This window comes from Lachnoclostridium phytofermentans, assembly GCF_000733755.1.
Classification (GTDB): Bacteria; Bacillota; Clostridia; order Lachnospirales; family Lachnospiraceae; genus Lachnoclostridium; species Lachnoclostridium phytofermentans_A.
This window is the reverse complement of sequence record NZ_JPOF01000008.1, coordinates 173,015-230,685: the sequence shown is the minus strand read 5'-3', so window position 1 is coordinate 230,685 and position 57,671 is coordinate 173,015. Positions and strand designations below refer to the sequence as shown.

The window sequence follows — 57,671 nt, the reverse complement described above, 5'->3', positions numbered from 1 at the left end:
CATTCTTTCTATGCACCACGGTAGTACTACTACTTTTACGTGTGCTTTTGCACATCATTGCTATTATTCTAAACAAGTTAAGAATGGCAAACTACAAGGACTTTTATGAAAAGAAAGATATCCTTCCAACCATTCAATTCATACATAAATTAGAAAGCGGGTATTTTTTATCACATGATTTTTTTCATATGCCCGCGGAAGATCAAGATATAGTTTCACAAAACTTACTTGCAATTTCTACAGAACCTAAAGTTACAAAGGACGCAGAAGAAATTTTCCAAGAATTAAACTCTTATGGAACTGATCAATCACTTCTTCATGCGCTCTCTGAGAAATTAACCTCAAACAATCAAACGTTATTTTTAACACAAGAGGAGAGTCTTATTTATTATGCTTATATAAAAGACAAGCTAACCAGGTGGAAAGATGAACACAGTGCTATCGAGGGGCATCTTGAATCGGAATTACTTTCCGAAACGGTGGAACACTACGAAAGTATCCAATCACTTTATACGCAATGTAAAATAGAAAGTAAGACGTTCTTCGAATTATCACAACGCTATGAAACAGAATTCAATCTTCCGCTAAAAAAACTTTGCGATAACCGAAAACTTATCAAACATCGCATTGACCAACTTTATCATGACTGTGAAATACTACAACAGAAAATAGAAGACAATGATAGAATGAGTCAAATACTTTCCTTATTTGGCAATAAAATAAAGCATCTACCACAGATACGATTAAATCTAAATGGAAAAGTAGTGCTGTTTGATCATATCATTCTATCAAAGCAAGGGATTTTTTACATCGAACAATGTAGTTTTAAAATTCCTGATGGAACCAGTCTTCTAATAGAAAAAGATGGTAGCTTATGGATACATAATATATACGATATCTCCATGCCAGCCTTTTTACCTTTTGATGACTCTTTCCTCGGGCTACATAATGAGAGAATCTTACAGTTGGAGCAATATATGGAAGATAATATGAAAAGCAACTCAATTCCTATTATTGATTTATTTGTAACAAGCCAAACTGGGATACATTTAGAGAATTTCTCTCAAAGATTGTACCTAGGGATGAATGAAATCATTCCAACCATACGCTCCTACCATAGTAAACTTAGTGAGGATTTCCTATCTTCCTGCTACTCTTTCCTAGTGGATTCTAAAGTATCACAAAGCACTGATCCAATTCCGAATTATAGGGAACTTCTCTTCAAAGATCTAGACGATAACTTTAACCAAAAGATAGCACTTTATCACTCTACAAAACAGTTACAATCTCAGATTTGTAACTTTAAGAACTCCTTGAGTTGCTGTTTTAGGATTCCTAATTCACATTAATTACTTTAAAATTTCTAGTCTACATTAATTACTTTATGATTTCCAGTTGTCATAAATATGTAATAACTGTTAAGTTTTATATCGGATTTGTTTATAAAAACGTTTTGGACACTTCACTTAGTGCACAGAACGTTTTTTTTACGTTTATTAATAATACCAGTAAAACATAGGTATTAACTATCTATACCATCCTTAGAAATTAATACCTGTTGATTTTTGGAACAAGCATAGGTATTATAAGATGTAACAATTATGTAACATTTATTTAACAAATGCAATATTTTTGGAGGTACTTATGAAATTAACCGGAGCACTAAGGATTGCTATGACAACATCTATTTTCGTAGCAGGAATGAACTTAAGTATAGTAAAAGCAGATGCTGCATTAACAGATGAAACATCTGTCGGAGGAATGGGGCATGCTGTGGAAAGCTATTACAAGGAACGATTATCAGAATCCGGAATATCCATATCAAACATAACAACTCCGATTCTTGTTGATGGAGAACGTCTAGAAGCATTAGATCGTGTTTCTCCATATGATGGTCTCGCATTTTCTAATACGGAAGACTATGTAAACATACGAAGCAGCTGGAATACTGATTCTGATATTGTAGGGAAACTACACCGTGGAGCAATGGCTCAAGTGTTAGTAAAAGGACAAAACTGGACAAAAATCAAATCTGGTACCGTGGTAGGATACGTCTTAAATGATTATCTCGTTTATGATGACAAAGGGGCGGCTAAATTTGAGAAAGAAACAATTACAAAGAAGATAAAAGCTACTTGTGTGACATTAAATGTACGCGAACGCATGAGTACAGATGCAAAGATAAAAGTACAAATTGGACAGCATGAGCAAAAAGAAATTGTAAAGGAATATGATGATTGGTTTGAAATTCTCTTAAGTGAGAATAATGGAGTGAAAGAAACTGGTTTTGTGCACAAGGACTATGTTGATGTCACCTACCAGTATAAAAAGGCTATCAGCAAAGAAGAAGAGGAAGCGAAAATAGCTGCAGAAGAAGCTGCTAGAAAAGAGGCACTTGCACAAACACAACGCCCAAGCTATTCTTCTGGAAATTCATCTTCAGGTTCAAGCAGCTCTTCTAACTCAAACAGCTCCTCTAATTCAAACAGTTCCTCTAATTCCTCAAACTCAGGAAGTTCAGGTTCTACCAATTCAGGCTCTTCCCAAAATACAAGCCTAGGTAATAAAATTGCAAGCTTCGCTCTTCAGTTTGTTGGGAATCCATATCGTTGGGGTGGAACAAGCCTTACCAATGGAGCTGACTGTTCTGGTTTTGTATTAGCGGTCTATAAAAATTTTGGTTATAGTATTCCAAGAACGTCCCGTGAACAGGCTAGAGGTGCCGGTCGTTCTATTACACCAAGCTATAGTAATTTGCAAGCAGGAGATTTACTATTTTATGGCGATAGAAGTGGCCGTGTTAATCACGTTGCACTCTACACTGGAGATGGCCGTGTAGTGCATGCAAGTAACTATAAGGACGGAATTAAGACAAACCGTTGGAACTACAGAACTCCTCTCTATGCGAGAAGGATTATTAACTAAAGTAATGTGAGAACAGCACTAATAAATTCCCCATTTCTTACGAACTTACATTTAAAAAATCTCACGATTCCAATCCTTTCGGAATCGTGAGATTAAGCTACGTTTAGCGACATTCGTATTTCAAAGTACAATAAAAGGAGATATCCATGAAGAATAACAAAAAATTATACATTGCACTGGCTGCATTAGCATTAACGACGATAGTCACAGTAACAACTGCAATGCAGTTGCCAAAAACTCCTAAGAAGGATCTAGAAAATCAATTAAAAGAAGCAAGCACAGACATTGCTGAGAGCCGGTCACAAGAGAACTTAGCAATCGATAGTTATGTGGAGCAAGAACCAACACAGATTCCAGAAGGAAACACCTTCTTAACCATCAATACAGATAAAGAAATTAATGAGTTAATCAAAAAATACTATAAATCTCAGCTTAAAGTAGATAAAAAACTCTATGACTCTATCACTGTGGACGCTGATTCCATGGATATTAATGTAACTGCACGTAAAGTTGAGTACATCGAGTCTTATGATAATATTGTAGTTCATGTTGCAAAGGGAAATGAAGCAATTGATTTAGTAGCCTATGTAGAATATGATCTACATATTAACTCGATTGAAACCTGTGCTCCTTCGATTGATCGATTTTTCATCAAATATATCGATGGTGAACCAAAACTATACTTCGATAAGCTATACCCAAAAACTGCAGAATACTTTAATACCGTAAATGAACATGAAGAAGTCCAAGAATTGATTAAGTCAGTGGATGATAAATTCATCGCTGCTTTAAAAGCTGATGAGAAATTAAATGATTTTTATACTTCTGTAACGGAAGAAACAATAAACCTTCAAGAAAATAAGAAATAGGTTCTCTGTCTTACTTATTACTTAAAAAGAACAACTCGAATTTGCTAATAAAATATAGCTCGAGTTGTTCTTTTTAGGTTACGTTTTTATTCGTACCTAATTACATTATTGGCATCCAGCCTTGCATTCGAAAGAATCACAGTCTGTGCATTCTTTCTTTGTAGGATTTTCTTCATGAGTACCTACCATTATTTGGTCAAGAGTACAGTAGTTCTCAGTCTGAGCATGGAATTTACAGTTGTTAATAGTACAACCGATACTTTCATTCTTCATCATATTCCTCTTCCTCTCTTTCTTTTAAAAATCAAATTTGATTAGACTTTAATGTTTCGAGCAACACTCAAAAACTCATATAGGATATTTCATCCTAATTTGCGTGCTTTAATCACACTAAGTATAGTATAACGTAACCATCATAAAATATGCTGTCACTTTTTTACAAAATGACAGCATGATATATTTAATAAATTTTATATTTAATTAAATTATTTACATTGTCTAGGATAACAATTTCTCATTACTTTTTCTCTAAATTCTAACATACAATCTGTTAATTTCTTAGCTTCCATTAAGCATTGACATGCAGCATATGCATGAGAACAACTTTCCTTCTGCATATTATGAATCGTTTCCACCATCTCATGCAGTTCACATCTCATATTTCTACAACTATCGTTACAATTGCATTCACAACTATTTTGTTCTTCATAACAATCCAACCATTCATTTATCATGCAATATAGTTCAGCAATTTTAGTATTGCACCCAATTCCATATTGGAGATGTCCTAACACTTCCTGTAAGTCTTTTTTCGCTTTGCAAAACTCTGCATCTGCTCCTTCCTCATACTGTAAAAGTTGATGCAATAAGCAATAAAACTCTTCATGGGACATACGTGGAGAACAGCAACTACTTTCTTCACAACCATAGTTCATATTCATATTACATCCACGATTCATCTCACAATCGCACTGAACTTCCTTATCACAACTCAATTCTTTCATACAGCCACATTCCATTTCTTTCTTGCAGCCACATTCCATTTCTTTTTTACAACCATGATCCATTTCTTTCATACAACCATAATCCATTTCTCTTCTGCAGCCATGATCCATTTCTTTCATACAGCCACATTCCATCTCTTTCTTGCAGCCATGATCCATTTCTTTCATACAGCCACATTCCATCTCTTTCTTGCAGCCATGATCCATTTCTTTCATACAGCCACATTCCATCTCTTTCTTGCAGCCATGATCCATTTCCTTCATACAACCACGATCCATTTCTTTCATGCAACCATGATCCATTTCCTTCATACAACCACGATCCATTTCTTTCATGCAACCATGATCCATTTCTCTCTTACAACCACAATCCATCTCTTTCTTACAACCATAATCCATTTCCTTCTTACAGTCGTATTCCATCTCTTTTTTGTGACCGCATTCATGACGCATAGTGTTACATGCCCCAGAAGTTGGATTCATCATAGTATGATTGTACATAGAACGCCCAGTACTGCTACCCAACGCATTATTTTTAGTATTACAACTCGTTTGGCATCTGTTACTTCGATTATACATAACTTACTCCTTGAAAGGATAAATACAATATATCTTATTCTAAAAGTATAAAAGTGTTATTCATTCTACCTTAAATCATCATATTTTTCAAAGAACGTCCAAATACAAGCATTTATTTTAAACTTTTAACCTAGTATTACATACAAATTTCAACATCACGCATAGATTATATATTAAATAAGTATTAGAGGTTCTATATGGTAAATCAAGAATACTGCGAACTTACCATGAAAGAAATTCTATCCATACTAAAACATACAAAATGGTGCCATCTGGGGGTAGTAGAAAACAATCAACCCTATATCGTTCCTATGTATTTTTCTTATGAACCAAAAGGTAATTATCTATTCTTTACACTATTTAGTTCTCGTAACGGAAAAAAGATGCACTGTATGGAACATAATCAGAAGGTATGTTTGGAATTTGAGCTCTTAAGAGAAAACTATTTTTTTAGTATTCTAGTAAATGGTACAGTAACAATATGCCCTCCTATTCATGAAAATTCTCTCCTAGAAGTTTCGTCAAATCATATAACGGGACGCTGTTATATGCTATAATTAGCATTCTTAGTTTTATCACAAGAAATAGCAGAGATAAATAACCTTTATTGTAAGGAATAATCCTTCAAAATCAGATTTATTCATCTCTGCTTCTAGTATGTTTTTTAAATTATTCGTTAATCGCATATGCTGCAGGTGCGCAGTAGGTACATGCTGTTACCTTGTTATAAAAGTACCAACGAAATGTTCCATACACAGTATTATTTGGAATCTCAAAAAATGTATATACATTACTCCATTCCGGCTGTACCTCAACAGTCAAGTTCTTCCTTAGTTCACTGACACTTATTTTTTCACTAGTAAAAAATTCAACTAGAAACTCAAACTCCGTTATTTCAATTGCTCTCATTGTCAACCCTACCATAAGAAACTTCTTACCACTGACATCAAAGAATAGGTCATAACCATCCTCTGCTGTATTTCCATCTCCCATAGTGATACTACAAGTGCGAAAACCATTTAATTCGAAATTATCATAGGTAATTGGCCCATCTCCAGAAAAAAATTCTGGTCCACCACTCTTCCCTGGTGCCCATTCTGGATTTCGTAATAAATTCTTAGCTTCGTTTGCCATGTTTTCCCGCTAACCTATATTAGAAATTTGTCATTCCTATTATATGACCTCATCCTATCAATGGTTCTCACTTATTGTAGTGCAAAATATAGATTTGGTATCAATATTATCTATATTACAAGCATAACCATCCTTCCAATCTGGCCATTCTTCTAGATAAATCGGAGCTCCCTTGTGCAAAGCCTCTACTGTAATAGAAATGTTATTTGGATTATGAAATCTCGTAAGTTCCAATATAAACGGCTGTCCCGTATAGAACCAGTCTCCAATAAGCTCACCATTGATAGAATAAGTAAGACTTTCACCAACAAAATCAAGGATTAAGTAGCATTCTTTTAAAGGTTCTTTTGTGTACTGAATGCTTATCTCATACTTTTTTTGATTATTCTTTTCTTTTATGCTTGATATCTTAGCAGTACATTCCGAATGCTTCACGCTTTGAATATATTTTGCAAAGCGTCCCTCCATACCAGCAAATTCAAAGCCATCTGGACATACTTTCAACTCTGGATATGACTTTAAATCCGAGTTGTTTTGATAACGTACTTCATACCCAGGCATTTGCTCCATAATTGTTCCGTCTGTAATAATAAGATAGTCTCTATCTAGTCGCACTTTCCATGCATTCTTTGCCTCTTCTCTCGAAATCCACAGTAGCGTGTCCTCCTTAATCTCACCCTCAATCTGAAATTGTGGTTCCCTGTCTCCATAAAAAACATAGGTTGTATTATCACCTTCTAATTTGCATAGGGGCGTTGCTAGGGCTGCGACTAAGGTTGCCTTCCCTATCTTCATATGAAAAGGATAGAAAAAATAATCTCTGTTTTTAACGGTGATAAGAGGAAACTGAATTGTCTCCTTTGGTAATTCTACTGTTAATCTTACCTCGGTATGCTCAGCCATCGTTTGATTTTTCTGATAATTATTCACAAAAACATAACCGCTCGTACCATTGTGTCTTACCGAAGTACGAAGCTTTGTTACATCAGAAGGGATAATTGGATTATCGATTGGTATAAACGCCGGCATCTTACATAACTCACTTCCAAAATCCTGAATAAACATGGCAAGTAGCTTTATCTCCTTGTAGGTTTCCGATATTTGTCCATACTCACGAATTGGCGCTGCAAAATCATAGGAGTACAGTGGCAAATCACTTGGATAGCCAGTTTCTTTTGATTCCTGAAGCGTTGTGAATTTACCCTTTGGATTAGTGCCACCATGATACATATAATACCCTAATAAATTTACTCCACAGCCAAGCTTCACCATCGACATCGCTCCGATATCTTTCGAATGGGCGATTGGACGACGATGTTTCGTTACTTGTAAACCTCCACCAAGCTCTGCAGTTAAAAATGGAAATTTTGTTAAATCATATGTAATTCCAGTACCAAAACCATAATCACTTCCTATATTATGATCGTTTCTCTCATAAGTAAAAATATAATTCCCGCTTGGTTCTATCTCTGTAATGCGCTGATCCCATGGAGCTTCACAATAACCTCCCATAACAGGTAACATACCTCCTGTCATTGCACCACCCCATCCAGTTGCAGTGTAATAAGGTACCTTAAAACCAATATCCTCTGCCATCTTTTTTAACCGTCGCATATGAGTTTCCCCGTCTTCTCCAGTTAAACCGCCTGCATGTCCATACTCATTTTCTATTTGTATGCCTATGATAGGGCCTCCATCTTTATGTAAATATCCTTCTACCTGTTCCAATAATTTTGTATAATATTTAAATACTTCATGGAAATACTCCTCGTTATTGGTTCTAACCTCAAACCCTTTGTGAAGCAGCCAATCCGGAAATCCTCCGTTACGAACTTCACCGTGACACCACGGCCCAATACGTAAAAACATCGTAAGACCGCAATCCATTACTGTCTTGGTAAACTCTCTTAAGTCCCTTCTTCCTGTAAAATCGTATTCTCCTTCCATCTCCTCATGATGAATCCAAAATGCATAAGTTGATACAATTTCAATGCCTCCAGCTTTCATCTTATATAGTGCATCTCTCCATAGTTTCTTCGGATACCTACTATAGTGGAATTCTCCCATCATTGGAAACCATGGCTGATTATTCTTTGTTAAGTACTCTGGTTTAAATCCATAATCCGTATAATTCATTACATCCTCCATAATAACTCTTGAACAAATTAGCATTCCTTCTATTTACATTACTTTATAATCTTCTTAAATAATTTAATTTTTAATAGCTTTCGTATACTATTTCCATAGTATTCGGTAAAGTATGAAAAGTGGTAAGAAAATTAGTTTTTGTATCAGATATTGGAATTAAAAAATCCGCATATTTTCTCTTCAATAACCGCATACTACCACCATATTGCAATAAATTCTATACAGTAATATACTGCTTTGAATTTATGAAAATAAAAAAAAGGAGAAGTTACAATGTCTATCATAAAAGTAATTATGGCTTCTTTTGCCTCCATCGTTGCATTATTTTTTCTATGTAAGTTTATTGGTTATCGGCAGATGTCACAAATGAGTTTATTTGATTACATTAACGGGATAACTATCGGTTCCATAGCCGCAGAGATGGCTACTGATCTTGAAAACCCGATATATCCATTAATCGCAATGATTATCTATAGTATCGTTGCTGTAGTTCTTTCAATTGCAACCGATAAGTGGCTTGGATTTTCCCGTTTTGTTAACGGTTACCCGCTTGTACTGCTAGATAATGATAAACTTTATTATGAAAATTTTAAAAAAGCTAAAATTGATATAGAAGAATTTCAAATACAGTGCCGTAACAGCGGTTATTTTGACATTACTGCAATTCAGACTGCTCTCCTTGAGCCTAACGGTACCGTGAGTATCCTTCCAAAAACTCTTCATAAACCAGCCACCCCAAAAGATCTTAATATCAAAGTACCACAAGAATACATGGTATTTAATCTAGTCCTTGACGGTATCATGATCGTATCTAATTTAAAGTTACTTGGACTCGATGAGGCTTGGCTAATAAAGCAACTAAAATCTCAAGGTTATAATGATTACCATGACCTCCTTTTAGTCACTTGCAATCACAAGCATGAAATCACAGCATATAAACGCTATAAAAAGGAGAATGCATCATAAAATACCTGTTATGATTCCTTTTTATCTCTTTCCATGCGGTATTGAAATCTAACATAGAATAACATATAACACAAATGGAATATTCCATCGAGTAGCGAACTACTCTTCTTTGGAATATTCCATTTTCTATCCCTCGCATTGTATGAAGTTTAAAAAGCCCTATGTTTTAATATCTAGAATCAAACTATCTTATCCTGCATAATTTAATAGTGCATCGTATATAATATGTGCGATTAAATTCGCCCCTTCTTTGTTCGGATGAAGACCATCTTCTTGGTAAAACTTCTGTATATTTTCTCCGGTTATTTCACCAAACGCTTGATGCACATCTATGAGATATACCTTATCGTTGGTTTCCTCTAGGTATTCTAGATACGGTAATAGTAGTTCTAAGTATTCTTCCTTGTGTTTTCGCCAAATACATTTTAGAATGGGAACTGGTTTACAGATGAAAATCTTTGCTAGTGGACTTACTTCTTTTATTGCATCTATTATCTTTTGATAATAGATTGGAAACTCTTTATGATAGGCAATCAAATTATTTTTTTCATCCTGAATTGGATGTATATCGTCCATCCCATCCTGTGCATCATTCGTTCCAAGCATAATAATATATATGTTTCCCTTAACACTTAGTGCCTGTGTAAACCTTTCTTGCCTAACATAGGGAAGCCCCATAATACTTCCCTCTATCGTTTTATTTAATACACAACTACAGGTTACACCTTGGTTATATACCTTATAGTCATTTCCTAATAAGTGTCCAAGAATGGATGGATAGGTTATCAGCGTTCCTTCTCCTAAGCCAAAACCTTCTGTAATACTATCCCCAATGCAGACCACCCTTTTTGTTTCCATGGTATTCTCCTTATTTTATCTTACTCGATACAGTTTGCTCTCATGAGGCTGTAAAATTGCACTAACTCTACCATTTACCAATCCAAGATTTTCTCTCTTCCATAGGTCTCTAAGTTCAGCGCTATGTAGTTCTACTTCTTCTAAATTAACAGATACTGTTCTAATACAGTCACTTAAATTAAATAATGCTAAATACTTACTTCCGTCAACATCCTCGCTTGTCCAAATTGCTTCCTTATCATTTCTATCAATTTGTCTTTCTCCAAAAGAATGTTTATTTAGGCGAAGTACTTCCTTATTTGTTAATAAGGATAACGTCCATTCATCATTTTTTCTGAGCTCTGCACCGAGAATGAGTGGAGACCTAAAAATACTCCATAAGGTAAGCATCGTCTGCTGTTCTTCCTTTGTGAAATTAGTCCAATGGCCAACTCCATCCGTTGTAATGCAGATTTGACCTAGAGGTAACATGTCACAATCTGGAAAGCAGCCCGGTGAAACATGTTTTTGCCATATCTCACAATAAGTAAACATCTCTTTTAATAAATCCCATCGATCCCAAAAATCATCCGTAATTCTCCACATATTTGCATTCCTTGATAAATGCCAAGATTTCTCAATCACCGCAGCTCCAGGAGATAAGCTTAGTACCATTGGTCTACCACAACTATCGATTGCCCTTCGAATCAACTCAATCTCTTTTTCTGCAGAATAAGGATTGTGTGGATAAGCATTTGTATTACAAATATCGTCTACCTTTACGTAATCAACACCCCAAGAAGCATACAGAGAAAAAATAGAATTATAGTATTCCTGTGCTCCTTCTTTCGTTGCATCAATTCCATACATATCGCTATTCCATCTACAAACAGAAGAAGAATGAGCTATTTGATCACAAGTAATTCTTGTCATACCGTAAACAGGTAGTTTTTTATGTACTGCAAGGCGCGGTACCCCTCGCATAATATGTATCCCATATTTAAGTCCCATTGCATGGATTTTGTCTGCGATAGGCTTAAAACCTAGTCCACCTTTCGCTGATGGAAAACGATTAATTGCAGGCATTTGTCTTCCATACTCATCCATTGTAAGTTCTGCGAATGCATTATAATCCCACCCCTTTGTTCCCGCCGATGGTTCTGACCATTGAATATCATTAATGACATATTCCCAGCCATACTCTTTCAGATGTTTCTCCATGTACTCTGCATTTCCAATCAAATCTGCTTCCGTGATAGCAGGTCCATAACAATCCCAACTATTCCACCCCATTGGTGGAGTTAAAGCCACATAGTCTTTTTTAAGCACCCTGTTACCTCCTATTTTTATTCGATCAATTCTAACATCCATCTTCCCATATAAAGATGCATAGGAAAGAAACATCCCTACAATCCTTTCCAATGGCTCTAAAACTGCTACATGCTTAGAATTATACACCTATCGAACATCTATGCCAATAGTAAATGGTACTCTCTACTTCTGAAATATTTTATCATTCTATGGAGTATACACTCACATTCTGTCGAGCCATGAATATTATGATACTAGAGAGCCAGGAAAACTTAGAACTTGCTCCGTTTATAATAGAAAGGAGTTATGTTATGAATCAATTTAAATCTGGAAATAACTTTTCAAAATGCAACTCTAAAGGCCATGGATCTCATTGCTGTTGTTGTAGACCTTGTCGCTGTTGGTGGTGTTGCTGTGATCATGATGACAAAGATAACTATGGTAAAGACGACTGCAAGGATGATTATGGCAAAGATGACTATGGTAAAGATCACTGCAAAGATCATTATGGCAAAGATGACTACGGTAAAGATCATTGTAAAAATGATTATGGCAAAGATGACTACGGTAAAGATCATTGTAAAGATGATTATGGCAAAGATGATTACGGTAAAGATCATTGTAAAGATGATTATGGCAAAGATGATAATAAGTGTAAACGACCATGTCGACCACATTGCCCATGCTGTAAACCTTCAAGACCTCCAAAACCTCCATGCCCTCCAAAGCATCCATGCCCTCCATGTGAATGCAAATTTGATAAATCGAATATAGGTTGGAACGGAGATACAATGAATGTATCAGATGTCTTAAAAGAAATATTTAATAATAAATGTGTGATTCCAATAGATATCTGTGGAACAGTTTTCATTAAAATTTGTGATCGTCTCTTTAAGCTCTGCTTTGACTTAGAACCTGTTGAAAAATGCCCTCACAAAGACGATGAGAAGTAAATTAGATAATCGATAAGATGCATATCAGTTTAAAAAAAGGAGGGATTTCCCTCCTTTTTTACTATGAATCAATTAGTTATAAAAATAGTTAATACACTATTATTTCACACTTATTCTACTCTCCACCTAGCTTATTCATAATGATAAATCCTACTACAGCACATGGAATACACAAAAGCCATTCAAATCCGGTTGGAAATCCTGGAAATATCTCTGCTACGGAACCTAACATAAATCCAAGTATCATCAAGTAAGTTGGCCTTTTATACTTATTCATTGCTTTCTCAAGTAATCTTGTGGTTAATAAAATACCAAGAATTCCGCCAATTCCTAATGGAATCAAATACGGTAGATAAACTCTTGAGATAGAATCCATTGTATTTTGATACATCCCCATGACTAATAGCATATAGGAAACACTTATTCCAGGTAAAATCAGAGCAACCGCTACGAAGATACCAGCCGCCATTAATAATAAGATTTCACTTATTCCTACATTTAAAGACACAGTAAATAAATTCTCTGGTAATCGTGCAATCCCAACGACCAATCCAATTCCTAATAATAGGTAGAAAACTGTGCTTACGGATAGTTTACTGACATCAGCTTTTTTTAATATAAACGGAATACCACCAGCTACAGCTCCTAAGAAGAAATATAGCGTTGGCATAGGATATTTCTCAATAAGCGCAAGAATTGGTTTCGCAAAAATGATCATCCCAAGAAGTGCACCTACAACAAAAGGAATCAGTACCTTCAGTGCTTTCCTTGGATGTTGAAAAAAACTACTTACTGATGATATTAAGGAATCATATATTCCAAGTAGCATAGCCATGGTACCGCCGCTTACTCCTGGTACAAGCATTGAGCCACCAACTATTACTCCTTTTCCTCCATCTCTCATAACACTTTTTACAAAACTTGTCTCGTTCTCCTGTTTGGATTCTTGCTTTCGATTCTCCATCTCTACCTCCTAAATCATTTGCCTATCCTAAGAACACTTTCTCCGAGCATGTTCCTAAAGTAATATATTATCATTTCATATTTTTTACAGCAATGAATTGAGATTAATCTTAACATTATATTAACAAACATGTTTATTAAAGCAATCATCCTATTATAGCAAAGTTATCAAAACCCATAATAAGCAATTAATCGATTATATTCTTCTTTGCATAAAGAAAGCAAGGAACCATGACGCTTTTTTCCTTCTCCTAAGTCATATTCCGATTTTTTCAAGATTCGAAAACTATCTGGATTCAAATCTTTAGAGAGTATTGGTAGATAACCTTTATGTTCTGCGAATTGATCAACCATCAGACACCATTCTCCTCTATTTGCTAGGTAAATGGCCGCGGGTCCCTCAACACCATGTAGACTTTCAAGCACAGGGATAGAAACCTTATGAAACGGACCAGATAAGTTTTTTCCACGATCACAGGAAATATTTTTCATTGTTTCATCCTTAGAAAATCGATAATAATAATCGCCATTTTTAATAATTGTGGTATCTATTATGTGATTTTCCCTCTCTATGTAAACCTCAGCCTCACTAAATGTTAAAAAATCTTTGGTCCTAACACTATAAATACGATGCTTTGGTTCTTTATCTCCTGATAAATTTACCATAGAGGCAAAGAATATAAGATAGTTTTTTTCTTCTTCATCGTAAATAACTTCCGGAGCCCATACACATCCAGCTTCTGCCACACCAACAGAAATTAATCTCTCCTTACTCCAATGAATTAAATCCTTAGACTCCCAAAGAAGAATAGACCTACTACCAACAGTGACAGCTTCTTGCCAACTCCGATGTCCTGCAATTTTTAAATCCGTTGCTATGATATAATAAGATTCTCCATCCACTGTACGAAATATAAAAGGATCTCTTACTCCTTGATCACCAATCGTGGAACATAAGATTTCCTTCCCCTTATGTAAATCTTTCCAATGCAATCCATCCTCACTGACTGAAAAGTAAACCTGCTCCCCATCTACTTCTTCTCCAACAAAATGAACCATGAGGTAACCATAAACATCCTTTGTATTATCCATTCTTATTTTCCTCACTTTTTAAGTAATCTCGCTAATGTTTATCCATATCCGTTTCTCCGATACCAGTTTGGTATATTGGTAAAGCATATGCTTTCGCTCTCTTTGTATCTTGATAAAAATCAGCAGAAGAAGTCTTTTTTAGGCTCTTTCTAACTTCTTCTCTTTTCTCTTTTCCCACATTGCCCACAGTACTCCAGCCACACATATTGAAGAATAGCAGCCACTAATTAAACCGAACAGCATCGGTAAGGTAAAGACCATGATGGAATCAATACGAAAGATAATTGAAGCAATTAGCATGATTAAAACACATACCGTGGTGGTAACAGAACTATTTACAGATCGATGTAGTGTCTGCGTATTACTTTCATTCATTAATTCAATCACATCTTGCTTTGGATTCTTTTTACGATTCTCTCTCACACGATCAAATATAACGATGGTATCGTTAATCGAATAGCCGATAATTGTTAATACTACCCCAACAAATGCATCATTTAAAGGAATACCAAATACGATAAAGGCAAAAAATACGGTTATTACGTCATGTACCAGTGCAAGTGTAGCAGTAATACCAGTTGCAAGCCCCGAAAAACGTATCCATACATAGATAATGATAAAAACAATGGATAACACTACTGCGATTGCTGCATTTTTTAAGGCTTTTGCACCAATATATGGCTCCACAACATAAGTTTGTGCAAGTTCTGCATTATGTTCATCGGAAATCCCAATTACAGCATCTGTTATTTTTTCTTGTTCTGCTACATTTAACCCGCTAGTACCTGCTAAGGTTATAATAATACTGCTGGAATCAGTAACCGTATCTTTGGTAACCTGAACTGTAATCGGTCGATCAGAAACCTCTGCCACTGTAGAGCGAACTGTTTCAGTGTCAATATTACCAGTAATGGAATACTCCAAAACAGCACCACCAGTAAACTGGGTATCCAGATGGACTCCCCTTACAATAACCCCGACAATTCCAATGATAAATACTACTCCAGAGATCATTAAGAATAACCATTTGCTTTGATATATTCTTAATACTTTTCTATCTTTTGCTTCACGGAAATATTTTGGATTGTTAAACTTATCCATCTCAAGGAAGGACAATAAAATCGTCTTTGATAAAAATACACCCACTAAAACATTGACAATCATACCGATTAATAGTGTATAACCAAAGCTTAACATAGCCCCGGAACCAAATATCATTAAGATTACTGCAACTACAGCTGTTGTCACATTACCATCCAAAACAGAGGAAAAAGCGTTCTTATAGCCATTGTAAATCGCAGAACGATATGTAACACCCTTCTTCACCTCTTCTGAGATTCGTTCGGAAATAATAATATTGGCATCTACTGCCATACCAACAGAAAGAATAATACCTGCAATGCCCGGTAACGTTAAAGTATACTGCGGTACGGAGATTGCCAGTAACTGTAACACCATCTGTAGAATTAGTACCAAACAGGCTACAAAACCTGGCAATTTATATAAACTAATCATGATAATACAAACAAATACAAATGCACAAGCACCCGCTACTAGCATTACGTTTAATGCATTATTACCTAAGGTAGGACTGATGGTACGAAAACTTGATGTAGTCAAAGAAAAAGGCAATGCTCCCGCATTAATCTTTTCAGACAAGCTTTTTGCTTCTTCAAACGTTTTTATGTGATCAATGATTGCTTTACCACCTGAGATTTTACTCTGCACATAAGGGGACGAAATTAATTCTTCATCCATGTAAATACTCATCTTTTTGTTAATTAATTTTCCGGTCGCCTCTTCAAATAGCTTTGCTCCTTCCTTATCAAAAGTCAGCTCTACCACATTTCTCACTTCTACATTCGAACTGATACGATTTGGAGTACTATTAATGATATGTTTTCCATCAATCAAGATATTTCCCTGTGGATCGCGAAAGCTAAGTTGTGCCATCTCACCAATTTCTTGGATTGCTTGTTCTGGATTATAGTCCTTCTCATCTGATTTCCAAGGGAAACGGACAATAATGTAGCCACCATCTTTATCTAGTGTAACTTCTCGATCCGTAATATACTTATTATCTAGACGTATCTCAATAATATCTCTAGCACTTTCAAGTTCTGCCGCCGTCGCTTTTCTGTCTAGTCCTTGTGGTTCAAAGATTGCTTCCACACCACCACGAATATCAATACCAAAACGCATCTTTTGAACACTTTTAAAATTATCTCCTAAACCAAAAATAGCTAATAACACTGAGAGTGCGATAATAACAAGACACGCAAAAAGCGTACCTTTTCCATGACGAATTTTTTTCGTCGTCTTTTTCTTATTGGATGAAAATGTATCCTTATAATTAGACATAACATACCTCACTATAATATGATTTTTCACTGAATACTGCCGCTAATTTATCCTTTTTTCCATCCGTCTTATGGATATAGGCTATCAAATCTAATGATAGATTTGTAATTTCTATAAATTTTTTACTGTTTCTAAGTCTACTATATAAATTGATAATGAGAAACAACGTTTGACTTAATAAAAGGCTTGTCCCAATATCAACAATTTTCTTTTGATCTAAATCATTTTCAAAGCAAATATCATTCTTATGATATTTTGAAATCATATCACTTGAATGATTGAACTGCTTAGATTTATCAACTATGTTTGATTTATTGCTTACATTTTTTAACACTTCGAGCTTTATTTTATATAACCTTCTTTGCTTATTTCCTTCCTTCGTAAGATCAGTATTTAACCTAAAGAATTTTGCAGACGAAAAAAAAGGATATGAACTACCATAAGGAGCAAATATCCCACTAATCAAAAAGAAAGCCGTTAAGGCTAATGCTGTTATCTTATGTAATTGTAACATTCCAACGCCCCCCATTGTGGCTTTCCAAATATATACTGTATATATAACATTAATTTTACTTAGGTACAATCCTTCTTAACTATCCTTAGCATAATCTTAACAAATAAAAAATTTGTGAAAGACACACTAATTACAATGGGGAGCAATGGAAATACAATATGTTGTCACTATATTAATAACTTCTTATTCTGTCATTACTATCGTCTGTAGTCTTCTCAATTGCTTTGATTATAGCATAATAGCCATAATCTTCTCTTACCTTAACAAAAACTCTATCCTCAACTTTATGTCCTAGAATAGCTTTGCCAAGAGGTGATTCGATGCTAATTAATCCTTGCAATGAATTCTCCCGTACGGTCGTTATTAACTTATACTTCTCAGTTTCACCATCTTCTTCAAAATAGATGGAAACTATATTATTAATCCCAACCTCATCTTCTGACGAATGGTCTTCAATAACTTCTGCTGTCTTTATCATTCTTTCAAGGTAACGGATTCTACTTTCGTTCTTGTTCTTATCTTTTTTCGCAGCATAATATTCAAAATTCTCGCTTAGGTCACCATGTGCCCTAGCTTCTTTCACTGCTTCGATTGCCTCTTTTCGTACAACTAACTTACGATATTCAATTTCTTCTTGCATTTTATCTATATCACTTTTCGTTAATCTATTATACATTTCAACCTCAATTCTTGTACGATTGTACCATGTAGCCACGACATCAACTTGTACATCAGCATTCTTTCAAAGTGATTTCTTTCATTTTTAGGATAATGCAACATCAAGTATCATCATGATTAAAAATCCTAATGCAAATCCAATCGTCGCTGTATTGGAATGCTCCCCGGTAGAAGCTTCTGGTAATAACTCTTCTACTACTACGTAGATCATAGCACCTGCAGCAAATGCCAGCAGATATGGTAATATCGGAATAATAATACTTGATAATAAAATCGTAATAGCTGCTGCTATTGGTTCCACAATACCTGATATCATACCATGTGCAAATGCCTTACTCTTACTACTCCCTTCACTCTTTAAGGGAAGTGATATAATTGCTCCTTCTGGAAAGTTCTGAATTGCAATACCAATCGCTAATGCAATAGCACCTGCTAATGTGATATCACTTTGATTAGAATATAGCCCAGCGAATACAACACCAACCGCCATACCTTCTGGAATATTATGAAGTGTTACGGCAAGCACAAGCATTGTTGACTTCTGTAAAGAACTCTTTCTACCTTCTGGTTCTCTGCTATTTAAATGTAAATGAGGTATAATACGATCCATTAATAGCAAAAATAATATTCCTAACACAAATCCTACTGCTGCTGGTAAAAACGCAAAACGCCCCATCTCCTCTGACATATCAATCGCTGGGATTAATAATGACCATACAGATGCTGCCACCATGACACCAGATGCAAATCCTAATAGAGATTTCTGCACAAGTGGCTTTATTTCATTCTTTAAAAAGAATACACAAGCAGCTCCTAATGTTGTTCCTATAAACGGTATTAAAATACCAAGTGTAATATACATACCCTTACTCCTTTCAAGGTCTCATAATTTAATTCTTATATTAATTATTTTATTTTTACTGTTATTCTTTTCTAGTTTAATTCTATTTTAATTCTATTTCTATAGCTACTCACTCTAATCACTACTTCACAAGACTTAAGCGTTACTCTCTATTATTAATAGCAACTACATAGGACAAAAGCATTCCTCGTTATAATGCGGCTAGTCTTTGCTCGATGCTTCTTTCCTCATTTCTAAGCGATACTAATAAGGACTCAATCTTGCTACAATATCTCGATATTTCATCTACATTAGACGCAAGCTTATCTCGCACATTCCAATCCGTGAATATATTGTCAAAGGCAATATCAAAAAATCGAGTACTTCCATCGATTTGATTTATATTAGAATCAAAAGCAATCTTCACATCCTTAAGTTCCTTTTTCATGCGATATGTTGCAGATTGCAATTGTGAAATAATTGCAGATGCATTATCAATCTTATCATACTTCACAAGGTCAGAGATTAATCCCCCTTTAAAAAAGGTATCATAGGTAGCCCAAGACTTCGCACTTTTATATTCGTCTAAAGCATTCTTAGCCAACTCAAACACTCTATGTGTCGCAGTAATTGCTTCCGAAAGCTCTTTCTTTTGTGCATAGAGTTTTTTTCTTACCTCATCTTCTTTTTGGGCTAATTCTATACCTTCTGGGTAATTATTACGTATCTCCTGCTTCTTAACTTTAAGTTCTTGCTCTTTATGAAATATCTCATTTTTGTAACGATTAACTTGCGCTTTTTGATCCTCTATTATTATGGTGAACTCATCATATTTTGCTTTTGCAGCAAGATACTCCTTCGTCTCTTTTTCATACTCCTTTTGATAGTTTCCGGATATTTTCTTAATTAATGTACCAATCGAGTTTTTCTCTAACTGCTTCACATCGTAATGTTCCCGATATAAATCATCCGTATATTTCGTTAGCTCTTTCTTTTTTAATTCCAATCCTTGTTCTTCTCTATACTTTCTTTGTTGTAAAACCTGTATTTCTTGTTCTATTTGCATCACTTCGTGGCACGCTTCTTGATAAGTCACAAAAAAACCTCCTTTGTAAACATCCTATTGTTTAGTTTACCGTAAGTACTATCTAATGTAAATATAGGATTCCAATATTTTGTAGTCCCCGAACCAGATACTTTATCTTATTCTTAAAGTATGCAAGTAAAACTTACTCTTTACTCGCCTCTTCTTTAATTCTATGATACAATATTTATCATAAACTAGCATATAAGATTTAATAGATTCAACAAGAATTGATGTAAACTATTTATGTAATGGTTTTAAAAAATTTGTAAACATGTGTAATTGTTTCAACATATTAATAGTGAATAACATGTGTGATGATTTCAACATATTAATAGTGTATAACATGTGTGAATGTTTAAATAAATAATAGTCAGTTTTAAATAATAACTTTTGCAAATTCGTAATACCAGAAAAAATATCTAGTACGGAAAGCAGGGATTCCTATGAGTTTAAAAACCGATTTTTCAGACTTCTCATCTCAAATGCCACCCTTAACAGAATATCCAAGGCCACTCTTAAAACGTACTAGCTATTATAACCTAAATGGATATTGGCATTACGCCATTACAAAAACAAATAAAATACCTAATTCCTATGATGGTAACATACTTGTACCATTCTCACCAGAGAGTGAGCTCTCCGGTGTAAATCGCCAATTAATGCCAGACGAGTTTCTTTGGTATCATCGAATAATACAAGACCCAAGAACAAATAACAGTAATCGAGTCTTATTACAGTTTGGTGCAGTAGATCAGACGGCTGATATCTTTATTAATAATTATCATCTATTTTCTCATCAAGGCGGTTATCTTCCTTTTAGTATTGACATTACCGATCAACTTACGGAAGAAGAGAATTCTCTGCTTGTTATGGTCACTGATGTAAGTGATAGCTCTTATCATGCTAGAGGAAAACAAAAGTTAGAATGTAGTGGCATGTTCTATACCGCTCAAAGTGGAATATGGCAAACAGTATTTATGGAATGTGTCCCGTCCACTTATATTCAAAATCTAAAGATTACTCCAGATATTGATACGAATTCTATTACTTTTGAATTAACTATCGCAGGTAATGACATGCCTTCCAATATGATGCATAGAAATACACTTCGTATCAGCAAGGGTTCAGCAAATCCCATCAAAAGCAGCGTATGTCAAGTCGATGATAGAGTAACTGAGCAGGAAGTCTTATTTACAAAAGAGTTTTCCCATCCCTCCTGCGTTACAATTAACTTACCTAAAGTGCATTATTGGACTCCCGAGGATCCGTATCTTTATGATGTTACCATAACCTATGGAAATGATGTTGTGGAATCCTATTTCGCTATGCGCAAGATTTCCATTGGTATGGATCAAAACCAAATACTGCGGTTATTTCTTAATAACGAACCTTATTTTCAGAATGGATTGCTAGATCAAGGATACTGGCCTGAAAGCTTATATACACCTCCCTCTGATGAGGCAATGATTTATGATATTACTATGGCAAAAGATCTTGGATTTAATCTGCTAAGAAAGCATGCAAAATTAGAACCTTCACGGTGGTATTACCACTGTGACCGACTTGGAGTTCTTGTATGGCAGGATTTTGTTAATGGCGGGAGTTCCTATCGTTCCTGGTTTGTTACCATTTTTCCCACTGTTTTTCCTCGTCTTGCTACGCTTATTAAGGATAACACCTATCGATTGTTTTCGAGAAGCGATGAGTTAGGAAAGGAAGAATTTCTGTCTGATATGAAACGTACGGTGGAGTATCTTTATAATCACCCTAGTATTGTAGTATGGGTTCCATTTAATGAGGGCTGGGGACAATTTGACAGTATAAAAGTTACTGAATACCTAAAAGGCCTTGATAACACTAGATTAATCGATACCGCAAGCGGATGGTTTGATCAAGGCTGTGGAGATGTTAGAAGCTTGCATATCTACTTCACTCCAATGCGCTTTCGCCCTAGTAATAGGGCACTGGTATTATCAGAGTTTGGTGGTTATACACTACGTATACCTTCTCATACCTATAGTGATTCCACTTATGGATATCGCCATTATAAAACATCACAGGCTTTAACCGACGCCATAGTTTCCGTTTATGAAAAGAAAATTATTCCTGGGATAGAAAAGGGATTATGTGCCGTGGTCTATACGCAACTTTCCGATATTGAGGAAGAGATTAACGGACTTATTACTTATGATAGAAAAGTTTTAAAAGTTGAGAAAGAACGTATTATTAAAATGAATCAGCTCTGTAAGAAGATGGCTTCTAACATCAAGAAAGATGATTAAGCATTCCTATTCCTGGACTAAAATTAAGACTTAGTATAAAACCCTCCTATTCCCTCTATAATTGAGACTTAATAAAAACGGAATATTCTACGGGTAAAGATTAATGCCCCATAAGAATATTCCGTTTCATAATTTTTTTACTTCTCTATCTGAATACTTTTATTATTATTTGACTAACTTATTGCTTAACCACATGCCCTATTCTTTCTCGATCATATTCGACTTTATAGGATGGTCGCTTTTTAAGCATAATGCATTCGGATTCATCAAGTGCAACCTTCACATGTTTACTAAATATGTTTCCGCACTGTTCGAGATTATACCTGGAAGGAAGATATTCTGGTTCGAGTGCACATGCCGCTCTAAAATGCTTCATTGCTCCCATTAAATCTCTTTTCTCTTTTAATATAACCCCCATCCAGTTATGGGGTTTTGCAGAGTGTGGGTACCTAATCATTGCTTCTTTAATCAGTATTTCACACTCATGAAACATATTTAGATTTAGAAACTTTCTTATTTGTTGACAATATTCTTGTAAGTCATAATTTTTTTCTTCCTCATTATCCTTCATCCTCTTCCCCTCCGAAACATTAAAAACTTTCTTATGGCATCCAATATAAGTTAACTTAAAATCCATCTTTAAGACATATTAGCTTTATTCAACTATACTTTTAACATCCGGTATCCAATGCCAACATGAGTTTGGATGTATTGCGGCGCCTGCGTATCCTTTTCAATCTTTTTCCGTAAAGTTGCCATAAACACCCGAAGCGATGCTACGTCATTATCCCAAGAGCTTCCCCATATTTCCTTAGTGATATAAGTGTGAGTTAGTACTTTGCCAACGTTTTTTGCAAGTAGGCATAGCATTTTATATTCAATCGGTGTTAGATGAAGCTCCATCTCGCTCATATAAACACAGCCTGCTGCATAATCGATCTTTAATTCTCCATTAATAAAAACAGATGCTTCATCTTCTGAAGTCGATTGAATATAAGTTAATCTTCGAAAAGTTACTCGAAGTCTTGCCAATAACTCTTCCACCGAAAATGGTTTGGTTAAATAATCATCTGCCCCTGCATCCAATGCCTCGATTTTATCCACATCTTCACTTCGCGCGCTAATAACGATGATAGGAATCTTAGACCAAGAACGTATCTTTTTTATTACCTCCGTACCGTCCATATCCGGAAGTCCTAGATCAAGTAAAATCACATCTGGATTGTATGAAATAGTCTCCATTATTGCACTTTCTCCATTTGCTGCGATTCGATATTTATATTCGTGCATTTCAATTGTAGTTGTAATAAGATTTCGTACCGCTTGATCATCCTCTACAACCAATATAAGTGATTTATTCATGTAAGTTTACCTCCTCGGATGGTAATGTGAAACGAAACACCGTTCCTTTTGGAATATTATCATGTACTGATATATCTCCCCCATGCGCTGTAATGATAGATTTGCATAATGCAAGCCCTAATCCTAGACTTCTTCTACTATCTGCAACTGTTGTATTCGCTGTATAGAACATATCAAAGACTTTTTCTTTTGCTTCTTTACTAAGGCCGTTTCCATCGTCTGCGATTTCAAATACAAGAAAAGGTTTTTCTTTTTTTACCGTCAGCATAATGTGAGAGCCAGCTGGCGTATACTTAATCGCATTATCTACTATATTTATAATTACCTGTATGATTAGCCTGGCATCCATTTTCGCAAGGAGAAAGTCCTCCTCTTGGATCACTTTAATGGTATGCTCTAAACTTTTTCTATTAATGTATTGAAGAGCCTCAGTTATTACCTCCTCAACAAGCTCTGTAGTAAACCTTAAATTCATTGTCCCGTCTTCGATGCGCGTTACAGAAAGTAGATTTTCCACCAAATTCATTAACCAAAGAGAATCGTCATAGATATCACTATATAGAATTCGTTTTTTTTCTATTGATAATGTTTCCTCATTTGATAATAGGACTCCAGCATTACCTGAGATACTCGTTAATGGAGTCCGCAAGTCGTGAGAAATGGAGCGTAACAAATTGGCTCTTAATTGTTCGTTCTTTGCAAGAATTTCGGCGTCTTCTCGTTCTTTTCGAATTCTCTCATTCTCAAGTGCAAGAGCACACTCACCAAGCATCGATAACACGATGCTATGCTCAAATGAATCCAGTGTGTCCCCATTCATTGCAATACCTAATACTCCATAAACATTCTCATTGACACGTATTGCTAGGTAAAAGCACTTCGCATTTCCAAGTGTACTCGTTGTTGCTCCGGCATGTTTATTATTTTTATATACCCACATGGCAACTGCTTTTTCATGCTCATTATAGTAACTCTCTCCCGATTCATCTTCTTTTCCTGAGAATACTATAGGTGTTTTTAAGCCCTCAGTATCTGCATCATAGAAAATGATATCCCTATGAAGTAACTTCGTTAATTGGTTGGCAATAACAGCAATAATTCCTTCCCTGTTCTTCTGTTTTTGAATTAGCTGATTCGTTTCTAATAGAATTTTAGTACGGTATGCTGTCTGAGCCGCCTGCTTTGCATGCTGTTTTATTTTTACTGCCAGAGAACTGGTGATGAAAGCGGATAAAAACATTATTAAAAAGGTAAACGGATATCCTCCATCATAAGCACTAAACGTAAATCGAGGAATCGTAAAAAAGAAATTAAAAACCAATACACTTACTATAGAGGACACTAGACTATATATTCTTTGTGTTGTTAAGATTGCAGTAATTAGTACGCTTAAGATATAAACCGTAATAATATTTGCTTCACTAAAACCAAGTTCATAGAATAGAAATCCGAGCATAGTGGCAAGCATTAGTATTACAATACTCTTTATCACATCTGAAAATACAAAGCTAAATTTTTGCTCTTTTAAATTCTTTGCTTTATAGAATGCAGTTTCTTTATCCGGAATAATATAGATATCCAAATTCGGTGCCAGGATTGTTAACCTTTCTGTTAATGAGGGCTTTCCAAAGAAATACTTGCGTCTTGCATTATTTCTTCCAACGACAACCTTGGATACTCCACTAATTCTTGCGAACTCTGATATCTGTAACGCAATATCATCACCGTAAACGGTTTCAATCGTTGCGCCTAACTGTTGAGCAAGACGCATATTTTTTTTCAATCTATTTTTATTCTCCTCACTAAGTACGGAAAAGTCAGGTGTTTCTACAAAAAGAGCAGTAAAGCTTCCCTTAAATGCATTGGCCATCCTTGCAGCTGTTCTTATTATCTTACCGTTGGTGGGAGCGGATGAGATACACACTAAAATATGTTCATCGGTAAAAAACTCTGTTCCTAAGGCAATTCGTTGTTTATCCGATATTTTATTTACACGGTCGGCACAGCGACGAAGCGCTATTTCACGTAGTGCCACCAGATTCTCTTCACTAAAAAAATTCCCTAATGCTTTCCTTGCTTGTGTTTCTTCATAAATATACCCATTATGAAGTCTTTCCATTAACTCAGTTGGCTCGATATCCACCAATTCCACCTGGTCAGCATCATCGAATACATGGTCAGGAATCCGCTCTCTCACTATAACCCCTGTAATGGTGGCTACGATATCATTTAAACTTTCTATGTGTTGTACATTTACCGTGGTATAAACATCAATTCCTGCCTTTAACAACTCTTCAATGTCTTGATACCGTTTTAGATGACGACAAGAGTCAGCATTCGTGTGTGCAAGTTCATCCACCAGTATAATCTGTGGTTTTCTTTTGATTGCTGCATCCAAATCAATCTCTTTTAGGGTGATTCCTTTGTGATTTACCTTTTGTACTGGTATGCATTCTAAACCTTCTAGTAACTTCGCGGTTTGAGGGCGTTTATGCGGTTCCACATACCCTACAACGACATCTTGCCCCTTACTCTTGGCAACATGTGCAGCTTCCAGCATGGTATAGGTCTTCCCTACTCCAGCTGCATAACCAAAGAATATCTTTAGATGTCCTCTGGTTACTTTCTTTTCCTGACCAAAAAAACGTCGTAACAATTCCTCTGGATTTGCCCGTTCCTCTTGCATAAACTCCCTCCCTTCCCATATTATTCACTATTATAGCTATTATTGTTATAATATATTTTTTGATAAAATGCTATCTCTTCTTTTCTCATCCATCATATCATTCTTTGTTTTAAGATAGTGTAAGAATAGCATAATAAGGGATTAAGATTGTGTAAAGATAGGATGTGAAACAAGACAATATAAGTTATCTAGTAAACGATTGGGACACTACTTAGGAGTAATTTTGTATCAATCATTATATTACTTATACTAGTCCTAGTTTTTTTATTTCAGTCCTTGTTTTTTTATTTCAGTCCTTGTTTTACTTTTTTCAGTCCTTGTTTTACTTTTTTCAGTCCTTTTACTACCTGTAACCTTTGTATTACTTATCATCCCATATAATCCATTCAAGTAAACTGGGTTATCTATTTATGTAACTATAAATATTACTAAGATAAAAAAATAGGAATAGATGGTAAAAAATATCACTCTACCACCTATTCCTACTGTCTTTCATCCTTAGGGATTTCTCTGAAATCACGTAACCATTTCGCTAGAAGGAATACTGATCTTCTTGCTTATCTTTCTTATCGATCAGTCCACATAATAGCGAACTTAATAATACTTTCTCCCTCGCACATAAATCATCTAATCTTACTGCTATATCCTCTAACATCTGCCTGTTTTTTAATAGGTTGTATTTCATTACTGTATTTCGCAACGTATAATAATCAGATTCTAGCTCTCCAAAATCAGAAAGTTTGACGCAGCCTTCTACTAGATATCCATTCTCTTGTAAATATTCCACACGCTGTTTCATCAATAACTTATGTTCATACAGTAGGTGAAATGGGCGAAAATCCACATCACCGTTAGAACATTTCAAGAACTTGTCACGAACTATCTCGATAACATGAAAACCAAAATCACAAGGTTGTTCGTATCTAACATCAAATGTTTCTTTAGACTCTATGTATCTTTCTAACCCATCCGCAATCTGCTTCACATTAATATAACTTTTTACTTCAGGATTTACTGATAGTACCCCAACATCCGTCATAAAATCATATCTGCTATCGATGGAACGATAGGACTGTTCAATTTCAGAAAATGGACATTCGACAAACACAAATTTTCCGTTCTGTAAATTATCTGCAAGATAAACAACATCCTTACCTAAATCATATCCATAGATAAAGACTTCATGTTCCATATGTTTTTTCTGATAAAACCACTGTGCTTCTTTGATATAAAATCGATCTACATACATAAACACATATTCATTGGCATTGATTGCTTCTATTATTAACTGCTTAATATTTCCTAAAAACCCCTCGGTAATAATGTATTTTGGAATAGTACGAAATGAAATCGATGGGCAATGGCTTAAGAACAGATGATGATTATCAAACGTTACGATGTTCCACCCTTTACTGTATCGAAGCTGAATAAAATTATTATGAATCCATGGAATCATACTCTCTGGTAATACTGAAAACAAAAGTCCGTACGCAGTATAACATGTAATACTTGGTTTTTTTGTTTGTAAAATTTTTTGCTCCATTAACCTATGCTCCTTTTGCTTATATTTTATCTTTTAGCTCTTTATATGCAATTCGCCTCTTATCTCTATTTTACCAAAATATGTTATTTTATTCAACATATTTACTTTATCTTCCTCTGTGATTTCAATATGGTACCGTAAAGTGAAATTTTAAATCAATATGGCAATTGGATCACTACTTATGTTTGGAGCATCATCCTCATCAGAAACAATATCTTAGATTTAAAAAGGCTACGAGTAAAGGAAATGGCGGCTAGTTTAACTTCCCATCTTTGCTTTGTCATTTTACGATATTCTGCAAAATCTCCTGATAGCGTCTTGTGGCAAGGTCGCTTGTCTTATCTTTTTTACAAAAATTAAGTTTTGCAAGTTTGGGTACAACCCTTTCAACAGGGATTTTTCCGTTAACCGTTTTCAATTCCAGCGCTTTTAATGCTTCCAGAAAACGCTCATCTTTTTTTGCCCTGTCATAGAATGCCAAAACATACACATAGTAAAATAGATTATAACCACGGAACGGATATTCTATCTGCATAAACAGTGAACCTATCCCATAATGGCAAGGGCTGATAGGCTTACGGATAACCCAATGCTCTAACAGAAAATCAACCGCTTTATCCAGTCTTGTGTCATTGTTATGATTTGGAGAATAGCGAAACAAATCCAATGCAACCAAAGTAGTGTATGGTGTTGAATACTCGGTTTCCTCGCCCCTCCCAAAACTGTATTTATCACATTTCCAACCTCCGTCCTCTTGTTGTGTACCAAGAAAATATGCAAAGGTCTTTTTGAGCCTATCATCATCAAAATATCCCATACGGCACAATATATTTGCAGCTAAAGCGGTATGGCATGGATAAATGCCGCCTGTGGGCGATGTTTTAAATCTGCCGTCCTCTTTCCAACTACTGAAAATAAGTTCAGCGACATTCTTTAGCACTTCATCATCAGACGGTACACCCAATTCCAGTAAATATAAAGCGCTCTCCAGTGTGGTATAGGGCGCTCCTTTTAGAAACTTGTGGTCGGCGGTTGTCCAATAATCCGCGCCATTATCATACCTGTGGGATAAGATTGAATCTACATCAGATAAATATTTCTGCTCAACACTCATATACTCCACCTCAATCCTCATTTTCATAGTTTTATTCTATCATCAATTGGTGCAATCACAATTCCATATCTTTAAGCTTGGGCTGCGTCATCCTCTACTCCAGTTGGAAGGTAGATTCTATAATCTTCCTAATACCATATTGGGGTTGTTTCGTCAAGTCATTTAATTTATTCCCTGCTTAACAGTCCTTTAATTTATCCTCGGTTGTGCTTTCCGCATATGCTGTTTTTTTCTGCAGCAGATTACCATTCTTATCGTAGGAATAATCTGTCATGGAGTACTCGCTTTTTTGGGTAGCATCCGTATGAGAAAGGGTAACGGAATTCGCAAGTCGATTACGCTCATCATAATCATAGGATGTTCGAATAAAATCCAACCCTTTTTGCGACAATTCCATTGTTCGATTTCCGCTCTTGTCATATTCGTAGGATAGGATATTACCAGTTGTCTCTTGAACCTTCTTTAAACGGTTTAAAGAGTCATAAAGTATACTCTTATACTAATATCTACTCATAAACTAATCGCCCAAGCAATCATAACGAGCAAAAGCGACTACCAACCATACTGGTAATCGCTTTGCTGCTTTTATTTTTCCTATTTTGTCTGCTCTTCGCTTATCTCTACTACTTTAGGTGCATTTGCTATGCATTTGGAATATCAGGATATAAAGATGTAAATTCAATTTTCATATTCTCAATCATATAAACTAACTCATAAAATATAGTATCCGGATCTTCCTCTCTGCTCCAAGAACGAACCTCCTCATCACCTAGGTACTCTTTGACTTCTTCAAATTTCATACCTTCTTTTACTTTATATATTGATACATTAGGACCACAATTTATATACCATATACTATCTCCATTGTATTCAATACTAATATCATTTTTTTCATATCTATACATGATATTACCATCTACACCTACCCAGTCTTCAATATAGTCAGTCCCAAGATACTTCTCAACCTCAATTTGGGATAATTTAAATAAATGTATAATATCTTCTTCGTTAAAAGCTCCATCAGAGAACGAAATCGGCTCATTCTTCAATGCATCTTTATTTATTGATTGATTCCCTGTAACTTCCTTTTTGCTTTCTTTCATTTTACAACCAAATAAACCAAGTAAAAACAAGGTTAATCCTACACTAATTATTACTTTTCGCATAAATAATCTCCTCTTTAAGTTCATAACCAAGTAAAGCAAGCTATGGGCTGGACTTATTCTTTTTTGTGGTATAGATATGGTATTTCCTTATTAATGTGCAATAAACTTTCAGATTACCTCCTGTGTTTGAGTTTGTGGCTAGTGACACCATCCTCATTATATCACAGGAGGTTTTCTTTAATTCCCTTCATCGTTTCCTCTTGCATTATTTACCCAACATAACCAAGAGATTGTACTTTTTTACCATCGATAAGAGTTGCCATATTTTTTAGAGTGCTTATCTTTACTTATATCTTGTGTTTCAAGTGGTTGAAAATGCCACGCTTCCCTTTGGTCTGCATCATACCCATTCCCCTCTGTTAAGGGTTTGTATATTCTTCAACTTTAATGTTCAAGTGTTCTTTCAATGGACTGAGTGTCTTTTTATGAACTGAGTTCACAATTAGTGTTAATATTTTATTTACAAATATTAACACTAAGAAATAGAATAGACTAAATTATCTTTTTCCCATACTACTCCTCCTATTTGGTCCATTTATATGAATTGTCGTATAACTGAAACCTTTTAGTATAGCTTTAGCTATGAAAGGCAGAGCTTAAAAAGCTGCTCTGCCTTAAACATAATCATGTCATTCTAAAAGCTAAACACCAAAAATACTTAATTCTTATAAATGTACATATAAGTTATTGGACTATTTTCATCCGCAATTTCTCCATACACTTCCATATTATTAATATCAATTTTAAGCCTATAATACACGATATCCACATCCGCCTCAGGACTTGAGCTTTGTATCGTTACATTTGGGATGATTTCTTTAATCTCATTGTATGTCATTCCAATATGTACTCCATAAAAATTAATATTATCCCCACATCCTATATATCTAACTTCCTCATGAGATGCATCTTCTTCTGGTATATCATCAAAATAACAAATTTGAATGTCATACTTCGGATACATGTATAATGTTAAGGTTCCTTCCGCACCAGTCTCTTTTATATTATAATCTGTACCAATTTTGGATTCAATTTGCCCTCTACAAAGACTAAATAATTCAATAATATCCTGTTCATTGAAATAACCATCAGAAAACTCATATGTAGCTTCAGATGATCCCTCAGCAGTTGGTTCTGGTACTTTTAAATTAATTTCTTCTGTTTTTATTAACGAACACGAACATAATAGAAATATTAGCAATAAGAAATATATTAGGAACAATTTTCTTTTCATCATACTTTTCCTCCTATTTTATCCAAGAATAAGAATTGCCATATAAATTAAACCTATCGGGCTTTTTTATACCATCAGTTTCAATGGGCTGTATATGCCAAGGTTCCGGCTCAGGGTTACCATTAATTCCATCATACCCATTCCCAGGCGTCATCGGTTTAAATAATCCATACTCCAGTAATTCCTTTTGGTCTTCTGTTTTTTCATCCGCACATAAACTTCTCAATTCTGGCATATCCTTCTTCGTTTTATCAACATCAATTGCAAAACCAATCTCATGCCATCCGGTACCTGGAACGGCAGCTGAACCATTACCACCAACCCATTTCCCATCTTTATCCTGATATCCCCCGGATGCTTTAAAAGCTTTCACCTGATCATCGTAACTCCTTTTACCTCCGTTTGATGTAATATAAATAGTAATGCCATTATCTTTTGCGTATTTCGCTAGTCTCCCCGCAAATACAGGATCAATAAGTGCCTGATCATTATTAGAAAAATATAAGTATTTTGTCGGGTTTTCAACACCTTTATAAGCAGCTGGATCCAATTTTGAATCGATTTTACTCCAATCAGTTACTGAAGGTGTCAAATTATTGTTCGGTAATAGTGTAAGATTGCTTGCTAAAATACCAAGAAAAGACTCTATTACCCTGCTTTTTATTATCTTCTGAAGGATTTTTTTTCAATTCCTGAATTGTTTTATTTCCAACTATACCATCAACCTTTAGATTATTCTTAGATTGAAAATTCTTCACAGCTGCTTGCGTCTTCGCACCAAACTTTCCATCTTCCTCTAATTTATATCCATTCTGATTTAGTAATTGTTGCATTTCTTTAACATCATCACCCTTACTACCAACCTGAAGATTTCTATGCTCCATCGGATCATAATACCGTATCGGATTATTTGTACAATAAGTATATCGATTCAAACTTAACGGATCATTGTATTTTCCTCCATACGTATCCTCCGTTAAGAATCTAGCTATCTTGCTGTCATAGTATCTGGCATTCAGATAATATAGCTTAGTTTCTACATCATACTGATATCCTGCATAAGTGATGGTATTATTCGCTTGCCCCTGCTTTGATAATAGGTTACCAAACGCATCATAACAGTAAGTTGCAGCCATGGTACCATTTTGCTATAGAAGTCCTGTGACATCACCATGCGCATTATACAGATAATAGTAGGCTTCCGTGTTGTTTTCAGATAATACCTCGCGGTAGATTAAGTTCGTGCCATATACATTGCGCCCGACTTCTTCCCCATTGTCATTCAGTTCTAAGATTACTTGATCTGCTTCATAAAGATATCGGATCACATCTCCATTCACTGAATTTTGGATTCTATAGTCTTCTGCATTATATTGATAGAGGATATTGGAACCTTTCGATGAACTATGCGTTAATCGGTTGAAATTATCATAGGAATAACAAGTAAGATAGTCTGCTCCTACTACCGAACCACTATTATAGGAAGAATTAAATTCACTTATCTTCTTCATACCAAATTTCGGTAATTTCAAAAAGCTTTTGTTCTTTTACTTTTAATTGTCTACAATTTTATTGATAGGTATATTGTTTACATAGCTCCATCTCTTGGCATATTCTCCATTCACATCGGGGACGTATTAAGGTTGATTTGTTAATCCTATTGAAATCTGAATACAGCCAAAAGAAACTCAAAGCCAATATACCAAACTTACCGCCCATTTCACCGTAACAATATTTTTGAAAAGAAAAACATATTTACCAAAAACACGGGGAAAATAAAGGCTTTCCAAAGCTCATTACAAAATTGTCCGATAAATCCTGTTTTCTTAGGGCTTAATTTAACATTGTCAAGTGATCAATCAATATCAAACGATGGATCTGCAGCAAACCATGTGTAAATATCCTCTATTTCTTTATCCTTCATTTTTACCCATGCAACATAAAATACAATTTCTGGTATTTCTAGATTTGTCTTTAATTCAAGACCATTATCCAAATACCTATAATGAATTTGGGGAATATCTCCCTCTGTACCAATACTTAATTTTGTGTCACCTAAATAGAAACTTATAAGAGCTAAATTCTCACCTGATTCAATACATGAAAGTAAATCATTTTCTTCTTTCGGCTGGAATACACATTTTATATTAACTTCATTATACACAAAATGCTCTATATTAAATGTAATTTTGTAACGTTCATTTACAGAAAAGCTTTCTGAAATAATAGGTAATTTCTTTACAGAAAAGTTTACTTCTTTCTCATTGACCATTACTAGGATATTTCCTATTTGTATATTCATTTTATCACCACTTTCTATTTTGGTAGATACCTCTCTGGATTCACAGGATAACCATGAATTTTTCCCTTACTATCAATATGAACTCTCACTCCAGTTTCACCATTTTTTCCCACAACTTTACCAATATCTCGCACTTTTGTTCCATCTAACTCTGTTCCATTTTTCCATGCTTCTTGCGTATCATGAACCCCATTATTTCCTTCTTTCCAAGTTGAGGAACCATCTTTATAATTTGAGTGTCCTGACACATGTTTACCTTGCTTTCCTGAATCAACCGGAGGAGCACCCTCAACATCTCCACTTACAGTCCCTTGGTTTGGTAATCCTGTCTCACCCTTTTCCTTACTATTAGGCTCTTTTTTACCTGGTACTGCACTTGGTGTTGGTGCCGGCACTGGTGTTGGTGCACCCTCAACATATTCTGAGGTTTCGGATGGCAAAATATAATAGATTATTCCAACACCTGCTATAACACATACAACAGTACCTACTCCAGGTATAAAAGGTAACACATATTTGCCAACAGCGCCAACAAGAGCTTCTTTATTAAGTACTGTAAGTGCAAGTAAGCCTGTTGCACCATAGCCTATGCCTGCTTTATCTGTATTCTCCTGACCCGATTTTGCAGTAAGTAGAACACCGTTTTGTATCAGATAACCCTGCCAACTTTCATTAAACTGTTTCCCTGAACTCCACTGATTTTCAATGATTTTATTATTAGCATTGACAGTTTGATTTGAGCTAGTTGAAGATCCTATTTTATCTAAAGCTGTATCTGTTACTATATTATTTGTACTTACAATGTTAATCTGAATAGGATTTTCCTTCTTAAATATTTGTGAGTTTCGTACCTCATTAGCCAAATTTTTCGTTTCAGCCATTTGGTTTTTATTATAGGTATAAGAGGTCTACGTTTAAGGCATTCACCACTTGGGTTAGGGCTTGTTCGCTATTCTTCTAGGGCAAAAGCGACTACCAACCTTAATGGTAATCGCTTTGCGGTTTCATTTTTCTAATTTATCTGCTCTTCGCTTATTTCTACTACTTTAGGCGCATATTCTACGTACTGGAAGTCATGCCGAATTTTTCTTATCTCAACCTCCTCATAACTTTAGCAGAAAATATCCTTATTCCTCTAGTTTAATCCCAAGTATCTCATTTCCAGTTCCATCAATCTTGATCCTACCAGTCTCTCCATTCCCTTCACCCTGATCATCATAGTAATATATATAATCATCGACTAATCCTAACAATTGATAATTATATCTTCTACCTGATAAAATTGTTTTTAGTTGTTCACCATCCATATTGAATGTCTGGATTATCATACCCTCTTCAAATGTTCTTGAAACAGTGTATATTGTACCATCCTCAGAAATTAACATCGATTCTACATTGATATCAATCAGTTCCTTTTTTTCGGTACCATCATTATTCATGATATATATTTTGTTATTATCCTTCTCATCGATATATAATATTTTATCTTTGTAAATAAAATACCGGATAAGATATCCATACTCTTCTGTTAACGGTAAGTCCGTGGCGATTATAGTCTTTTAGAAGCATCTTTAATATCATATTTAGCAAGAATTAAATCCTCTCTGCCTTCTGTTCCCTTCTCTAATATAGGGCTATATATATAGCCATCACTATATAAGAAAATATCACATTCATCAGAAATAAATACTTCCAAACCAGAACCTTCCAAATTCATTCGATATATTTTATAGTCGTCAGACCCTAGAAAGTATAATTTATTCTCGATTATCATTAATTGACAATAATTTCCCTTAAGTAACACTGTTTTCTCAGATCCATCCTTATTAATTCTATAAATATCACCACCATACCTAGATTCACTGCTCTGAATATAGTACAAAAATTCATCTCTTAGATTTAAAGACTCTACTCTACAGTTGTCTAATACAGAGAAATTTTTACCATTTTTTTCTGTTCTACAAAGACCAACAATAGAGTCAGCAAATGTGATAAGTTCAAAATATTGATAACTTCCATCTGAAGCCACTTTTCCTCCATAGACAAAGTTCGTTTGTAAACTGGATTCGCTACTAGCACCAATCGCTTCCGGTTCATTCGTTATATTCTCACCAGTATTGTTTGGTATTTTAGTTGGTTCAGAATCATTGTCTTGTGGACTTTTAATTGGATCAATAATTTGTGTACTAGTTGAAGTTTCATTTTCTAAAATATTTCGTTCGCCATTGCACCCAGTTATCATGCTAAAAAGCATCATTAATAAAAGAATAACAGATATTTTCTTTTTCATACTTGCACATCATCCTTATCATTTTTTATTTTAGTTTAGGTCCAAAATAGTTTAAATGCCATGTTTCTTTGAAATTACCTACTCCATTCTTTTCTTCATATGCGATATCTGTTTTATTCTTATAAAGCCCTGTAAACCCATAGTTCCTTCCAAAGTCTTCAACCCAATGACGACTTCCTTTCCCTATTGGTGCATATTGATCCAATCCAAAGTTTAAATCTATTGCTGCTCCGATTCCGTGAGGACTTGAACCATGTCCGGCTAAATATCCTCCATCATCAGTCATGGAATCATCAATATTATTCCAGCCTCCACTTTTATTTGCTGGCAAAGGTCCCAATTCATTAAATATTTTTTATATTCTGTCTTACCTCTAGCATCTGTGAACTTTGGTTCTGCAGCATTTCTTGGCTTCCCCCTTCTGTGCCAATCTAAATATGCTTCGACTTGATAATGATAACTTCTATAACCTGAATTAGGTCCAGTCACAAGAAAGTTTCCTATGTTTAATTTTGTTCCATAATCACTTGTTTCTTGCGTAGAATATTTCCCTTTCTCATTATAAGATATAGCTCCTTGTACCAACATTGCCCATGCCACTGCTGTATTTTTATCTGAAATAGCATTCCCAGAGCCTACGCAAGGTAAATTCACCATATCGGTTTCTTTTAAATGCCCGTTTGAGTAGTATCGCTATTAGTGCCAAGTGATGGCAACTTAGGATTCCACTTTTCACCAGGTAATGCCATAATCATATCCGTAGTGATACCATGCTTATATAGATATTTAAGTATTTCCAATGTCTTTTTATCACTTATGTCTCCATTAATAGCTATACCAGAAAACCATTGAGTTATAATAAGTGCAGACGATTTTTCCACTGCATAGGTCCCATTGCTTACAGATGGTTTTGATGTATCAATTGTAAAACCAATATTTTTCAAGTAGCTCTGACTTTGTTGACTTGTAGTTCCAGTGTTAACTGGGTTCTGGTTATTTTTATTGTTTATCGGAATAGAGTTCCCCTTATTAAAAACCTATGAAGTTCGTACATCACTAGCTAAACTTTTCATTTGAGTCATAATGCCTTTATATTCGTTGTATAACCCTTTGTTTTTATTTTTCACGTCTTTCGCAAGTTTTTCATACTTCTTCCATTCACTAGCATAGTAATCAACCATTGCCAGTCCCTGATCATTAAGAAGCTCTTCATCACCTTTTAATCTATGTCCAGTCGGATCATAATACCGTATCGGATTATTTGCACAATAAGTATACCGATTCAAACTTAGCGGATCCTTGTATTTTCCTCCATAAGTATCCTCCGTTAAGAATCTGGCTATCTTGCTGTCATAGTATCTGGCATTCTAGTTCTGTTTCTGCATCATACTGATATCCTGCATAAGTGACTGTATTATTTACTTGCCCCTGTTTTGATAATAGATTACTAAATGCATCATAACAGTAAGTTGCTGCTATGGTTCCATTTTGCTTTAGAAGTCCTGTAACATCACCATGCGCATTATACAACTAATAGTAAGCTTCGGTATTGTTTTCAGATAATGCCTCGCAGTAGATTAAGTTGGTACCATATACATTGTGACCGACTTCTTCCCCATTGTCCTTCAGCTCTAAGATTACCTGATCTGCCTCGTAAAGATATCGAATTGTATCTCCATTCAAAGACTTTTGGATTCTGTAGTCTTCTGCATTATATCGATAGAGGGTATCAGTGCCTTTCGATAAACTATGCGCTAATCGGTTGAAATTATCATAGGAAGTTCGGATAAAGCCTATAGAAAACAATTCCTCTTATTTCACATATAATACAGCGAAAGGCAGAGTGTAAAAGAAATCCGTTCTACCTTTCGAAATTTAGTTCAATATAGCAATTGAATCATTGCTTATATTTGGGACGTCATCCTTATCATAAACAATACCATAGAGATAAATACTCTCATCTTTAACTATGTAACCATATTCCTCTCCTGTTGGCACATCATATTCATCTACTACAATAATAGGATTACAATACGGCCAATATCCCATAACAAAGGTATTATACCGAAATTGCTTGTCTCCCCAAGTAGCTGTTCTATTTGATTGAAAAGTATATTCTTTCCCATTTTGATCATGATAGTTCCCTACAAGTACTTTTTCATTTATGTAATCATTGATATCCATGTTGATATTTGTAAAGCTCCTACTACCAAGAGGAGTCTTAATCTTTGATAATGAAATATCCAATTCATAATATAAATCTTCTTCATTTATTTCATCATATTTTCCATATATATATATAATCTTATTCTCAGGTTTTATGTGAAATGATGTAGCTAGAATACCGTCGCCAACCATGTAATCAAACTCTGTCATCGCGTAATAATTTTTGGATATAGAATCTTCAGAATCATACTTATCTACAAAAAGTTCTAAATAATGATTGCTAAATAGCGTTTTGTCATTAATCATTTGAATAAAGTTGTTCGAATACCAATGCCCCTTAATAAGATTCCAAATAATTTCAAACTTTTCTTTATCAGTATCTGAATTAACAGTATAAGTTTTATTGCTAATCATCTCTTGATAGATATCTTGCAGATTAGTACTTTCTATATTTTGTTCTTTGCTTGTATCTATAATTGTAGGTGTGGGATATCGTGTTGGTGCTGGGGATTCTGTGGGTATGGGATATTCTGTTGAGTTTGTATATTCTGAAGGTGGTTTATTATCATTAATCAGTGGCTCGCCAAGAGTCCCTTTGCCTACCTCATTTTTACTATTGGTATTATTAATACTTTCACAAGCACTAAAAATAAATAGAAACATTAACAAAATAATATATTTCTTTCTCATATAGCTCCTTTCTACGTTACAAATGTTTAGGTAATTGCAAAACACTGAAAGTCGAATAAATTTTATCCTTTTTTCGTCACTCACATAACTTCTAATTTTATGTTCATCATACATAAAATCTAGTCTACAGCTAAATAATTCAGACTTTTCCTATATAAGTTGCATAAATTCCAGACAGCAAGATTTACAATTACCTATTGCAAGTATTTTACCTATTAACCATACATTTGTTAAGCATTGGATATTAATGTCCATCCTAATACTCTATGATAGACTATTAGCAGGTATATTTAATATATAAATATTGAACCATCATCTTGTATAATTCTTCTTACACAAATAACTGCACTCTTTAGTTCTCCTGTATATTTTTCAGATGTCCAACTTATATCGTTAATTTGTTTATTTAGAAAACTACTTCCACTGGCTGATGTGTTGACTGAACATCCTTTCGTAGCTGTATCAATATATTTCCCATCTCCGATATAAATCATGACATGCTCATATATACCTTTTCTACCAACTCCCTCATCTTTGTTTCTAACAACGCCATCAGTATTATAATCCATGAAAATCAAATCACCAGGTCTAAGATTCTCCTATATTATGTTACCATTCGCATCCTTAAAATTTAGAACCTCACAACCCATTTGACTTTGCATATCAGCAGCTCCTCCAATTGTTCTAGGTACTTTATCATAATAGTTACTAAAATTATATTCTTTACCGAAACATGTATAATAGATAGATGCTGTAAACGAACTACAATCTAACCCAACCTTTGTTTTGAGTTTTCCTGAAGAATCATATAAGTATTGTGCACCATTGTGCTTATACACTATAGTATCTTCTGCTGCACACTCTTTTGCTAAATCAACAACCTGATTTCTCAACTCTGTGGCTTTGGGAGAAGAATTAGATGTAGTTATATTGTTAGTCCCCTTCGGATTGTTAGTCGATGCTATTGGTACTTTCGTTGGACTCGGTGCTTTCGTAGGTGTCGGTTTTTGATCCGATAATTGTGTGGTATAGCTTGCTATAATACTAAGAAAAGATTCCACTATACCTTGCTTTTTATTGTCTTCTGAAGGATTTTTTTTCAATTCCTGAATTGTTTTATTTCCAACTATACCATCAACATTTAGCTTATGCTTAGATTGATAATCCTTAACAGCTGCTTGTGCCTTCGCACCAAACTTTCCATCCTCTTCTAATTTATATCCATTCTGATTCAGTAACTGTTGCATTTCTTTAACATCATCACCCTTACTACCAACCTGCAGATTTCTATGCCCTGTCGGATCTATATACCGTATTGGATTATTTGCACAATAAGTATACCGATTCAAACTTAGCGGATCCTTGTATTTTCCTCCATAAGTATCCTCCGTTAAGAATCTGGCTATCTTGCTGTCATAGTATCTGGCATTCAGATAGTATAGTTCTGTTTCTGCATCATACTGATATCCTGCATAAGTGACTGTATTATTTACTTGCCCCTGTTTTGATAATAGATTACTAAATGCATCATAACAGTAAGTTGCTGCTATGGTTCCATTTTGCTTTAGAAGTCCTGTAACATCACCATGCGCATTATACAGATAATAGTAGGCTTCCGTATTATTTTCAGATAATGCTTCACGGTAGATTAGGTTCGTGCCATATACATTGCGACCGATTTCTTCCCCGCCTTCATTCAGTTCTAAAATTACTTGATCTGCCTCATAAAGATATCGTATCACATCTCCATTCACTGATTTTTGGATTCTGTAGTCTTCTGCATTATATCGATAGAGGGTATCAGTGCCTTTCGATAAACTATGCGTTAATCGGTTGAAATTATCATAGGAATAACAAGTAAGATAGTCTGTTTCTACCGTTGTTTCCACTACCGAACCAGCATTTGAGGTTAAATTAAATTCACTTATCTTCTTAATACCAAATTTCGGTAATTTCGTCAAGTCCTTTAATTGATCCTCGGTTGTGCTTTCCGCATATGCTGTTTTTTTCTGCAGCAGGTTACCATTCTTATCGTAGGAATAATCTGTCATGGAGTATTCGCTTTTTTTGGTAGCATCCGTATGAGAAAGGGTAATGGAGTTTGCAAGCCGATTACGCTCGTCATAATCATAAGAAGTTCGGATAAAATTCAACCCACTTTGCGACAATTCCATTGTTCGATTTCCGCTCTTGTCATATTCATAGGATAGGATGTTACCAGTTGTCTCTTGTACCTTCTTTAAACGATTTAAAGAGTCATAAGTATACAGCGTAAGCCCTGGATATGCTTCCTGTCCTGATTCCTCTTTGACACCTGATTGCCTGCCGGATCATAAGCGTAGGTATAACATTGAAGTATCGTATCATCGGATAACTGATTCTTAAGCTGTAAAATCTGATTTTTCTTCGTGTAAGTATATGTTTCCTTGGCTCCGTTTGGATAGGTAACACTCTTTCTTGATCCATTTGGATAATACTGATAAGTTACCGCTTCGCTGCTGGAAGTACTACCATTTACTAAATCACTGCCGGAAGTACTACTACTAAGTTGTTCCACTGTCTTATTTGCATAGACCTGATACAATCTTCCGACCTGATCATAGATCTTTAGAGTAGAATTTCCTTTTGGGTCAATTGCTTCTTCCAATACCATTCCAGAAGGTACCCCTGTGGTAATATCATAACGATAGGTGGTGGTTCCTAAGTCAGTCACTGTTTTTTTCGTTACTCTTCCCGAAGAGTCATATACCCTTGTAATATCGCTGGTATTATCCTTCGCTGACAGAATATTTCCCAGCTTATCATAGGTGTATTCTTTGTACTGATTTCCTATTGACTCATAAACTAATCGCCCAAAGCAATCATAACGATAATTGGTTTCTTTTTGATTGCGATCCGTTTTCGTGGCAATATTCCCGTCTGCATGATAGGAATAAAGCTCCGAAGTTTTTTCTTTTCCAGGATCAATCTTTTCAATCAAGAGATTTCTCGCTTTATAACGATAGGTTGTTGTATATCCTCTGCCATCGGTCATTGTTAACCTATTGCCGTTTGCATCATAGGTATAGGAGGTCTGCTCGTTTAAGGCATTCACCACTTGGGTTAGGGCTTGTTCACTATTCTTTTAGCGCAAAAGCGACTACCAAACCTACTGGTAATCGCTTTGCGGTTTTTATATTCCCTATTTTGTCTGCTCTTCGCTTATCTCTACTACTTTAGGTGCATATTCTACATATTTTGAATCATGACAAATTTTTCTTGTTTTAACCACGTCATAATTTAAACTTAAGAGTTTACATACATCTTTTACTGGAATATATGCCAAGTCATACTGCATCCTTCTCATCGGGTATTCTAATGTAATCTTTTCTCCATTGAGGGTTACCTTCTTGGAAAAATCCTTCATAATAAGAATATTACCATCATAATTGCAGGTCAGGGTTCCTGTCTTTTTATTATACTTCGCACTACCTCCTAATGCTTTCAATAGAGGGATGGCTTCTGCATATGCCTGATATTTATAATACGCAGTCAAATATGGTAACTGAATCGTTTTTCCATGATAGGAAAAATTAACGGGGTTTTTATAATAATCATACCGTTCCAGTCCAGTTTCATTTCCACCATCCGCATGCATCGCATCAATTAAAGGTTTGATAGGCTTATAGTCGATGATGCAGTTATCACGAAGGTCAATATAGGTGAGATTCTTTAAGTTTTTTAGTGATGTTACATCGGTGATACGGTTATTGGATAAATCTAAAGAGTATAAACTGGTGGCTTTCTTTAATAACGATATGTCTTTTATGTTATTATCCTCCATATAAATATGAGTATATTTTGCTAGTTTTCCAATTTTACTCAAAAAACTTATATTTGTTATGCTATTTTCTTCTAACTGCACCACTTCTAATAAACTACTGCCTCCCATATTACATAAGATTTTTTCAAATTCTTTGCCTTTGGTAAGGTTGCTACGTATATCTATCATTTCTAGATTGGGTAATTTAGATAAGGGACTCAAATCTTTTAAATTGTTTCCAAATGATGAAACTTGTATGAGACCTTCAAAATATTGTATCCCCTCAATGTCTGATATTTCAGTATAACTAAGGAAAATATTCTTCTTGTTCTTTGAAAGTTCTTTTGCCTTTTCTAACGTAAAAGGTTCGTTCCAATCATAGATTTTACTTAATGCAGTTTGCAGATTCTCATCTGGAAACGTGATGATATCTGTTGCTACTGCAGATACCAATTTCGTACTGATAACAACTGTAATTAATAACAGAATCCCAATACCTATTTTATATTTCCGTCCCATAACATCCTCCCTATTTCGATTTGGTTAACGAATACTTACTTGGTTGAAACAAGAAGCTACCAGCACCTGGTGTGGAATCATTCCCATATAAAAAATCATTTATGTAGTCTCTTGTATCCTCTTCCGTATTGGTTATTCTTTGATTTCCTTTAGTTCCAACAATCTCACCCTGTTTTACGTCATACTTCCAGCTATCATATGTAGGATCATCATTCCAAGCAATATGATCCCTAGCATTCGTAAGGTTCCCATGCGCCTGCTGATCTTGCAAAGAATGCATTCCCATTCCGAATACAAATAATGCTGTCGATTCTTTTGTGGCATTCTTTCCTGTTAAATAAGTATAGCACTGCCCTTTTCAAATTTTCCATTTTAATATCTTTATTGATACATTCAATAGAAGAATCCTGTACCTTAGTACTATTTCGAAGCATATCCATCCATGGTACTATTATAAATTTTGTGATAGTGCATATCTAAGTCTTCCGTAAAGATATATTCGCAAATCAGTGCGCTTAATTGATTATTACTCATCAAAAGCTTTTATGTAAGTTCTCTTTTTGATTAATAATGAGAAAGATAAAGATAGTATTTTCCATCTTTCTGTTTTGATATAATTGCCCAAAATATTGATGTTTTTGGAGTTGGTATAATCAAATGCTTTTTCACACCTTCAATCTTTTTATAACATACTTCAATATCACCCTCTTCTAAATCCCACCATGAAATTACGTTTTGATTGTGAGGTAAATCAGCATAATTTCGAATAATATACTCATTATTAAAATGCTTAAGGAGACCTTTCTTTATACTATCTAAACTCTGAGCATCTATTAGTATTTTAGCATTTAAATCTCCAAGTACTCTATTATAATTAAACTGTGAAATTTTTGAAGATGAGGGAAGTTTTGTGTTTAGTTTACTTTCAATTATTTCCATAGGCTTACTATTTGGTATAAATAATAGAGTTAATAATAATATTATTATTATCACAAGAATGCTTCGTATAATAACCATTTTTTTATTTTCAGACACTGCTGAACCTCCTTTACTTCATTTTCTTTAGCATTTGTTTTATGGATAGCGTAATTCCTAAACTGTCTGATGTTGTTACTTTATTATTGCTATATTGATATATTACCCAACCCTTATGTTTTGGAATCCAATTACCATTTTTATGTCGAGTCCCTGTCGTTTGACTATAAAATGAGGGATCATTTAGTGATTTATACAGATAATCACCCCAAAGTAACATACGTCTTCCAATACTATAAACCGTACCATCGCTTGCTAATACTCGCCCGCCATTAACAATTTTTGAGAAATAAGCCGCAGGATTAGTAGTGCTATAATCAAGATGCCCTACATTACAGCCGAAAAGAATTAAGTTATCTACATCTAAACTTTTTAAATTAGGAAAATCCATAGAAATTAAAGAATCACCTATTCCACTATACAAATTTTCATGATCACCATGTGTATTCATTATTATTGTAGATATATTGTTTCCATCTGTTGCTTTTCCCATCATATTCCATGAATAGCTTACTTCATCAGCACTTGTTACAGATACGGTTCCAATATCATCAGCGTCGATTCCATAATACGATTCTAATGCTTCTTTTGAATCTTTCATTTCAGACTTCCATTCAGGTAAATAATATACATATGCAGAATAGTGTGTTGTAACTGTAATATTGGAGCTTGAAGACACAATATTAGTATTTTTATTATTCTTTGCAGAATTTGCTGTTACATTAATCTCAACATTCTTATTTACATTGGTTGTGCAATTAATCGTAGAGACTGTGTTCCCATTTTTATTCTTATCATATGTTTTTTCAAAATCATATGTAGCACCAAGTGATTTTAGGCATTTTTTCCACTCTGTCTGTGAAATTGAACCATTTGCAAGAGCCTTATTTACATATTTAATAAATGCATCTTGATTTTTGTTATTAATTTCAATAACAGTATCTACACCTTTTATAGAACTTGACGAATTTCTTATGGACTCTTGCTGTTTTTGTAGCTCCTTTTTCTCTTCCTTTGTTTTTGCATGTATTTCGGCAATTGTTAATGCAATAATTTTAGCTTGGGCATCGTCATTTAATCCCTTATCTGTCTTTTGCCATATTCGACCTGAAGGATCGACATATATGATCGGATTATTTGCACAGTAGGTATACCGATTCAAGCTTAACGGATCATTGTATTCCCCACCATAAGTATCCTCCGTTAAGAATCTTGCTATCTTGCTGTCATAGTATCTTGCATTCAGATAATACAGTTCTGTTTCTGCATCATACTGATATCCTGCATAAGTGATGGTATTATTTGCTTGCCCTAGTTTTGATAATAGGCTACCAAATGCGTCATAACTGTAAGTCGCAGCTATAGTTCCATTTTGCTTTAGAATCCTGTGACATCACCATGCGTATTGTATTTTTTTGTAGGCGCGCTTTAGTTGACGCTTACAGTCTGGGTGATACTTTCTGCTACTACAGTCTTAATTCTATCAACGAATTAAGCAATCTCCCTCAGCTTTTGTCCCTAATATTTTATCATGTAACAAACATTCTTCATCTGACTCATCTAGCTTACTTCTATGATTCTCTAGTACACTTCCTTCCGCATCTGCTACACCAAAGTATATATAATCATTGATAACATACAATGGGTTTTCCATATAATCTCCATCCTTATAGGGAGCAACAAGACGTAGATTCTTTTCTTTGAGATCATAGCATACTATGTCATACATAAATATCCCTTGCCCTAACACCTCTTCTTCATAAAAGCTTAGTAGATATATCTTATCCTCCTTTATCGTCATGCCATATGAACTCACTCCATTATGTAGCTTTGATACTGAATTTTCAGTAATTGAATAACTATATAGAATATTATTTTTTATAAAAATTATAAAATTATTATAAACTATAAACTTTGAAATAAAGTCAGTAGCAGATGTGGTAATTAATCTAGTAGTATCCGTTGCATTATGGATTGGAAACATATAGATATCATTGATAGATTCTGTAGAACGATAATAAAAATATCCATCTTGATATTGCACGTCAGAGCAACCTTTTTTTATTATTTCCCCACCTTTTCCTTCTAGGTCTGTCTCATAGAGCGTCATATCATTTGAAGCATCAACATAGTAGATGGAATTCTGCATAACAATAAGATAATCACATTCCCCCTCTACAATGAGTTTTCTATTCTCCCCATTAAAATCCATAGAATAGAGGTCCCCCCGATAATAAGTTCTTTCTTTTTGACTAATATAATATAGTTTACCGTTTATTATATTAATAAAACAAGGCTTATCATCCGAAAGGATTTGAAGTTCGGTACCATCCTGCTTCATCCTGCAAAATTTTCCTTCTTCAGAATAATAGTATCCACTCCAAAAATATACATAGTCTCCCTCTGAAACTATTATTCCATTGTTACAGGAATTTTCTGGAGTTATTCCCAAAAGTGTATGAGAAAAAACCTCTTCTGTAATATTGGGAGTCGGCGTAGTTGGCACCTTCACAAGGATTTCAGTTGGTATTAGAAGCTCATCAGTCTTCGTTGGGGTGATACTCTCTGCTATTACAGTTGGTGTTACGGTTATTTCTTTTAACGTATCTATATCCTTCTGATTTCGCTGGGTACATCCCAGAAGGAAGAGGCATATTATTATAATTAAAATAGCTTTTTTCTGCATTTCATATACCTCCTATTTTCTTTGCCCATTATAATTCCAATGCCATGTTTCTCTAAAATATTTATTTTTTGTATCGTAGTAATACCCTTCATACCCATAATACCCAGCATTCTTTTCTAGCCACTTCACCTCATTTAGAACTTAATGAAAATCCTATTCTATTTAAAGCGACATCACTTGTTAATATCTTATTTGTATTTGTATTTGTATTGTTTGTCTGTATAGAACTTTCTTTCTTAAAAACCTGTGAAAATCGTACATCACTTTCCAAACTTTTCATTTGAGATATTACATCTTTATACTGATTATAACTGTTGTCTTTATCTTTCTCTGCCTTTGGCCCTCTGTGCGGCCTTTAAAGTTGCATCTCGCAAAGATATTACCAGTGAACCATCTTTTCGGCTCGTTAGCCCGATTTGGAATCAGCCTATTTTCTCCAAAAGTAGGGTCGAAAGTGGTGCAGGTTAAAGAGGTTATGCTAGAAAACGCATAACCTCCGGGAACATCGTCCGGCTTTGCCGGGCGAATAAAATGCTATTCAACCAAATATACTAGCATTTTTTTTGTTTTTCCACCGACAACACAATTAGTAACCTCCGATTCCCACCAAGGCAAAATTACCTCTTTAAAATCTTCAATAATTACCTCTTTGGATAAAGTATCTCTCTGTAAAAATTTAAAAAAATCATTAATAATGATTATAATTTGTTCTTTATTTAACCATGATAAATCCCTCATCCAATCATTATAGCCATCTAATCCTTGTGCTTTTATTGGAAACTGAAAAAGATTAGACATTGAATTTAAGTAATCTGCTAAAAATAAACATCGTTCTCCTTCAATTTCAATAATAAAAATTTCATCATTTGATTCTAACTTACTTTTTACTTCTTTCACTTCCTTGGCAGAAGCAAAAATAATTCTATTAATCATTGATTTTCACCTCCAATGAATTTTTGTAAATGGAGCTGATCCTGTTGGGCTACTTCCTTCACCATAATGGCTATCGGTATAATAAACAGAACCATCTGACCCTGTAACAAATCTTTCTCCATCTCTAAGAGCTCCCGGTTGCTTATTATTCACATCCCATTCTTTATATGTAATTGAATTGCCATTAGAATCTGTTGTTGGGAGCTTCCCGTCTCTATTTTGATACTTAGCTCCTGCTGCGGTTCCCTCCGTTTGACCCGGAACATTTCCTTTCCAGCCAGACTTATCATATTTTCCATATGCATCTTGAGCATTTTGAGGCAATTTTCCTAAATCTTTTTCATGCTCAGAATTCCCCTTACCTGGTACTGCACTTGGTGTTGGTGCCGGCACTGGTGTTGGTGCACCCTCAACATATTCTGAGGTTTCGGATGGCAAAATATAATAGACTATTCCAAGACCTGTTATAACACATACAGCAATACCTACTCCAGGTATAAAAAGTAGCACATATTTGCCAACAGCGCCAACAAGAGCTTCTTTATTAAGTACTGTAAGTGCAAGTAAGCCTGTTGCACCATAGCCTATGCCTGCTTTATCTGTATTCTCCTGACCCGATTTTGCAGTAAGTAGAACACCGTTTTGTATCAGATAACCCTGCCAACTTTCATTAAACTGTTTCCCTGAACTCCACTGATTTTCAATGATTTTATTATTAGCATTGAACGTTTGATTTGAGCTAGTTGAAGATCCTATTTTATCTAAAGCTGTATCTGTTACTATATTATTTGTACTTACAATGTTAATCTGAATAGGATTTTCCTTCTTAAATATTTGTGAGTTTCGTACCTCATTAGCCAAATTTTTCGTTTCAGCCATTTGGTTTTTATTATAGGTATAAGAGGTCTACGTTTAAGGTATTCACCACTTGGGTTAGGGCTTGCTCGCTATTCTACTAGGGCAAAAGCGACTACCAACCTTAATGGTAATCGCTTTGCGGTTTCATTTTTCTAATTTATCTGCTCTTCGCTTATTTCTACTACTTTAGGCGCATATTCTACGTACTGGAAGTCATGCCGAATTTTTCTTATCTCAACCTCCTCATAACTTTAGCAGAAAATATCCTTATTCCTCTAGTTTAATCCCAAGTATCTCATTTCCAGTTCCATCAATCTTGATCCTACCAGTCTCTCCATTCCCTTCACCCTGATCATCATAGTAATATATATAATCATCGACTAATCCTAACAATTGATAATTATCCATAAAACCCGAATAAATTGTTCTTGATTCAGCTCCATCCATATTAAATGTCTGGATTTTCATACCTTCTTCAAATGTTCTTGAAACAGTGTATATTGTACCATCCTCAGAAATTAACATTGATTCTACATTGATATCAATCAGTTCCTTTTTTTCGGTACCATCATTATTCATGATATATATTTTGTTATTATCCTTCTCATCGATATATAATATTTTATCTTTGTAAATAAAATACCGGATAAGATATCCATACTCTTCTGTTAACGGTAAGTCCGTGGCGATTATAGTCTTTTTCGAACTATCTTTAATATCATATTTAGCAAGAACTAATTTACCTCTGCCTTCTGTTCCCTTCTCTAATATAGGAGTGTAAATATAGCCCTCACTAAATAAGAAAGTATCGCATTCATCAGAAATAAATACTTCTACACCAGAACCGTCGGCATTCATTCGATATATCTTACAGTCGTCAAATCCTAGGAAATATAATTTATTCTCGATTATTATCAATTGAGAATAATTACCCTTAATTAACTCTGTTTTCTTAGAGCCATCCTTATTTATTCTATAAATATCACCACCATGCGTATATTTGTTTCTCTGAATAAAGTATAAAAAATTATCCATAACATTAATAGAAAATACTCTACTATTGTCTAATACTGAAAAGTTATTACCATCTTTTTCTATCCTACAAAGACCAACAATATCGTCACTAAGTGTGTAAAGCTCAAAATATTGATAACTTCCATCTGTAGCCACTTTTCCCCCATAAACATAATTACTCTGTAAAATGGGTTCATTATTTGCATCAATCGGTTCCGCGTCATTAATCGTACCCTCACAAGTATCTTCAGGTATTTTAGTTGATACAGAATCATTGTCTTGTGGGCTTTTAGTTTGATTATTATTTTGTGTACTAGTTGAACCTTTGGTTTCTGAAATATTACTTTCACCATGGCACCCAGTTATCAAGCTAAAAACCATCATTAATAAAAGAACTATAAATATTTTATTATTCATATCTACGCATCCTCATCCTAAATAAATATTTTTATTTTACATTAGGTCCAAAATAGTTTAAATGCCATGTTTCCTTGAAATTACCTTGCCCATTCTTTTCACTATACGATAAGTTTCCATCTTTATAAAGCCCTGTAAAACCATAATTCCTTCCGAAATCTTCAACCCAATGACGACTCCCTTTACCTATTGGTGCATATTGTTTCAAACCAAAGTTTAAGTCTACTGCTGCCCCGATTCCGTGATTACTTTTCCCATATCCAACTAAATATCCTCCCTCATCAGTCAAGGAATCATCAATATTACTCCAGCCTCCACTTTTATTTGCTGGCAAAGTTCCCAATTTATTAAATATTTTATCATATTCTGTCCATCCCTGTTTATCTGTAAACTTTGGTTCTGCCGCATTATAAGGCTTCCCTCTTCTGTCCCAATCTAAATAGGCTTCGACTTGATAATGATAACTTCTATAACCTGAATTAGGTCCAGTCACAAGAAAATTTCTTATGTTTAATTTCGTTCCATAATCACTTGTTTCTTGCGTAGAATATTTCCCTTTCTCATTATAAGATATAGCTCCTTGTACCATCATTGCCCATCCATTGAGTTATAATAAGAGCAGAAGATTTTTCCACTGCAAATGTACCATTGCTCACAGATGTTTTTGATGTATCAATCGTAAAACCAATGCCTCTCAATTAGCTCTGACTTTGTTGATTAATAGTTCCAGTGTTAATTGGATTCTGATTACTTTTATTAATTGTAGGAATAGAATTTCCCTTATTAAAAGCTGTGAGGTTCTTACGTCGTTAGCCAAACCTTTTACTTGAGACATTGCATCTTTATACTGATTATATAAATTTGGATCTTTATTTTTCACTTCTTTTGCAAGTTTCTGATACTTCTTCCATTCACTAGCATAAAAATCAACCATTGCTAGTCCCTGAATATTAAGAAGGTCTTCATCACCTTTTAATCTATGTCCCGTCGGATCATAATACCGTATCGGATTATTTGCACAGTAAGTATACCGATTCAAGCTTAACGGATCATTGTATGCTATTATTTGCTTGCCCCTGCTTTGATAATAGGTTACCAAACGCATCATAACAATATGTAACAGCTATGGTTCCATTTTGCTTTAGAAGTCCTGTAACATCACCATGCGCATTATACAAATAATAGTAAGCTTCTGTACTATTTTCAGATAATGCTTCACGGTATATTAGGTTCGTGCCATATACATTTCGACCGATTTCTTCTCCATTATCATTCAACTCTAAGATAACCTGATCTGCCTCATAAAGATATCGTATCACTTCTCCATTCACTGATTTTTGGATTCTATAGTCCTCTGCATTATATTGATAGAGGATATTGGAGCCTTTCGATGAACTACTATTGAAATTATCATAGGAATAACGGGTAAGATAGTCTGTTCCTATCGTTGTTCCTGCAATTGTTCCTTCCGTTGCTCCCACTACCGAACCAGCATTTGAGGTTAAATTAAATTCACTTATCTTCTTCATACCGAATTTAGGTAATTTCGTCAAGTCCTTTAATTGATCCTCGGTTGTGCTTTCCGCATATGCTGTATTTTTCTGCAGCAGGTTACCATTCTTATCGTAGGAGTAATCTGTTATGGAGTACTCGCTTTTTTTAGTAGCATCCGTATGAGAAAGGGTAACGGAATTCGCAAGCCGATTACGCTCGCCATAATCATAAGAGGTTCGGATAAAATGCAACCCTTTTTGTGACAATTCCATGGTTCGATTTCCACTCTTGTCATATTCATAGGATAGGATGTTACCAGTTGTTTCTTGCACCTTCTTTAAACGGTTTAACGAGTCATAAGTATACTAGTAGGTCTTTGCAATTATAAAAAAAGTAACACATTGATAAAAAACCACCTTGGATTTATGTAATAAGTAATATTGTTTTTACAATTATTAACATTCTATCACATACTCTATTTTTTCGCACTATAATTTACAATTTTTTACACATCCTGATTTGTAAAGATGATACATAAAAAACCGTAAAAGACCACAATCTGGACAATGAATCAACTCATCATCCAGATTGTGGTCTTCTTTACTTCCGATATAATACGTAATCCGCGATTTCTTTCTTAAATCCTACCAAAGACAGCGCTTCTTCTGCCTCTTTTGGAAACTCTTTAATAACTAATCTGTTCGTACTCGGATAAAAACATTTTCGTTCAAAGTCAAGAACAAATAATTCCAAAGCACTTTTTAATTCCTCAAGCTCAAATACCTTCAGTGCTTTTCCTTGACGTTCAAACACCGCAATTGGTACTCCTTGCGATAATGCAACTATGGTACCTGCTACTTGTACAAAGGAACGATCTTTTTCATAAGAAAGGTATTTTCCCCAGATTTGATATGGATCTATTGCAGATAACCATAGGATTTCTTTTTTGGGGTGCTCTAGCGTATACATTGTAGATATAAAATCTTTTTCACGGATAAATTGTATCCCTGAGAGCCCTTCTACAAAATACCCTCTTCTCGCCCTTTTGGTATATTCCCAGACACTAAGTTCCTTTAGTGCATCCGCCCAGGAAATCCCTCTTACCGTCTCTTTACACACGATTACAACCTGGTCAAATAATCGCTCCAAAGTTTGCTCAATCGCCACATCCTTAAATGGTCTGGCAACTTCAAACCTTCCAGAAGTCATAACCATAACCCTAGCGTTCACTAGCTGTCTTACATTGCCTTTCTTAAGCTTCTCCTTATTTAACCACATTCTAACTGATACAAAACTATCTGCACAGACAAGTCCCTTCTCTAGTAAGGAGAGAATTGCCTCATAAGGGGATTTGCCAGAAAGCAGTGAAGTTAGACTATTTAAGAAACTCGCACCTCTTTTCTGTAAGGCTTCATAGAGCATTTGTTCCGTTTCTTCTAAAGGTATATCAACTGTAGGAAGTAAAGCCTCCCAATCAATATCTTCACTATAATGAAAACTAATCCCTTCCTTTGTTACTCTATACTGGAAATTACCTTGGGATAACAGAGAATCCAACAAATCAGGTCTATATTTCGCAACTCTTGCTGGTAACAGTACAGTTTCTAAGAAAGACGGTTGGATTACCTGACCAGCAAATTGATCCAATACCTTACTAAGCTGCTCTTTCGGTGATGCTGCGATAGCGGTCTTTCCAGCGAGAAGTGCTGCGAAACGCTCTTTGGGCAGAGTTTTTATCTGTTCTCTTCTTTCATATACTGTTAGCTTTAGTGCCTTTTCATAAAGAGTTGAATGATAATAATATTCTCCTTGTTTTACTATTGCTCCTTGTTCACATAATGCAGATAGATTCGTAAGTATTACTTCTTCCGGTATATAATAACGCTCCATAAGCTGCTTTGCAGTCTGTCCACCACGATATCGTAGCGTTCGTCTAAGAATCTGCTGACAAGCTTTATTTTCTCTTTGAACCAAAGCATCTTCATATAGTTTAATCTGCTCCGTTGCAATCCACAACCCCGGTTCAATATAGCAAGCAAAGCCTTCCTCTACTAAACTTAATAACCAGTCAATTGGTATCTCCAGTTCCCCTGCTATCATATCTCCTTCTATCATTAAAAGAGTATGAAGTTCTTGTTTATTCTCTGGCAATTTTACTCTCTTTGATACTTCTTCTATCATCTTTTGTTCTGGTTGCAAGTTATTTGCCTGCTCTAAGGCTTTCCTTGATGCATCTAATATTCCCATAGTCGATGGAGCATAATCATACATCATGGCTCCTTCGGTTTGTCTTCGAAAAGGAAGTGACATAGGAGATGGAAATTCTAAGAACATCTCTCTTATTTCAATCGAATTAGATAAAATTCCATGAATCACATACTCAAGCCCTGGAAGATTCCAGATATCTTCCAAGCACTCTCGCTTCGTTTCTCTAATGATTGGATGATTTCCATAGGACAAGATAGAATCAAGCATCTGTGCGCAACGCATTCGTTGTACCCAGAGTGGCTGTCTTCCGCTTTTTCGGACTCCCATCATCATTGCTCTGCCCATATTATAACGGAAAGAAATCTGAAACAGTGGTGTCGCAATTAATTTCGCTTCCAGTACTCCCCGCAATGTACTTGGTGATATCATAGTCAGCAAACCTTCTGGTAAAGGCTGTCCATCATAAGGAAATAGTAAAAAACCATCATCGTCTGCCACATAATTGATTACTCTTTGTAATGACATGCTCGCAGCTTCCTGAATTAATATAGCAAGTGGTTCATTCACTTCTCTTCCAAATACAGAATGTACCATCATCTGAAAACAACCTGCTTCATCTTTAAAATGTTCAATGAGAATAGTTTTATCATTCGGAAGACACCCGGTTGCTTTTAACTGACGCTGAATAAATTCATAAGCTCCCGTCGATGCTGCCTGATCCAATCCAAATGCTTTTAAGTCCTCTAATAAGCTACCTGCCTCATTGGCCCTAGAAAGCTTTCGAAGTAGTTCACCAAAAGCCAAACCTGTTTTAAGTCCTCTTCCTTTTTTCTCACCCTTCCAGAAAGGAAGTTTTGCATTTCCTGAGGATGCAGGTGCTACAATTACTGCATCTTTTTGTATGTTTACTATCTTCCATCCAAAAGTTCCAAGTAAAAACTTTTCCCCTACCCTTGATTCATAGACAAATTCCTCATCAAGTTCACCAAGCTTTACACCTTCTTCACTTTTCACTTGATATAACCCTTTGTCAGGAATCGTTCCTCCTGTAGAAACAGCTAGCATTCGACTGTATGGGTCACCTTCCACCCTGTCATGAATTCTATCGTAAAGAATCCTTGGTCTGACTGGAATCTCCCTTTCATGCTCATAATCTCCAGCTAACATTTTTAAAACATCACGAACATCCTCAATATTTATATCCTTAAATGGGTAAGCTCGTGGTAAAATCTCAAGTACCTCCTGTACCTGATACCCATCTCCTGTTGCCATAGAAACAAGATGTTGTGCAAGTATATCAAAACACATTCTAGGTGGTTTGGCATATTCTACCTTACCTTGTCTTGCGACCTCTGCGGTAAGTCCACAATAAAGCCCCTCAATTGGTGCTCTTGGAAACATCTGCATCACACTTACTCTATCAGGATTATGTCCAGCACGTCCTAATCTCTGCATCGTGCTTGATATGGACATAGGGCATCCTATTTGAAATACTTCATCAATCTCTCCAACATCAATTCCAAGTTCCATGGAGGAGGTTGCGCAAAGGAGTCTTAATTTCCCATCTCTTAACGATTGCTCTACTTCTAATCTTTGTTCCTTTGATAGACTTCCATGATGTGTTCTAGCAAACCCATCTCCACCGAGCTGATTTACATAGTAAGCCAGTTTTTCTGCAAATCTTCTTCCTTCCACAAAAGCAATAACGCTACGTACTTTACGACAGGAATCATAGATAATAGCAGCTATTTCCTCCCAAACAGGCGTCTTACGTATACCAACTTCTTCCGACAAGGGACTAGTAATTAAAAACTTTACTTTCTTCGTCATCTTAGGAGCAACAATTTTTGCTGGCCCCGGTGAAAGATAATTTGCAGCAAGGTCTAATGGTTCAATCGTAGCAGATAATCCTATACGCTGTAGTGGTTTCCCACATAACTTATCAAGCCTAGCAATGGATAGCATCAGATGCGCACCACGTTTGGAATCAATGAGAGCGTGTAACTCATCAATAATAACAACTTTCGCTGTTTTTATTATACCCTGCCCCGATTTACTAGTTAGAAGCAGATAAAGTGATTCAGGTGTTGTGATAAGTATATGAGGCGGATGCTTTATCATCTGTCTTCGCTCTTGCGGTGTGGTGTCACCGGTACGTATCGCAACCGATATACTAGGAATTTTTGAATTTTGCTTGCTTGGCTGTGTTCCATTAACGCTTAGATTCTTTGATTCATTCAGCAGCAGATATTCTTTTTTATTCCCTCTTTCCTCTCTGTTATCTTCTTTGATAATTCCATCTTTGTCTTGTCTGATGAATTCATCTTCATTATCTTGTGTAATAATGTTATCTTCTCTGTTTTGTTTTATAACCTCCCCTAAGATTCCATGCAGGGGTTTCTTTAAATTCTCTTTAATATCACCCGCTAGTGACTTTAGTGGTGATACATAGATGACGTAGAGCTCTTCTTTTAATTTTTCTTCTCTTGCTAATCGCATTAGCTGATCAATATATACTAAAAATGCGGATAGAGTCTTACCAGTACCTGTTGGGGCAGATACCAGCGTATCAAATCCATCTGCTATACTTCTCCATGCTTCTTTCTGTACAATCGTTGGTTCACCAAGTGTATTCTTAAACCACCTCGATGTGACAGGCTCAAACATCTCCATTGAATCGATTGTCATCTGTAATCTTTCCTCCTACTAAAGCCATAACTTCACTAAGTGTTGGTGGATTTGTAGGTAATGGAAATCTTGTACATGCTACTGCCGCACAGGCATTTGCAAAACGTACCAAATCCTCATCTTCCATACCCTTTAGTAGGGCATAAACACATCCTGCTTTAAAAGTATCCCCTGCTCCTAAGGTACTCTCTACTAACACCTCATATGGCTTTAAAACTTTTTTCCCAGTTTTCTTTCTTCCATACCAGATTTCCTTTGAGCCTCTAGTGAAAATTACTAATCCATTCCCGTTAGTTATGTACTGTTCAAATAATTCTTCTTTGTCTACTTCACCAGTATAAGTATAGCCAAAGAACTCCCCTGATATTATTGTAACGTTCGCATTCTTATGAATTAGACTGTCATATTTACAATCAATGGTAACATACGGTATCTTATACTCCATACAAACTTTTGCAACAAATTCAGCTTCCTCACCAAAGAAAGGATCCAATCCGACCACCCTAGCAGCTAAAATATCTTCTAACCTAGGTTTATTCCATCGCTTTACTGAATCAGAACAGAAACTTCCAAACATTCCAAATGGTGTTCTAGTATCTTTATCGATAATAACATAATCCTCTAATCCGTCATAAGTGATATCGTGGGTTAATCTAGATATATCAACCTTAGTCCCTTGATAAAAAGCCTTAATTACAGGAAAAACATTACTTCCCATATGATTTCCATCCATTAATACGGTACATCCAAGAGAACTTAATACCGTAGCACAGGTTCCTGTTTCACCCCCTGGTAGTTTATGTTTCATTTTAATTTCCCCATAGGTATCAGGTTTAGGATAAGCACCTGCTAATAAAAAGCTATTCGTTGCTACCACCATACCATATAAATAAACATCAAACATCCCCATATGAACTCCT

58 protein-coding genes and 2 pseudogenes (1 of these 60 cut by a window edge) are annotated in these 57,671 nt (G+C 35.1%); 7 read left to right on the top strand and 53 right to left on the bottom strand.

From position 1 onward, the window contains the following. The 3 genes from CC92_RS0119690 to CC92_RS0119680 all read left to right on the top strand — a co-directional run. Positions 1-1,349: the 3' portion of a hypothetical protein gene (locus CC92_RS0119690; RefSeq protein WP_029501804.1), read on the top strand. 496 nt of this gene lie to the left of the window's left edge; 1,349 of the gene's 1,845 nt are visible here — the last part of the coding sequence; its start codon lies off the left edge, out of view; the stop codon is at positions 1,347-1,349. 295 nt (positions 1,350-1,644) lie between these two features. Then, complete coding sequence (locus CC92_RS0119685) at positions 1,645-2,925, top strand: C40 family peptidase (protein ID WP_051650604.1); 1,281 nt, start codon at positions 1,645-1,647, stop codon at positions 2,923-2,925. A gap of 146 nt (positions 2,926-3,071) precedes the next feature. Then, the gene (locus CC92_RS0119680; RefSeq protein ID WP_029501806.1) at positions 3,072-3,794 is read left to right on the top strand and encodes a hypothetical protein; all 723 of its coding nucleotides are present in this window, start codon (positions 3,072-3,074) and stop codon (positions 3,792-3,794) included. Positions 3,795-3,899: 105 nt separating this feature from the next. On the opposite strand, the gene CC92_RS22335 is transcribed toward CC92_RS0119680, so the two are convergent. Continuing rightward, complete coding sequence (locus CC92_RS22335) at positions 3,900-4,070, bottom strand: DUF1540 domain-containing protein (RefSeq protein WP_081841767.1); 171 nt, start codon at positions 4,068-4,070, stop codon at positions 3,900-3,902. Positions 4,071-4,279: 209 nt separating this feature from the next. Further along, on the bottom strand, positions 4,280-5,377 hold the full coding sequence (locus tag CC92_RS21255) for a hypothetical protein (RefSeq protein WP_034218362.1): 1,098 nt from the start codon (positions 5,375-5,377) through the stop codon (positions 4,280-4,282). A 197-nt stretch (positions 5,378-5,574) separates the two neighbouring features. Here CC92_RS21255 and CC92_RS21955 point away from each other — a divergent pair, with 197 nt between their 5' ends. Then, a complete protein-coding gene (locus CC92_RS21955; RefSeq protein ID WP_051650605.1) occupies positions 5,575-5,934 on the top strand; it encodes a pyridoxamine 5'-phosphate oxidase family protein in 360 nt (119 codons plus the stop codon). A 112-nt stretch (positions 5,935-6,046) separates the two neighbouring features. Here CC92_RS21955 and CC92_RS0119660 read toward each other — a convergent pair whose 3' ends face one another. Continuing rightward, entirely contained in the window at positions 6,047-6,511 is a 465-nt protein-coding gene (locus tag CC92_RS0119660; RefSeq protein ID WP_029501808.1) for a hypothetical protein, read from the bottom strand. 57 nt (positions 6,512-6,568) lie between these two features. Further along, positions 6,569-8,647, bottom strand: a complete 2,079-nt coding sequence (locus CC92_RS0119655) for a beta-galactosidase (RefSeq protein ID WP_029501809.1) — start codon at positions 8,645-8,647, stop codon at positions 6,569-6,571. Between the two features lie 285 nt (positions 8,648-8,932). On the opposite strand from CC92_RS0119655, the gene CC92_RS0119650 reads away from it, so the two are divergent. After that, the gene (locus tag CC92_RS0119650) at positions 8,933-9,625 is read left to right on the top strand and encodes a DUF421 domain-containing protein (RefSeq protein ID WP_029501810.1); all 693 of its coding nucleotides are present in this window, start codon (positions 8,933-8,935) and stop codon (positions 9,623-9,625) included. A gap of 189 nt (positions 9,626-9,814) precedes the next feature. Here CC92_RS0119650 and CC92_RS0119645 read toward each other — a convergent pair whose 3' ends face one another. After that, positions 9,815-10,483 carry a GDSL-type esterase/lipase family protein gene (locus tag CC92_RS0119645; RefSeq protein ID WP_029501811.1) on the bottom strand — a complete coding sequence of 223 codons (669 nt, stop codon included), beginning with the start codon at positions 10,481-10,483 and terminating at the stop codon, positions 9,815-9,817. Between the two features lie 15 nt (positions 10,484-10,498). Next, on the bottom strand, positions 10,499-11,920 hold the full coding sequence (locus tag CC92_RS0119640; protein WP_330373310.1) for a glycoside hydrolase family 27 protein: 1,422 nt from the start codon (positions 11,918-11,920) through the stop codon (positions 10,499-10,501). Positions 11,921-12,084: 164 nt separating this feature from the next. On the opposite strand from CC92_RS0119640, the gene CC92_RS22880 reads away from it, so the two are divergent. After that, entirely contained in the window at positions 12,085-12,726 is a 642-nt protein-coding gene (locus CC92_RS22880) for a hypothetical protein (RefSeq protein WP_197035817.1), read from the top strand. Between the two features lie 115 nt (positions 12,727-12,841). Here the strand turns inward: CC92_RS22880 and CC92_RS0119625 are convergent, their stop codons facing one another. The 8 genes from CC92_RS0119625 to CC92_RS0119590 form a co-directional block, all read right to left on the bottom strand. Then, positions 12,842-13,690, bottom strand: coding sequence for a DUF368 domain-containing protein (locus tag CC92_RS0119625; RefSeq protein ID WP_051650606.1), 849 nt, complete (start codon positions 13,688-13,690; stop codon positions 12,842-12,844). A gap of 167 nt (positions 13,691-13,857) precedes the next feature. Continuing rightward, positions 13,858-14,781 carry a glycoside hydrolase family 43 protein gene (locus CC92_RS0119620; RefSeq protein WP_029501815.1) on the bottom strand — a complete coding sequence of 308 codons (924 nt, stop codon included), beginning with the start codon at positions 14,779-14,781 and terminating at the stop codon, positions 13,858-13,860. A 31-nt stretch (positions 14,782-14,812) separates the two neighbouring features. Further along, positions 14,813-14,959: a hypothetical protein gene (locus tag CC92_RS22740; protein ID WP_155998262.1), complete on the bottom strand. Its 147-nt coding sequence runs from the start codon at positions 14,957-14,959 to the stop codon at positions 14,813-14,815. Further along, entirely contained in the window at positions 14,920-17,142 is a 2,223-nt protein-coding gene (gene secF / locus CC92_RS0119610; RefSeq protein WP_197035816.1) for a protein translocase subunit SecF, read from the bottom strand. Before secF ends, CC92_RS22740 begins: the two co-directional genes overlap by 40 nt. Beyond that, positions 17,135-17,656: a hypothetical protein gene (locus tag CC92_RS0119605; protein ID WP_029501817.1), complete on the bottom strand. Its 522-nt coding sequence runs from the start codon at positions 17,654-17,656 to the stop codon at positions 17,135-17,137. Before CC92_RS0119605 ends, secF begins: the two co-directional genes overlap by 8 nt. 172 nt (positions 17,657-17,828) lie before the next feature. Continuing rightward, complete coding sequence (locus CC92_RS0119600) at positions 17,829-18,332, bottom strand: GreA/GreB family elongation factor (RefSeq protein ID WP_029501818.1); 504 nt, start codon at positions 18,330-18,332, stop codon at positions 17,829-17,831. 87 nt (positions 18,333-18,419) lie between these two features. Continuing rightward, on the bottom strand, positions 18,420-19,196 hold the full coding sequence (locus CC92_RS0119595; RefSeq protein ID WP_029501819.1) for a ZIP family metal transporter: 777 nt from the start codon (positions 19,194-19,196) through the stop codon (positions 18,420-18,422). Between the two features lie 190 nt (positions 19,197-19,386). Then, positions 19,387-20,271, bottom strand: coding sequence for a hypothetical protein (locus tag CC92_RS0119590; RefSeq protein WP_029501820.1), 885 nt, complete (start codon positions 20,269-20,271; stop codon positions 19,387-19,389). A 434-nt stretch (positions 20,272-20,705) separates the two neighbouring features. On the opposite strand from CC92_RS0119590, the gene CC92_RS0119585 reads away from it, so the two are divergent. Beyond that, positions 20,706-22,544: a glycoside hydrolase family 2 protein gene (locus CC92_RS0119585; protein ID WP_029501821.1), complete on the top strand. Its 1,839-nt coding sequence runs from the start codon at positions 20,706-20,708 to the stop codon at positions 22,542-22,544. Between the two features lie 178 nt (positions 22,545-22,722). Here CC92_RS0119585 and CC92_RS21250 read toward each other — a convergent pair whose 3' ends face one another. From CC92_RS21250 to CC92_RS0119390, 39 genes and pseudogenes are all read right to left on the bottom strand, one after another. Then, positions 22,723-23,115, bottom strand: coding sequence for a hypothetical protein (locus CC92_RS21250; RefSeq protein ID WP_029501822.1), 393 nt, complete (start codon positions 23,113-23,115; stop codon positions 22,723-22,725). A gap of 92 nt (positions 23,116-23,207) precedes the next feature. Next, a complete protein-coding gene (locus CC92_RS0119575; RefSeq protein ID WP_029501823.1) occupies positions 23,208-23,906 on the bottom strand; it encodes a response regulator in 699 nt (232 codons plus the stop codon). After that, positions 23,899-26,592 (bottom strand): sensor histidine kinase, encoded by a 2,694-nt coding sequence (locus CC92_RS0119570; RefSeq protein WP_029501824.1) that lies wholly within the window; start codon positions 26,590-26,592, stop codon positions 23,899-23,901. The genes CC92_RS0119575 and CC92_RS0119570 overlap by 8 nt, the downstream gene beginning before the upstream one ends. Before the next feature lie 532 nt (positions 26,593-27,124). Next, positions 27,125-28,135, bottom strand: coding sequence for a hypothetical protein (locus tag CC92_RS0119565; RefSeq protein WP_029501825.1), 1,011 nt, complete (start codon positions 28,133-28,135; stop codon positions 27,125-27,127). Between the two features lie 280 nt (positions 28,136-28,415). Then, positions 28,416-29,249: a prenyltransferase/squalene oxidase repeat-containing protein gene (locus CC92_RS0119560; RefSeq protein WP_029501826.1), complete on the bottom strand. Its 834-nt coding sequence runs from the start codon at positions 29,247-29,249 to the stop codon at positions 28,416-28,418. Between the two features lie 178 nt (positions 29,250-29,427). Continuing rightward, positions 29,428-29,646 (bottom strand): hypothetical protein, encoded by a 219-nt coding sequence (locus CC92_RS0119555; RefSeq protein ID WP_029501827.1) that lies wholly within the window; start codon positions 29,644-29,646, stop codon positions 29,428-29,430. Between the two features lie 244 nt (positions 29,647-29,890). Beyond that, on the bottom strand, positions 29,891-30,415 hold the full coding sequence (locus tag CC92_RS0119550; protein WP_029501828.1) for a hypothetical protein: 525 nt from the start codon (positions 30,413-30,415) through the stop codon (positions 29,891-29,893). Positions 30,416-31,073: 658 nt separating this feature from the next. Continuing rightward, complete coding sequence (locus CC92_RS0119545; protein ID WP_029501829.1) at positions 31,074-31,652, bottom strand: hypothetical protein; 579 nt, start codon at positions 31,650-31,652, stop codon at positions 31,074-31,076. A gap of 10 nt (positions 31,653-31,662) precedes the next feature. Then, on the bottom strand, positions 31,663-32,241 hold the full coding sequence (locus CC92_RS0119540) for a D-alanyl-D-alanine carboxypeptidase family protein (protein ID WP_162175501.1): 579 nt from the start codon (positions 32,239-32,241) through the stop codon (positions 31,663-31,665). A 1-nt stretch (position 32,242) separates the two neighbouring features. Further along, positions 32,243-32,785 carry an RHS repeat-associated core domain-containing protein gene (locus tag CC92_RS0119535; protein WP_029501831.1) on the bottom strand — a complete coding sequence of 181 codons (543 nt, stop codon included), beginning with the start codon at positions 32,783-32,785 and terminating at the stop codon, positions 32,243-32,245. 12 nt (positions 32,786-32,797) lie between these two features. Further along, entirely contained in the window at positions 32,798-33,181 is a 384-nt protein-coding gene (locus CC92_RS0119530; RefSeq protein WP_029501832.1) for a hypothetical protein, read from the bottom strand. Between the two features lie 323 nt (positions 33,182-33,504). Beyond that, positions 33,505-33,951 carry a hypothetical protein gene (locus CC92_RS0119525; protein WP_029501833.1) on the bottom strand — a complete coding sequence of 149 codons (447 nt, stop codon included), beginning with the start codon at positions 33,949-33,951 and terminating at the stop codon, positions 33,505-33,507. Positions 33,952-33,965: 14 nt separating this feature from the next. Further along, positions 33,966-34,832 (bottom strand): hypothetical protein, encoded by an 867-nt coding sequence (locus CC92_RS21950; protein WP_051650607.1) that lies wholly within the window; start codon positions 34,830-34,832, stop codon positions 33,966-33,968. A gap of 246 nt (positions 34,833-35,078) precedes the next feature. Continuing rightward, a complete protein-coding gene (locus tag CC92_RS0119515) occupies positions 35,079-35,447 on the bottom strand; it encodes a DUF5050 domain-containing protein (protein WP_330373313.1) in 369 nt (122 codons plus the stop codon). Positions 35,448-35,500: 53 nt separating this feature from the next. Continuing rightward, complete coding sequence (locus CC92_RS0119510; RefSeq protein ID WP_029501836.1) at positions 35,501-36,241, bottom strand: DUF5050 domain-containing protein; 741 nt, start codon at positions 36,239-36,241, stop codon at positions 35,501-35,503. Between the two features lie 25 nt (positions 36,242-36,266). Next, positions 36,267-36,527 (bottom strand): D-alanyl-D-alanine carboxypeptidase family protein, encoded by a 261-nt coding sequence (locus CC92_RS0119505; RefSeq protein ID WP_029501837.1) that lies wholly within the window; start codon positions 36,525-36,527, stop codon positions 36,267-36,269. Continuing rightward, positions 36,524-36,898 carry a hypothetical protein gene (locus tag CC92_RS0119500; RefSeq protein ID WP_029501838.1) on the bottom strand — a complete coding sequence of 125 codons (375 nt, stop codon included), beginning with the start codon at positions 36,896-36,898 and terminating at the stop codon, positions 36,524-36,526. Before CC92_RS0119500 ends, CC92_RS0119505 begins: the two co-directional genes overlap by 4 nt. A gap of 11 nt (positions 36,899-36,909) precedes the next feature. Further along, the gene (locus tag CC92_RS0119495) at positions 36,910-37,185 is read right to left on the bottom strand and encodes a radical SAM protein (protein WP_031420713.1); all 276 of its coding nucleotides are present in this window, start codon (positions 37,183-37,185) and stop codon (positions 36,910-36,912) included. A 93-nt stretch (positions 37,186-37,278) separates the two neighbouring features. Then, entirely contained in the window at positions 37,279-37,527 is a 249-nt protein-coding gene (locus CC92_RS0119490) for a hypothetical protein (protein WP_029501840.1), read from the bottom strand. After that, positions 37,528-37,584 (bottom strand): annotated as a pseudogene (locus CC92_RS23695) (hypothetical protein); the annotation flags it as partial. Positions 37,585-37,591: 7 nt separating this feature from the next. Continuing rightward, a complete protein-coding gene (locus CC92_RS0119485) occupies positions 37,592-37,771 on the bottom strand; it encodes a hypothetical protein (protein WP_029501841.1) in 180 nt (59 codons plus the stop codon). Continuing rightward, entirely contained in the window at positions 37,772-38,047 is a 276-nt protein-coding gene (locus CC92_RS0119480; RefSeq protein WP_029501842.1) for a hypothetical protein, read from the bottom strand. It abuts the gene before it with no gap. A gap of 69 nt (positions 38,048-38,116) precedes the next feature. Beyond that, on the bottom strand, positions 38,117-39,097 hold the full coding sequence (locus tag CC92_RS0119475) for a hypothetical protein (RefSeq protein WP_029501843.1): 981 nt from the start codon (positions 39,095-39,097) through the stop codon (positions 38,117-38,119). Positions 39,098-39,387: 290 nt separating this feature from the next. Continuing rightward, positions 39,388-39,681 (bottom strand): annotated as a pseudogene (locus CC92_RS0119470) (hypothetical protein); the annotation flags it as partial. 15 nt (positions 39,682-39,696) lie between these two features. Then, entirely contained in the window at positions 39,697-41,271 is a 1,575-nt protein-coding gene (locus CC92_RS21945; protein ID WP_029501845.1) for an RHS repeat-associated core domain-containing protein, read from the bottom strand. Between the two features lie 74 nt (positions 41,272-41,345). Beyond that, positions 41,346-42,131, bottom strand: a complete 786-nt coding sequence (locus CC92_RS21940) for a hypothetical protein (protein WP_029501846.1) — start codon at positions 42,129-42,131, stop codon at positions 41,346-41,348. A gap of 147 nt (positions 42,132-42,278) precedes the next feature. Then, a complete protein-coding gene (locus tag CC92_RS0119455; RefSeq protein ID WP_029501847.1) occupies positions 42,279-43,418 on the bottom strand; it encodes a leucine-rich repeat domain-containing protein in 1,140 nt (379 codons plus the stop codon). 10 nt (positions 43,419-43,428) lie between these two features. Beyond that, entirely contained in the window at positions 43,429-43,689 is a 261-nt protein-coding gene (locus CC92_RS0119450) for a hypothetical protein (protein WP_031420711.1), read from the bottom strand. Between the two features lie 293 nt (positions 43,690-43,982). Beyond that, positions 43,983-44,453, bottom strand: a complete 471-nt coding sequence (locus CC92_RS0119445; RefSeq protein WP_029501849.1) for a hypothetical protein — start codon at positions 44,451-44,453, stop codon at positions 43,983-43,985. Positions 44,454-44,466: 13 nt separating this feature from the next. Continuing rightward, positions 44,467-45,816 (bottom strand): RHS repeat-associated core domain-containing protein, encoded by a 1,350-nt coding sequence (locus CC92_RS0119440; protein WP_330373312.1) that lies wholly within the window; start codon positions 45,814-45,816, stop codon positions 44,467-44,469. A 120-nt stretch (positions 45,817-45,936) separates the two neighbouring features. Continuing rightward, the gene (locus CC92_RS0119435) at positions 45,937-47,139 is read right to left on the bottom strand and encodes a DUF5050 domain-containing protein (RefSeq protein WP_029501851.1); all 1,203 of its coding nucleotides are present in this window, start codon (positions 47,137-47,139) and stop codon (positions 45,937-45,939) included. Between the two features lie 534 nt (positions 47,140-47,673). Then, the gene (locus tag CC92_RS21240) at positions 47,674-48,072 is read right to left on the bottom strand and encodes a barstar family protein (protein ID WP_051650608.1); all 399 of its coding nucleotides are present in this window, start codon (positions 48,070-48,072) and stop codon (positions 47,674-47,676) included. A 6-nt stretch (positions 48,073-48,078) separates the two neighbouring features. Continuing rightward, a complete protein-coding gene (locus CC92_RS21935) occupies positions 48,079-48,951 on the bottom strand; it encodes a ribonuclease domain-containing protein (protein ID WP_051650609.1) in 873 nt (290 codons plus the stop codon). Positions 48,952-49,197: 246 nt separating this feature from the next. Beyond that, complete coding sequence (locus tag CC92_RS0119415; protein WP_029501854.1) at positions 49,198-50,361, bottom strand: DUF5050 domain-containing protein; 1,164 nt, start codon at positions 50,359-50,361, stop codon at positions 49,198-49,200. Between the two features lie 31 nt (positions 50,362-50,392). Then, a complete protein-coding gene (locus CC92_RS0119410) occupies positions 50,393-50,950 on the bottom strand; it encodes a D-alanyl-D-alanine carboxypeptidase family protein (protein WP_029501855.1) in 558 nt (185 codons plus the stop codon). Between the two features lie 105 nt (positions 50,951-51,055). After that, the gene (locus tag CC92_RS0119405) at positions 51,056-51,400 is read right to left on the bottom strand and encodes a hypothetical protein (protein WP_029501856.1); all 345 of its coding nucleotides are present in this window, start codon (positions 51,398-51,400) and stop codon (positions 51,056-51,058) included. Positions 51,401-51,410: 10 nt separating this feature from the next. Further along, the gene (locus CC92_RS0119400; RefSeq protein ID WP_155998272.1) at positions 51,411-52,187 is read right to left on the bottom strand and encodes a hypothetical protein; all 777 of its coding nucleotides are present in this window, start codon (positions 52,185-52,187) and stop codon (positions 51,411-51,413) included. Positions 52,188-52,455: 268 nt separating this feature from the next. Further along, positions 52,456-56,751 (bottom strand): DEAD/DEAH box helicase, encoded by a 4,296-nt coding sequence (locus CC92_RS0119395; protein ID WP_029501858.1) that lies wholly within the window; start codon positions 56,749-56,751, stop codon positions 52,456-52,458. Further along, positions 56,723-57,661 carry a PfkB family carbohydrate kinase gene (locus CC92_RS0119390; RefSeq protein WP_051650610.1) on the bottom strand — a complete coding sequence of 313 codons (939 nt, stop codon included), beginning with the start codon at positions 57,659-57,661 and terminating at the stop codon, positions 56,723-56,725. The genes CC92_RS0119395 and CC92_RS0119390 overlap by 29 nt, the downstream gene beginning before the upstream one ends. Positions 57,662-57,671 lie beyond the last annotated feature (10 nt).

Coding starts and splice junctions, on each gene's coding strand:
- CC92_RS0119685 (WP_051650604.1), top strand. CDS start 1,645: ATGAAATTAACCGGAGCACTAAGGATTGCTATGACAACATCTATTTTC.
- CC92_RS0119680 (WP_029501806.1), top strand. CDS start 3,072: ATGAAGAATAACAAAAAATTATACATTGCACTGGCTGCATTAGCATTA.
- CC92_RS22335 (WP_081841767.1), bottom strand. CDS start 4,070: ATGATGAAGAATGAAAGTATCGGTTGTACTATTAACAACTGTAAATTC.
- CC92_RS21255 (WP_034218362.1), bottom strand. CDS start 5,377: ATGTATAATCGAAGTAACAGATGCCAAACGAGTTGTAATACTAAAAAT.
- CC92_RS21955 (WP_051650605.1), top strand. CDS start 5,575: ATGGTAAATCAAGAATACTGCGAACTTACCATGAAAGAAATTCTATCC.
- CC92_RS0119660 (WP_029501808.1), bottom strand. CDS start 6,511: ATGGCAAACGAAGCTAAGAATTTATTACGAAATCCAGAATGGGCACCA.
- CC92_RS0119655 (WP_029501809.1), bottom strand. CDS start 8,647: ATGAATTATACGGATTATGGATTTAAACCAGAGTACTTAACAAAGAAT.
- CC92_RS0119650 (WP_029501810.1), top strand. CDS start 8,933: ATGTCTATCATAAAAGTAATTATGGCTTCTTTTGCCTCCATCGTTGCA.
- CC92_RS0119645 (WP_029501811.1), bottom strand. CDS start 10,483: ATGGAAACAAAAAGGGTGGTCTGCATTGGGGATAGTATTACAGAAGGT.
- CC92_RS22880 (WP_197035817.1), top strand. CDS start 12,085: ATGAATCAATTTAAATCTGGAAATAACTTTTCAAAATGCAACTCTAAA.
- CC92_RS0119625 (WP_051650606.1), bottom strand. CDS start 13,690: ATGGAGAATCGAAAGCAAGAATCCAAACAGGAGAACGAGACAAGTTTT.
- CC92_RS0119620 (WP_029501815.1), bottom strand. CDS start 14,781: ATGGATAATACAAAGGATGTTTATGGTTACCTCATGGTTCATTTTGTT.
- secF (WP_197035816.1), bottom strand. CDS start 17,142: ATGTCTAATTATAAGGATACATTTTCATCCAATAAGAAAAAGACGACG.
- CC92_RS0119605 (WP_029501817.1), bottom strand. CDS start 17,656: ATGTTACAATTACATAAGATAACAGCATTAGCCTTAACGGCTTTCTTT.
- CC92_RS0119600 (WP_029501818.1), bottom strand. CDS start 18,332: ATGTATAATAGATTAACGAAAAGTGATATAGATAAAATGCAAGAAGAA.
- CC92_RS0119595 (WP_029501819.1), bottom strand. CDS start 19,196: ATGTATATTACACTTGGTATTTTAATACCGTTTATAGGAACAACATTA.
- CC92_RS0119585 (WP_029501821.1), top strand. CDS start 20,706: ATGAGTTTAAAAACCGATTTTTCAGACTTCTCATCTCAAATGCCACCC.
- CC92_RS21250 (WP_029501822.1), bottom strand. CDS start 23,115: ATGAAGGATAATGAGGAAGAAAAAAATTATGACTTACAAGAATATTGT.
- CC92_RS0119575 (WP_029501823.1), bottom strand. CDS start 23,906: ATGAATAAATCACTTATATTGGTTGTAGAGGATGATCAAGCGGTACGA.
- CC92_RS0119570 (WP_029501824.1), bottom strand. CDS start 26,592: ATGCAAGAGGAACGGGCAAATCCAGAGGAATTGTTACGACGTTTTTTT.
- CC92_RS0119565 (WP_029501825.1), bottom strand. CDS start 28,135: ATGGAGCAAAAAATTTTACAAACAAAAAAACCAAGTATTACATGTTAT.
- CC92_RS0119560 (WP_029501826.1), bottom strand. CDS start 29,249: ATGAGTGTTGAGCAGAAATATTTATCTGATGTAGATTCAATCTTATCC.
- CC92_RS0119555 (WP_029501827.1), bottom strand. CDS start 29,646: ATGGAATTGTCGCAAAAAGGGTTGGATTTTATTCGAACATCCTATGAT.
- CC92_RS0119550 (WP_029501828.1), bottom strand. CDS start 30,415: ATGCGAAAAGTAATAATTAGTGTAGGATTAACCTTGTTTTTACTTGGT.
- CC92_RS0119545 (WP_029501829.1), bottom strand. CDS start 31,652: ATGATGAAAAGAAAATTGTTCCTAATATATTTCTTATTGCTAATATTT.
- CC92_RS0119535 (WP_029501831.1), bottom strand. CDS start 32,785: ATGGCTGCAACTTACTGTTATGATGCGTTTGGTAACCTATTATCAAAG.
- CC92_RS0119525 (WP_029501833.1), bottom strand. CDS start 33,951: ATGAATATACAAATAGGAAATATCCTAGTAATGGTCAATGAGAAAGAA.
- CC92_RS21950 (WP_051650607.1), bottom strand. CDS start 34,832: ATGGCTGAAACGAAAAATTTGGCTAATGAGGTACGAAACTCACAAATA.
- CC92_RS0119510 (WP_029501836.1), bottom strand. CDS start 36,241: ATGAAAAAGAAAATATCTGTTATTCTTTTATTAATGATGCTTTTTAGC.
- CC92_RS0119505 (WP_029501837.1), bottom strand. CDS start 36,527: ATGACTGATGATGGAGGATATTTAGCCGGACATGGTTCAAGTCCTCAC.
- CC92_RS0119500 (WP_029501838.1), bottom strand. CDS start 36,898: ATGGTGAATTTACCTTGCGTAGGCTCTGGGAATGCTATTTCAGATAAA.
- CC92_RS0119475 (WP_029501843.1), bottom strand. CDS start 39,097: ATGAGAAAGAAATATATTATTTTGTTAATGTTTCTATTTATTTTTAGT.
- CC92_RS21945 (WP_029501845.1), bottom strand. CDS start 41,271: ATGGAATTGTCGCAAAGTGGGTTGAATTTTATCCGAACTTCTTATGAT.
- CC92_RS21940 (WP_029501846.1), bottom strand. CDS start 42,131: ATGACCGATGGCAGAGGATATACAACAACCTATCGTTATAAAGCGAGA.
- CC92_RS0119455 (WP_029501847.1), bottom strand. CDS start 43,418: ATGGGACGGAAATATAAAATAGGTATTGGGATTCTGTTATTAATTACA.
- CC92_RS0119435 (WP_029501851.1), bottom strand. CDS start 47,139: ATGCAGAAAAAAGCTATTTTAATTATAATAATATGCCTCTTCCTTCTG.
- CC92_RS21240 (WP_051650608.1), bottom strand. CDS start 48,072: ATGATTAATAGAATTATTTTTGCTTCTGCCAAGGAAGTGAAAGAAGTA.
- CC92_RS21935 (WP_051650609.1), bottom strand. CDS start 48,951: ATGGCTGAAACGAAAAATTTGGCTAATGAGGTACGAAACTCACAAATA.
- CC92_RS0119415 (WP_029501854.1), bottom strand. CDS start 50,361: ATGAATAATAAAATATTTATAGTTCTTTTATTAATGATGGTTTTTAGC.
- CC92_RS0119410 (WP_029501855.1), bottom strand. CDS start 50,950: ATGGTACAAGGAGCTATATCTTATAATGAGAAAGGGAAATATTCTACG.
- CC92_RS0119395 (WP_029501858.1), bottom strand. CDS start 56,751: ATGACAATCGATTCAATGGAGATGTTTGAGCCTGTCACATCGAGGTGG.
- CC92_RS0119390 (WP_051650610.1), bottom strand. CDS start 57,661: ATGGGGATGTTTGATGTTTATTTATATGGTATGGTGGTAGCAACGAAT.